56 protein-coding genes, 2 tRNA genes and 2 pseudogenes are annotated in these 46,675 nt (G+C 61.4%); 39 read left to right on the top strand and 21 right to left on the bottom strand.

Going from position 1 to position 46,675, the window contains the following annotated elements:
* Both C7441_RS22775 and C7441_RS22770 read left to right on the top strand, forming a co-directional pair.
* Window positions 1-155, top strand: a pseudogene (locus tag C7441_RS22775) (IS630 family transposase); the annotation flags it as partial.
* 7 nt (window positions 156-162) lie between these two features.
* Window positions 163-669, top strand: a pseudogene (locus C7441_RS22770) (outer membrane beta-barrel protein); the annotation flags it as partial.
* Between the two features lie 33 nt (window positions 670-702).
* Here C7441_RS22770 and galU read toward each other — a convergent pair.
* Window positions 703-1,608: a UTP--glucose-1-phosphate uridylyltransferase GalU gene (gene galU / locus C7441_RS22765; protein WP_019171010.1), complete on the bottom strand. Its 906-nt coding sequence runs from the start codon at window positions 1,606-1,608 to the stop codon at window positions 703-705.
* Window positions 1,609-1,818: 210 nt separating this feature from the next.
* Between galU and C7441_RS22760 the strand changes: the two genes are divergently transcribed.
* Entirely contained in the window at window positions 1,819-3,045 is a 1,227-nt protein-coding gene (locus C7441_RS22760) for a lytic murein transglycosylase (RefSeq protein WP_109614837.1), read from the top strand.
* Window positions 3,046-3,083: 38 nt separating this feature from the next.
* Window positions 3,084-4,343 (top strand): SGNH/GDSL hydrolase family protein, encoded by a 1,260-nt coding sequence (locus C7441_RS22755; protein ID WP_170125238.1) that lies wholly within the window; start codon window positions 3,084-3,086, stop codon window positions 4,341-4,343.
* A 97-nt stretch (window positions 4,344-4,440) separates the two neighbouring features.
* Here the strand turns inward: C7441_RS22755 and C7441_RS22750 are convergent, their stop codons facing one another.
* A complete protein-coding gene (locus tag C7441_RS22750) occupies window positions 4,441-5,895 on the bottom strand; it encodes a glutamate synthase subunit beta (RefSeq protein WP_109614835.1) in 1,455 nt (484 codons plus the stop codon).
* Window positions 5,896-6,006: 111 nt separating this feature from the next.
* Entirely contained in the window at window positions 6,007-10,752 is a 4,746-nt protein-coding gene (gene gltB / locus C7441_RS22745; protein ID WP_109614834.1) for a glutamate synthase large subunit, read from the bottom strand.
* A 502-nt stretch (window positions 10,753-11,254) separates the two neighbouring features.
* Between gltB and C7441_RS22740 the strand changes: the two genes are divergently transcribed.
* Window positions 11,255-12,304 (top strand): threonine aldolase family protein, encoded by a 1,050-nt coding sequence (locus C7441_RS22740; RefSeq protein ID WP_109614833.1) that lies wholly within the window; start codon window positions 11,255-11,257, stop codon window positions 12,302-12,304.
* Between the two features lie 80 nt (window positions 12,305-12,384).
* On the opposite strand, the gene C7441_RS22735 is transcribed toward C7441_RS22740, so the two are convergent.
* Entirely contained in the window at window positions 12,385-12,855 is a 471-nt protein-coding gene (locus tag C7441_RS22735) for an Hsp20 family protein (protein WP_109614832.1), read from the bottom strand.
* Between the two features lie 422 nt (window positions 12,856-13,277).
* Here C7441_RS22735 and C7441_RS22730 point away from each other — a divergent pair, with 422 nt between their 5' ends.
* On the top strand, window positions 13,278-14,237 hold the full coding sequence (locus C7441_RS22730) for an alpha/beta fold hydrolase (protein WP_109614831.1): 960 nt from the start codon (window positions 13,278-13,280) through the stop codon (window positions 14,235-14,237).
* A 14-nt stretch (window positions 14,238-14,251) separates the two neighbouring features.
* Here C7441_RS22730 and hisN read toward each other — a convergent pair whose 3' ends face one another.
* Window positions 14,252-15,046 carry a histidinol-phosphatase gene (hisN, locus tag C7441_RS22725; RefSeq protein WP_425326606.1) on the bottom strand — a complete coding sequence of 265 codons (795 nt, stop codon included), beginning with the start codon at window positions 15,044-15,046 and terminating at the stop codon, window positions 14,252-14,254.
* Window positions 15,047-15,247: 201 nt separating this feature from the next.
* Window positions 15,248-16,189 carry an N-formylglutamate amidohydrolase gene (locus C7441_RS22720; protein ID WP_109614829.1) on the bottom strand — a complete coding sequence of 314 codons (942 nt, stop codon included), beginning with the start codon at window positions 16,187-16,189 and terminating at the stop codon, window positions 15,248-15,250.
* A 152-nt stretch (window positions 16,190-16,341) separates the two neighbouring features.
* Here C7441_RS22720 and cpdR point away from each other — a divergent pair, with 152 nt between their 5' ends.
* A complete protein-coding gene (gene cpdR, locus C7441_RS22715; RefSeq protein WP_019171019.1) occupies window positions 16,342-16,704 on the top strand; it encodes a cell cycle two-component system response regulator CpdR in 363 nt (120 codons plus the stop codon).
* Window positions 16,705-16,810: 106 nt separating this feature from the next.
* Window positions 16,811-16,885 (top strand) — tRNA-Val (locus C7441_RS22710).
* Window positions 16,886-16,909: 24 nt separating this feature from the next.
* Here the strand turns inward: C7441_RS22710 and C7441_RS22705 are convergent.
* The 11 genes from C7441_RS22705 to C7441_RS22655 all read right to left on the bottom strand — a co-directional run bounded on the left by C7441_RS22705 (window position 16,910) and on the right by C7441_RS22655 (window position 22,175).
* Window positions 16,910-18,196: a site-specific integrase gene (locus C7441_RS22705; protein ID WP_109614828.1), complete on the bottom strand. Its 1,287-nt coding sequence runs from the start codon at window positions 18,194-18,196 to the stop codon at window positions 16,910-16,912.
* 199 nt (window positions 18,197-18,395) lie between these two features.
* Window positions 18,396-18,587, bottom strand: coding sequence for a hypothetical protein (locus C7441_RS22700; RefSeq protein ID WP_146201556.1), 192 nt, complete (start codon window positions 18,585-18,587; stop codon window positions 18,396-18,398).
* On the bottom strand, window positions 18,584-18,802 hold the full coding sequence (locus tag C7441_RS22695; protein ID WP_109614826.1) for a hypothetical protein: 219 nt from the start codon (window positions 18,800-18,802) through the stop codon (window positions 18,584-18,586). Before C7441_RS22695 ends, C7441_RS22700 begins: the two co-directional genes overlap by 4 nt.
* On the bottom strand, window positions 18,799-19,023 hold the full coding sequence (locus tag C7441_RS22690) for a hypothetical protein (RefSeq protein WP_109614825.1): 225 nt from the start codon (window positions 19,021-19,023) through the stop codon (window positions 18,799-18,801). Before C7441_RS22690 ends, C7441_RS22695 begins: the two co-directional genes overlap by 4 nt.
* Window positions 19,016-19,312, bottom strand: a complete 297-nt coding sequence (locus tag C7441_RS22685) for a hypothetical protein (RefSeq protein ID WP_109614824.1) — start codon at window positions 19,310-19,312, stop codon at window positions 19,016-19,018. Before C7441_RS22685 ends, C7441_RS22690 begins: the two co-directional genes overlap by 8 nt.
* Window positions 19,305-19,511, bottom strand: a complete 207-nt coding sequence (locus tag C7441_RS22680; protein ID WP_109614823.1) for a hypothetical protein — start codon at window positions 19,509-19,511, stop codon at window positions 19,305-19,307. Before C7441_RS22680 ends, C7441_RS22685 begins: the two co-directional genes overlap by 8 nt.
* Window positions 19,508-19,720 carry a hypothetical protein gene (locus tag C7441_RS22675; protein ID WP_109614822.1) on the bottom strand — a complete coding sequence of 71 codons (213 nt, stop codon included), beginning with the start codon at window positions 19,718-19,720 and terminating at the stop codon, window positions 19,508-19,510. Before C7441_RS22675 ends, C7441_RS22680 begins: the two co-directional genes overlap by 4 nt.
* Entirely contained in the window at window positions 19,717-19,962 is a 246-nt protein-coding gene (locus C7441_RS22670; protein ID WP_109614821.1) for a hypothetical protein, read from the bottom strand. Before C7441_RS22670 ends, C7441_RS22675 begins: the two co-directional genes overlap by 4 nt.
* Window positions 19,959-20,720, bottom strand: coding sequence for a twin-arginine translocation signal domain-containing protein (locus tag C7441_RS22665; protein WP_109614820.1), 762 nt, complete (start codon window positions 20,718-20,720; stop codon window positions 19,959-19,961). The genes C7441_RS22670 and C7441_RS22665 overlap by 4 nt, the downstream gene beginning before the upstream one ends.
* Complete coding sequence (locus tag C7441_RS22660) at window positions 20,717-21,340, bottom strand: hypothetical protein (RefSeq protein ID WP_109614819.1); 624 nt, start codon at window positions 21,338-21,340, stop codon at window positions 20,717-20,719. Before C7441_RS22660 ends, C7441_RS22665 begins: the two co-directional genes overlap by 4 nt.
* Before the next feature lie 82 nt (window positions 21,341-21,422).
* A complete protein-coding gene (locus C7441_RS22655; RefSeq protein WP_109614818.1) occupies window positions 21,423-22,175 on the bottom strand; it encodes a LexA family transcriptional regulator in 753 nt (250 codons plus the stop codon).
* Between the two features lie 92 nt (window positions 22,176-22,267).
* Here C7441_RS22655 and C7441_RS24655 point away from each other — a divergent pair, with 92 nt between their 5' ends.
* From C7441_RS24655 to C7441_RS22605, 9 genes are all read left to right on the top strand, one after another.
* A complete protein-coding gene (locus C7441_RS24655) occupies window positions 22,268-22,459 on the top strand; it encodes a helix-turn-helix domain-containing protein (RefSeq protein ID WP_109614817.1) in 192 nt (63 codons plus the stop codon).
* Window positions 22,460-22,544: 85 nt separating this feature from the next.
* Window positions 22,545-23,612, top strand: a complete 1,068-nt coding sequence (locus C7441_RS23900) for a ParB N-terminal domain-containing protein (protein ID WP_146201555.1) — start codon at window positions 22,545-22,547, stop codon at window positions 23,610-23,612.
* Window positions 23,605-23,949, top strand: a complete 345-nt coding sequence (locus tag C7441_RS22635; RefSeq protein ID WP_109614814.1) for a hypothetical protein — start codon at window positions 23,605-23,607, stop codon at window positions 23,947-23,949. Before C7441_RS23900 ends, C7441_RS22635 begins: the two co-directional genes overlap by 8 nt.
* Window positions 23,946-25,529 carry a DEAD/DEAH box helicase gene (locus C7441_RS22630; RefSeq protein ID WP_109614813.1) on the top strand — a complete coding sequence of 528 codons (1,584 nt, stop codon included), beginning with the start codon at window positions 23,946-23,948 and terminating at the stop codon, window positions 25,527-25,529. The genes C7441_RS22635 and C7441_RS22630 overlap by 4 nt, the downstream gene beginning before the upstream one ends.
* The gene (locus C7441_RS22625; RefSeq protein WP_109614812.1) at window positions 25,526-26,461 is read left to right on the top strand and encodes a primase/helicase family protein; all 936 of its coding nucleotides are present in this window, start codon (window positions 25,526-25,528) and stop codon (window positions 26,459-26,461) included. Before C7441_RS22630 ends, C7441_RS22625 begins: the two co-directional genes overlap by 4 nt.
* Window positions 26,461-27,279 carry a helix-turn-helix domain-containing protein gene (locus C7441_RS22620; RefSeq protein ID WP_109614811.1) on the top strand — a complete coding sequence of 273 codons (819 nt, stop codon included), beginning with the start codon at window positions 26,461-26,463 and terminating at the stop codon, window positions 27,277-27,279. Before C7441_RS22625 ends, C7441_RS22620 begins: the two co-directional genes overlap by 1 nt.
* Complete coding sequence (locus C7441_RS22615) at window positions 27,276-28,196, top strand: hypothetical protein (RefSeq protein ID WP_210205695.1); 921 nt, start codon at window positions 27,276-27,278, stop codon at window positions 28,194-28,196. The genes C7441_RS22620 and C7441_RS22615 overlap by 4 nt, the downstream gene beginning before the upstream one ends.
* A gap of 79 nt (window positions 28,197-28,275) precedes the next feature.
* Window positions 28,276-28,578, top strand: a complete 303-nt coding sequence (locus C7441_RS22610; protein WP_109614810.1) for a hypothetical protein — start codon at window positions 28,276-28,278, stop codon at window positions 28,576-28,578.
* The gene (locus C7441_RS22605) at window positions 28,565-29,278 is read left to right on the top strand and encodes a hypothetical protein (RefSeq protein WP_109614809.1); all 714 of its coding nucleotides are present in this window, start codon (window positions 28,565-28,567) and stop codon (window positions 29,276-29,278) included. The genes C7441_RS22610 and C7441_RS22605 overlap by 14 nt, the downstream gene beginning before the upstream one ends.
* Before the next feature lie 192 nt (window positions 29,279-29,470).
* Here the strand turns inward: C7441_RS22605 and C7441_RS22600 are convergent.
* Window positions 29,471-29,544, bottom strand: a tRNA-Arg gene (locus C7441_RS22600).
* Window positions 29,545-29,566: 22 nt separating this feature from the next.
* Between C7441_RS22600 and C7441_RS22595 the strand changes: the two genes are divergently transcribed.
* From C7441_RS22595 to C7441_RS22520, 16 genes are all read left to right on the top strand, one after another.
* The gene (locus C7441_RS22595) at window positions 29,567-30,307 is read left to right on the top strand and encodes an AAA family ATPase (RefSeq protein ID WP_109614808.1); all 741 of its coding nucleotides are present in this window, start codon (window positions 29,567-29,569) and stop codon (window positions 30,305-30,307) included.
* Window positions 30,297-30,479: a hypothetical protein gene (locus C7441_RS22590; protein ID WP_109614807.1), complete on the top strand. Its 183-nt coding sequence runs from the start codon at window positions 30,297-30,299 to the stop codon at window positions 30,477-30,479. The genes C7441_RS22595 and C7441_RS22590 overlap by 11 nt, the downstream gene beginning before the upstream one ends.
* Window positions 30,476-30,736 (top strand): hypothetical protein, encoded by a 261-nt coding sequence (locus C7441_RS22585; protein ID WP_109614806.1) that lies wholly within the window; start codon window positions 30,476-30,478, stop codon window positions 30,734-30,736. Before C7441_RS22590 ends, C7441_RS22585 begins: the two co-directional genes overlap by 4 nt.
* A gap of 132 nt (window positions 30,737-30,868) precedes the next feature.
* Entirely contained in the window at window positions 30,869-31,276 is a 408-nt protein-coding gene (locus C7441_RS22580) for a hypothetical protein (protein WP_109614805.1), read from the top strand.
* Complete coding sequence (locus C7441_RS22575; RefSeq protein WP_170125237.1) at window positions 31,266-32,987, top strand: terminase large subunit; 1,722 nt, start codon at window positions 31,266-31,268, stop codon at window positions 32,985-32,987. Before C7441_RS22580 ends, C7441_RS22575 begins: the two co-directional genes overlap by 11 nt.
* A complete protein-coding gene (locus tag C7441_RS22570) occupies window positions 32,984-34,243 on the top strand; it encodes a phage portal protein (protein WP_109614803.1) in 1,260 nt (419 codons plus the stop codon). The genes C7441_RS22575 and C7441_RS22570 overlap by 4 nt, the downstream gene beginning before the upstream one ends.
* Window positions 34,230-34,817: an HK97 family phage prohead protease gene (locus tag C7441_RS22565; RefSeq protein WP_109614802.1), complete on the top strand. Its 588-nt coding sequence runs from the start codon at window positions 34,230-34,232 to the stop codon at window positions 34,815-34,817. The genes C7441_RS22570 and C7441_RS22565 overlap by 14 nt, the downstream gene beginning before the upstream one ends.
* 104 nt (window positions 34,818-34,921) lie before the next feature.
* Window positions 34,922-36,199 carry a phage major capsid protein gene (locus C7441_RS22560; RefSeq protein ID WP_244916236.1) on the top strand — a complete coding sequence of 426 codons (1,278 nt, stop codon included), beginning with the start codon at window positions 34,922-34,924 and terminating at the stop codon, window positions 36,197-36,199.
* A 60-nt stretch (window positions 36,200-36,259) separates the two neighbouring features.
* Window positions 36,260-36,442, top strand: a complete 183-nt coding sequence (locus C7441_RS22555; protein WP_109614800.1) for a hypothetical protein — start codon at window positions 36,260-36,262, stop codon at window positions 36,440-36,442.
* A gap of 2 nt (window positions 36,443-36,444) precedes the next feature.
* Complete coding sequence (locus C7441_RS22550; RefSeq protein ID WP_109614799.1) at window positions 36,445-37,008, top strand: head-tail connector protein; 564 nt, start codon at window positions 36,445-36,447, stop codon at window positions 37,006-37,008.
* Window positions 37,008-37,361 (top strand): head-tail adaptor protein, encoded by a 354-nt coding sequence (locus C7441_RS22545; protein ID WP_109614798.1) that lies wholly within the window; start codon window positions 37,008-37,010, stop codon window positions 37,359-37,361. Before C7441_RS22550 ends, C7441_RS22545 begins: the two co-directional genes overlap by 1 nt.
* Window positions 37,361-37,810: an HK97-gp10 family putative phage morphogenesis protein gene (locus C7441_RS22540; RefSeq protein WP_109614797.1), complete on the top strand. Its 450-nt coding sequence runs from the start codon at window positions 37,361-37,363 to the stop codon at window positions 37,808-37,810. The genes C7441_RS22545 and C7441_RS22540 overlap by 1 nt, the downstream gene beginning before the upstream one ends.
* 2 nt (window positions 37,811-37,812) lie before the next feature.
* The gene (locus C7441_RS22535; protein WP_109614796.1) at window positions 37,813-38,226 is read left to right on the top strand and encodes a DUF3168 domain-containing protein; all 414 of its coding nucleotides are present in this window, start codon (window positions 37,813-37,815) and stop codon (window positions 38,224-38,226) included.
* Between the two features lie 49 nt (window positions 38,227-38,275).
* Window positions 38,276-38,965, top strand: a complete 690-nt coding sequence (locus C7441_RS22530) for a phage major tail protein, TP901-1 family (protein WP_109614795.1) — start codon at window positions 38,276-38,278, stop codon at window positions 38,963-38,965.
* Window positions 38,962-39,339 carry a hypothetical protein gene (locus C7441_RS22525; RefSeq protein ID WP_109614794.1) on the top strand — a complete coding sequence of 126 codons (378 nt, stop codon included), beginning with the start codon at window positions 38,962-38,964 and terminating at the stop codon, window positions 39,337-39,339. Before C7441_RS22530 ends, C7441_RS22525 begins: the two co-directional genes overlap by 4 nt.
* 17 nt (window positions 39,340-39,356) lie before the next feature.
* Window positions 39,357-39,506 carry a phage tail assembly chaperone gene (locus C7441_RS22520; RefSeq protein ID WP_244916235.1) on the top strand — a complete coding sequence of 50 codons (150 nt, stop codon included), beginning with the start codon at window positions 39,357-39,359 and terminating at the stop codon, window positions 39,504-39,506.
* Window positions 39,507-39,509: 3 nt separating this feature from the next.
* On the opposite strand, the gene C7441_RS22515 is transcribed toward C7441_RS22520, so the two are convergent.
* Window positions 39,510-39,812, bottom strand: coding sequence for a hypothetical protein (locus C7441_RS22515; RefSeq protein ID WP_109614792.1), 303 nt, complete (start codon window positions 39,810-39,812; stop codon window positions 39,510-39,512).
* 12 nt (window positions 39,813-39,824) lie between these two features.
* Between C7441_RS22515 and C7441_RS22510 the strand changes: the two genes are divergently transcribed.
* Window positions 39,825-42,557, top strand: a complete 2,733-nt coding sequence (locus tag C7441_RS22510) for a tape measure protein (RefSeq protein ID WP_109614791.1) — start codon at window positions 39,825-39,827, stop codon at window positions 42,555-42,557.
* Between the two features lie 113 nt (window positions 42,558-42,670).
* On the opposite strand, the gene C7441_RS22505 is transcribed toward C7441_RS22510, so the two are convergent.
* On the bottom strand, window positions 42,671-42,853 hold the full coding sequence (locus C7441_RS22505) for a hypothetical protein (RefSeq protein WP_146201554.1): 183 nt from the start codon (window positions 42,851-42,853) through the stop codon (window positions 42,671-42,673).
* Between the two features lie 58 nt (window positions 42,854-42,911).
* Here C7441_RS22505 and C7441_RS22500 point away from each other — a divergent pair, with 58 nt between their 5' ends.
* Window positions 42,912-43,214: a hypothetical protein gene (locus C7441_RS22500; protein ID WP_109614789.1), complete on the top strand. Its 303-nt coding sequence runs from the start codon at window positions 42,912-42,914 to the stop codon at window positions 43,212-43,214.
* Window positions 43,214-43,843 (top strand): hypothetical protein, encoded by a 630-nt coding sequence (locus tag C7441_RS22495; RefSeq protein ID WP_109614788.1) that lies wholly within the window; start codon window positions 43,214-43,216, stop codon window positions 43,841-43,843. Before C7441_RS22500 ends, C7441_RS22495 begins: the two co-directional genes overlap by 1 nt.
* Here the strand turns inward: C7441_RS22495 and C7441_RS22490 are convergent.
* Window positions 43,815-44,018 (bottom strand): hypothetical protein, encoded by a 204-nt coding sequence (locus tag C7441_RS22490; RefSeq protein ID WP_109614787.1) that lies wholly within the window; start codon window positions 44,016-44,018, stop codon window positions 43,815-43,817. The genes C7441_RS22495 and C7441_RS22490 overlap by 29 nt on opposite strands.
* Window positions 44,019-44,115: 97 nt before the next feature.
* Here C7441_RS22490 and C7441_RS22485 point away from each other — a divergent pair, with 97 nt between their 5' ends.
* From C7441_RS22485 to C7441_RS22475, 3 genes are all read left to right on the top strand, one after another.
* Complete coding sequence (locus C7441_RS22485) at window positions 44,116-44,835, top strand: hypothetical protein (RefSeq protein ID WP_244916234.1); 720 nt, start codon at window positions 44,116-44,118, stop codon at window positions 44,833-44,835.
* Window positions 44,832-45,293 carry a GNAT family N-acetyltransferase gene (locus C7441_RS22480; RefSeq protein WP_109614786.1) on the top strand — a complete coding sequence of 154 codons (462 nt, stop codon included), beginning with the start codon at window positions 44,832-44,834 and terminating at the stop codon, window positions 45,291-45,293. Before C7441_RS22485 ends, C7441_RS22480 begins: the two co-directional genes overlap by 4 nt.
* 15 nt (window positions 45,294-45,308) lie before the next feature.
* Window positions 45,309-46,675: phage tail protein (locus tag C7441_RS22475; protein ID WP_244916233.1), on the top strand; the 1,367-nt coding region annotated here is incomplete at its 3' end.

Raw genomic sequence — 46,675 nt, 5'->3', positions numbered from 1 at the left:
AGGCCTTCGCTAAAATCAAGCATTGGATGCGAATGGCCCAGAAGCGAACTATCGAGGACACCTGGCGCCAGGTCGGACACCTCGTAACAACCATCGAAGCTGACGAATGCCAAAACTATCTCGCAAACGCAGGATACGCTTCCGTCAAAACGTGAAGGACTCTATGAGCGCTCCTCGGACAGGATCGGCGCGCGGGCCGGGCTGGCGCTGGACATGGGCGAGAAGTTGTCGGGTGAATTTTCCGCCGGCTGGCTGCGCGAAAGCTTCGACGATGACCGGCTGCGCCCGGTATCGGGCCCGACCATTGCCGCCGCCATGAACTGGTCGCCCGAGCGCGGCACGATCATCCACCTTGCCGCATCGACGGAGGCGGAGGGCTCCACCGTCGCGGGCGAAAGCGGCTCGCTGCTGCATTCGCTACGGCTTTCCGCCGAACGCGAAATCCGCGCCAACCTGACCGCCAATGCGGCACTCGGCTTCGGCTATCGGGATTATTCCGGCTCGAACGGCCATGACACGATCTTCAGCGCCGAAGCCGGCGCGACGTGGTGGCTGAACCGTTATGCCGGCCTCACCGGCCGGCTGCGTCACGAACGCCTGCGCAGCAACCTGCCCTACCGCGACTATGACGCCAACAGCGTGTTCGTGGGCATGACCGTGCAAAGATAAGAAGGGTTCTTCTTACCCTTCCCCGGCAAGGCCCTATCGCTGTGCCCTGCGTCGTTCCATCGGGCGCAGGTCGCGCAGCATCCGCTCCAGCATGTCGGCGACATTCTCGTGCATGTCCGGGCGCCACAGCGCAAAGGCGACATTGGCTTCCACGAAACCCTCGGGCGAACCGCAATCGAAGGTGCGACCCTGATAGTGATAGCCGTAGAAAGGCTGCTCTTTCTCGAGCTTCAGCATGGCGTCGGTGAGCTGGATTTCGTTGCCCGCGCCCTTTTCCTGCCCTTCCAATATGTCGAAGATCTCGGGCTGCAATATGTAGCGGCCATTGATGTAGAGGTTCGACGGCGACGTGCCCGGCTTTGGCTTCTCCACCATGCCGGTGATCTCGAAGCCGGAATGAACCTCGCGCCCGCGCCCGACGATGCCGTATTTGTGCGTCTCGGCCGGATCGCATTCCTGAACCGCCACGATGTTGCTGCCGGTCTGCTCGTAAAGCTCGACCATCTGCTTCAGGCAGCTCTGGTCCATCTGCATGATCATGTCCGGCAGAAGCAGGGCGAAAGGCTCGTTGCCGACCAGATCGCGCGCGCACCAGACCGCATGGCCAAGGCCGAGCGGCACCTGCTGGCGGGTGAAGCTGGTCTGCCCCGGAGCCGGTTGCAGCCGCTGCAGGCGCGAGAGCTGGTCGTCCTTGCCGCGCTGCGCCAGCGTGTCATAGAGCTCGAACTGCACGTCGAAGTGGTCCTCGATGACAGCCTTGTTGCGGCCCGTCACGAAGATGAAATGCTCGATACCGGCCTCGCGCGCCTCATCGACCACATATTGGATGACCGGCCGGTCGACGACCGTCAGCATCTCCTTGGGAATGGATTTGGTGGCAGGCAGGAAACGCGTACCGAGACCGGCAACCGGGAAAACGGCTTTTCTGACTTTTTTCATAACGGCAATATCTCGTGAGGCAATAGCACTACTATCACGGTGCAAGACATTTTCATGACGAAATTGATGAATATTGAACGCTCTGGGTGCGCGCCCGATCACGGCAGCACTTTGGGGGACGTTTCATCGTCCGAATCTGCCTATGGTAAACCGATTGATAACCGCGTTCGGCGATGAATGAGTCTTCCAATCATCCTTAAGGAGGGACATATGCTCGTTCGCAAGACCGCAACACGCCTGGCGAGTTTCGCTGCGGCTGCCGGCCTGTCGCTCGCCCTGCTCCTTTCAGCGAGTCCCGCATCGGCGGATGCCGGCTTCCAGCGCTGGATCGCCGGGTTCCGCAGCACCGCCACGCAAAGCGGCATTTCCAAAGCCACCTTCGACCGTGCGTTCCGCAATGTGCGCGATGTCGATGCGGAAGTGCTGGAGAAGGCCCGTTACCAGCCAGAATTCACCGCGCCGGTTTGGGACTATTTCGACAACCGCGTGCATGATCAGTCGGTGGCGACCGGCCGCGCCATGGCGCGCAAGTGGAAGCCGTGGCTCGACCGCATCGAGGCCCGCTTCGGCGTCGACCGCCATATTCTGCTGGCCATCTGGTCGATGGAATCGAATTATGGCGAAATCCTCAAGAACGACCAGGTGATGCGCAATGTCGTGCGCTCGCTGGCAACGCTGGCCTATGCCGATAAGCGCCGCGCCAAATTCGCACGCACCCAGCTCATCTCGGCGCTGAAGATCCTGCAGAGCGGCGACATCGACGAAAGCCATCTGATGGGCTCCTGGGCCGGCGCCATGGGTCATACCCAATTCATTCCGACCAGCTATCAGCACTATGCGGTGGACATGGACGGCAACGGCAAGCGCGACATCTGGAACTCGATACCGGATGCGCTGGCCACAGCCGCCAACCTGCTGCACAAGAACGGCTGGCAGACCGGCCGCACCTGGGGCTACGAGGTGACGCTGCCGGCAGGACGCAAGTTCCCGGCCGGCTCGCTGTCGCTGGCGAAGTGGCAAGGCCTCGGCCTAACCCGCGCCAGAAGCAAACCCTTCCCAAGCAGCTCCGATATCGCCGAGCTGAAGGTGCCGGATGGCCGTCAGGGACCTGCCTTCCTCGTCACCAAGAATTTCTCGGTGCTGAAGCGCTACAACAATGCCGACAAATACGCTCTGGCCGTGGGTCTTCTGGCCGACGAGATCGCCGGCTATGGCGGCCTTGTGCGCGACTGGAACCGGCCCTTCACCAAGCTCAGCTTCGAGGAAAAGCAGGAACTCCAGCAGCGCCTTTCGGCTTATGGCTATTACGATGGCAAGTTCGACGGTAAGATAGGCCAGGGCTCGCGAGCGGCAATCATGGCGTTCCAGGCCAAGGCCGGCATGGAACAGGATGGCCATCCGAGCATGGAAGTGCTCTCGGTGCTGAGGAAGCGCTGACGCCTTCCGCGCCCGTTGCGACACCGGAGGGAACCAACATGCCACCGAGATCGCGGCTTCCGTTGCCGACACGAATTCCAGCGCTATTTCTGGCGCTGGCCGTGCTGGTGACCGGCCTGTCGGTGCCTTCCTTTGCGCAGGCGCAGGAGCCCTCCTATCGCCCATGGTCGTTGCGCGACCTGTTCTTTCCACGCCGCGAGCCACGCTATTACGAGCCGCCGGCGGAAGTGCCCGCCGCCCGCTCGAAGCGCCGCACCAAACCCAAGGTGCGAAAGAGCAACGAAGGCGCGGCAATTACCAAGCCGCGCTCTGCTGCGCCCGCAGAGCCGGCAGCGCCTGCCGCCGTCGAGAAGCAGGATGATGCCAAGGTGGTTCTCGTCATCGGCGATTTCCTCGGCGGCGGGCTCGCCGACGGGCTGGATACTGTTTATGCCCAAAACCCGAAGGTCAGGGTCATCGACCGCACAAAGGGCTCGTCCGGCTTCGTGCGCGACGACTATTATGACTGGCCCAAGGAAGCCGGCGCGCTGCTCGATGCGGAAAAGCCGGCCGTGGTCGTCGTCATGCTGGGCTCCAACGACCGCCAGCAGATGCGCGTTGCCGGAGTAAGCGAGACACCGCGCAGCGACAACTGGACCAGGGAGTATGAGCGCCGCGCCGAAGCGCTCGCCAAGGTCATCTCGGACAGGAAGATACCTTTCGTCTGGGTCGGGGTGCCGGCCTTCAAATTCTCCAAGATGACGGCCGACATGCTGGCCTTCAACGACGTCTATCACGCTGCCGCCGATACGGCCGGGGCGGAGTTCGTGGATGTGTGGGACGGCTTCGTCGACGAGAATGGCGCCTTCGTGATCAACGGGCCGGATGTGGAAGGCCAGCCCGTGCGCCTGCGTTCCGACGACGGCATAAATTTCACCAAGGCAGGCAAGCGCAAGCTCGCTTTCTACGCCGAGAAGCCGCTGAACAAGATTCTGGGTGTCACCGAAACCCCTGCAGCCGGCCTGTCGGCGCCCGCTTCCGGCACGGCAACCGACCTTAAAAATGCAGCACCCGTCGATCGAACCGCACCCATTTCGCTGAACGATCCGGCGCTCGACGGCGGCAACGAACTGCTCGGCGCGCAGATGGAGGTCAAGCCGGAAACTTCGGATTCGCCCGGCGGCAAACTGCTCGTCAAGGGCATCGCGTCTGCGCCCTCACCCGGCCGCGCCGACGATTTCATGCTGCCTCCGGGTTCGACACCGCCGCCCACGGTGGCAGCCCGTCGTGGCAAGCCCGTTATCACGGCCGCCCCCTGACGTCACGGACCCAGGTTGCAACGGTCCGCTGTCACCCATCCGGAAACGGAAAGGGGCACCAATTGCGTGCCCCTCTCATTTTTGCTTTCGCATAGTGTCAGCGCGGAAGGACGCTTGCGCCCATCAACGCCTCGTCGATCGCGCGGGCGGCCTGGCGGCCCTCGCGGATCGCCCATACCACCAGTGACTGGCCGCGCCGCACGTCGCCCGCCGCATAGAGCTTGTCGATGCTGGTACGATAGTCATGCTCGCTGGCGACGACATTGGTCGAGCGACGGCTGTCGACACCGGTCTTCAACGCGCCGCCCAGTTCGTCCACTACCCCGCCTGAGATCGGACCGGCAAAGCCGATGGCGATAAAGGCGATATCGGCACGAATGACGAATTCGGTGCCGGCGATCGGCTTGCGCCTGTCATCCACCTCGCAGCATTTCACGCCGGTGAGCTGACCGTCCTCGCCGATGAATTCCAGCGTTGCAACCTGGAACTCGCGTTCCGCGCCCTCGGCCTGCGAAGACGAGGTGCGCATCTTGGTCGCCCAATAGGGCCAGACGGCGAGCTTGTTTTCCTTTTCCGGCGGCTGCGGACGAATGTCGAGCTGCGTCACACGCACCGCACCCTGCCGGAATGCCGTGCCGATGCAGTCGGAAGCGGTGTCGCCGCCGCCCACCACCACGACCTGCTGACCGCCAGCTAAAATCGGCTCGCCGGCCCAGGCAGTGGACTGGATATCCTCCTGCGCAACCCGCTTGTTCTGCTGGACCAGATAAGGCATCGCATCGAACACGCCCTGGAGATTGTCGCCGGGAATATTGGCCGCGCGCGGGGTTTCGGAACCGCCGCAGTAGAGCACCGCGTCATATTCGGCCAGAAGTTCCGACACCTTTTTGTCGACACCGACATTGACGTTGCAGAAGAAGGTCACGCCCTCGCCCTGCATCTGCTCGACGCGGCGGTCGATATGGTGCTTCTCCATCTTGAAATCGGGAATGCCGTAGCGCAGCAACCCGCCCGGACGGCTTTCGCGCTCATAGACATGCACCTCGTGGCCGACCCGGCCAAGCTGCTGGGCGGCGGCCATGCCGGCCGGGCCCGAGCCGATGATGGCCACGCGCCTGCCCGTCTTCGTCTCCGCCGGCCGGGGGCGGATCATGCCAAGCTCATAGGCCTTGTCGGCGAGCGCCTGCTCGACCGTCTTGATCGCGACCGGAATGTCCTCGAGGTTCAGCGTGCACGCCTCCTCACAAGGTGCGGGGCAGACGCGGCCGGTGAATTCGGGGAAGTTGTTGGTCGAATGCAGATTGCGGATCGCACTCTCCCAATCGCCATTGTAGACGAGGTCGTTCCAGTCCGGAATCTGGTTGTGGATCGGGCAGCCGGTCGGTCCGTGACAGAAGGGCACGCCGCAATCCATGCAGCGCGCTGCCTGCTTTTCCACTTCCTTGTCCGATAGCGGCAGCGTGAATTCGCGAAAATGGCGAATGCGATCGGCGGCAGGCTGATACTTGTGCACCTGCCGGTCGATCTCGAGAAAACCTGTAACCTTGCCCATTTCAAAAACTCTTGTTCGTGGGGCCGCAAAAAAACGGCGTCAAACGCAGTCGGTGAGGATGACGATCCGGGCGGAACCTCTGCCGCCCGCCGCCTCGCGCGAAAGCCGGCCTTACTCGGCCGCCACGCCCATTCTCATGCGTTCCATCTCGATCAGCGCGCGACGATATTCTACCGGCATGACCTTGCGGAATTTCGGCCGGTAGTCCGCCCAGTTGTCCAGTATCTGCCTGGCGCGCCCCGACCCGGTGTAGTGCACATGGTTCGAGATGAGCTGGTAGAGACGCTCCTCGTCATGGCTGGTCATGTCGCCCGACACGTCAACGCGGCCCTTGTGGGCAATGTCGCCGCCGTGGTGATGCAGCTTCTCGAGCATGTCGTCCTCTTCGGGAACGGGTTCCAGCTCGACCATGGCCATGTTGCAGCGCTCGGCGAAATCGCCTTCCTCATCCAGCACATAGGCGACGCCGCCCGACATGCCGGCCGCGAAGTTGCGCCCGGTCTTGCCGATCACGACCACCACGCCGCCGGTCATGTATTCGCAGCCGTGGTCGCCCACGCCCTCCACGACCGCCACCGCGCCGGAATTGCGCACGGCGAATCGTTCGCCGGCCACGCCCCGGAAGTAGCACTCGCCCTCGATGGCCCCGTAAAGCACGGTATTGCCAACGATGATCGACTCTTCCGGTATGATGCGCGCGCCTTCCGGCGGGCGGATGACGATGCGGCCGCCGGACAGGCCCTTGCCGACATAGTCGTTGCCGTCGCCGATCAGCTCGAACGACACGCCGCGCGCCAGGAAAGCTCCGAAGGACTGGCCGGCGGTGCCGGTCAGCTTCACCGAAATGGTGTCCTCGCGCAGGCCCTTGTGGCGGAAGCGCTTGACCACCTCGCCCGACAGCATCGCGCCGGTCGAGCGATCGACATTGCGGATCTCAGCCTCGATCGTCACCGGCTGGCGCGCATCGAGCGCGGGCCTGGCCTGCTCGATCAGCTTGCGGTCGAGCACATCGTCGATCGGGTGTTTCTGCCACTCGGTCCAGTGGGTCGCCTCGGCCGCGGCCTCGGGCTTGTAGAACATGCGGCTGAAGTCCAGCCCGCGTGCCTTCCAATGTTCGATGACGGCGCGCTTCTCCAGGAGATCAGTGTTGCCGATGATCTGGTCGAGATGGGTGAAGCCCATATCGGCGAGCAGCTCGCGCACCTCTTCCGCGACATAGAAGAAGTAGTTGATGACATGCTCGGGCGTGCCCTTGAAGCGCTTGCGCAGCACCGGGTCCTGAGTGGCGACACCAACCGGACAGGTGTTGAGATGGCACTTGCGCATCATGATGCAGCCCGCCGCGATCAGCGGCGCGGTGGAAAAGCCGAACTCGTCGGCTCCGAGCAATGCGCCGATGACGACGTCGCGGCCGGTACGCAGGCCGCCATCGACCTGAAGGGCGACACGGCTGCGCAGGCCGTTCAGCACCAGCGTCTGGTGCGTCTCGGCAAGGCCCATTTCCCATGGGGAGCCGGCATGCTTCAGTGAGGTGAGCGGCGAGGCACCCGTGCCGCCGTCATAGCCGGCAATGGTGATGTGGTCGGCGCGCGCCTTGGCCACGCCCGCCGCCACCGTGCCGACGCCGACCTCGGAGACGAGCTTGACCGACACGTCGGCCGCCGGATTGACGTTCTTCAGATCGTAGATGAGCTGCGCCAGATCCTCGATCGAATAGATGTCATGGTGCGGCGGCGGCGAGATCAGGCCCACGCCCGGCGTGGAGTGGCGGGTCTTGGCGATGGTCGCATCGACCTTGTGGCCGGGAAGCTGGCCGCCCTCGCCGGGCTTGGCGCCTTGGGCCACCTTGATCTGCATCATGTCGGAGTTGACGAGATATTCCGCCGTCACACCAAAGCGGCCGGAAGCCACCTGCTTGATCGCCGAGCGCTCGGGATTGGGCTTGCCGTCCGGCAGCGGGAAATAGCGATCCGGCTCTTCCCCCCCCTCGCCAGTATTCGACTTGCCGCCAATGGCGTTCATGGCCCGCGCCAGCGTGGTGTGCGCCTCGCGTGAAATCGAGCCGAAGGACATCGCCCCGGTGGAGAAGCGCCGGACGATCTCGGCCGCCGGCATCACCTCGTCGAGCGCCACCGGCTTGCGGCCGGTCTGCCCGGCGAGCCTGATGTCGAACAGGCCGCGGATGGTCCTTGCATTGGCGGTCTCGCTGTTGATCTGGGCGGAAAACTCCTTGAAGGTTTCCCACGAGCCCTTGCGCACCGCGTGCTGCAACGACGCCACCGCGTCCGGCGACCAGATATGCGCCTCGCCGCGCATCCGGTACATATATTCACCACCCACTTCGAGCGCGTTGCGCAGCACCGGATCGTCACCGAACGCCTCGGCATGGCGGCGCACGGTTTCGGTAGAGATTTCCTCAAGCCCCACGCCCTCGATGAGCGTTGCCGTGCCAGTGAAATACTTGTCCACGAAGTCCGATTTCAGGCCCACCGCGTCGAAGATCTGCGCACCGCAATAGGACTGGTAGGTCGAGATGCCCATCTTGGACATGACCTTGAGAATGCCCTTGCCGATGGACTTGATGTAGCGGTTCACCACCTCATGCTCGTCCACTTCCGGCGGGAAGGCGCCGCGCCGATGCATGTCGACCAGCGTGTCGAAGGCGAGATAGGGGTTGATCGCCTCCGCGCCATAGCCGGCGAGACAGCAGAAATGATGGATTTCGCGCGGCTCGCCCGATTCGACCACCAGGCCGACAGCCGTGCGCAGACCCTTGCGGATCAGGTGATGGTGCACGGCGGCCGTGGCCAGCAGCGTCGGGATGTCGATGCGGTCCGGCCCGACCTGACGGTCGGAAAGCACGATGATGTTGTAGCCGCCGACGACGGCGGCTTCCGCGCGTTCGCACAGACGCTCAATGGCTGCCGGCATGCCGGCCGCACCCTCATTGGCGGCATAGGTGATGTCGATGGTCTTGGTGTCGAAGCGATCCTCGGTGTGGCCGATGGAGCGGATCTTCTCCAGATCGGCATTGGTGAGGATCGGTTGGCGCACCTCCAGCCGCTTGCGCCGCGAGGTGCCGACGAGATCGAAGATGTTGGGCCGAGGTCCGATGAAGGACACGAGGCTCATCACCAGTTCCTCGCGGATCGGGTCGATCGGCGGGTTGGTCACCTGCGCGAAATTCTGCTTGAAATAGGTGTAGAGCAGCTTCGCCTTGTCCGACATCGCCGAAATCGGCGTGTCGGTGCCCATCGAGCCCACAGCCTCCTGCGCGGTGGTCGCCATGGGCGACATCAAGAGCTTGAGGTCTTCCTGCGTATAGCCGAAAGCCTGCTGACGATCGAGCAGCGAGACATCCTTGCGCAGCGCGCGCGGCTCAACCGGCTTCAGCTCCTCCAGAATGAGCTGGGTATTGGCCAGCCACTGCTTGTAGGGATGCCTGGCCGCGATCTCCGACTTGATCTCCTCGTCGGAAATGATGCGGCCCTTTTCGAGGTCGATCAGCAGCATCTTGCCGGGCTGCAAGCGCCACTTGCGGACGATACGCTCTTCCGCCACCGGCAGCACGCCGGCCTCCGAGGCCATGATGACGCGATCATCGTCGGTAACGATGTAGCGCGCGGGCCTGAGCCCGTTGCGGTCGAGCGTCGCGCCGATCTGGCGGCCATCGGTGAAGGCGACCGCCGCCGGGCCGTCCCACGGCTCCATGAGGGCTGCGTGGTATTCGTAGAATGCGCGGCGCGCTTCGCCCATCAGCTTGTTGCCGGCCCAGGCCTCCGGGATCAGCATCATCATGGCATGCGCCAGCGAGTAGCCGCCCTGCCAGAGGAATTCGAGCGCGTTGTCGAAACAGGCCGTGTCGGACTGGCCCTCGTAGGAGATCGGCCACAGCTTGGAGATGTCGTTGCCGAACAGTTCCGAATCGACCGAAGCCTGACGCGCCGCCATCCAGTTGTTGTTGCCGCGCACCGTGTTGATCTCGCCATTATGCGCGACCATGCGGTAGGGATGCGCCAGCTTCCACGACGGGAAGGTGTTGGTCGAAAAGCGCTGGTGGACGAGGATCAGCGCCGTCTCGAAGCGCGGGTCTGACAGGTCCTTGTAGTAGGCGCCGACCTGATAGGCCAGAAACATGCCCTTGTAGACGATGGTGCGCGACGACATGGACACGCAGTATGCGCCGATGTCGCGATCGTCGTTTTCGGCATAGATGCGGCCGGAAATCACCTTGCGCAGGATGTAGAGCCGGCGCTCGTAATCGTCGTCGTTTTCCAGTTCGGCGGGGCGGCCGAAAAATGCCTGAAGGTGATGGGGCTCGGCTGCCGCGATCTCCGGAGCCTTCGACAGCGACGTACTGTCGACCGGCACGTCACGGAAGCCAAGGAAGGGAATGCCTTCGGACTGGGCGGCCTCGCGGATGATACCCTCTATATGCCCGCGCTGACTGGCCTCCTGCGGCATGAACCAGTGACCCACGCCGTAGTCGCCGGCTGCCGGCAGTTCGATGCCTTGAGCGGCCATTTCCTCGCGAAAGAAGCGGTCGGGAATCTGCACCAGGACGCCCGCGCCGTCGCCGACCAGCGGATCGGCGCCCACCGCGCCGCGATGGGTGAGATTGTTGAGGATGAACAGGCCGTCCTCGACGATTCCGTGCGACTTCTGGCCCTTCATGTTGGCGATGAAGCCGACGCCGCAGGCATCATGCTCGTTGCGCGGGTCGTAGAGCCCTTGGGCGGCCGGTGGAATGCAGGTTGCCGGAGGAATGGTGGTAGTGGCGGTGGTTTTGGCGGCCATGGCTTTCGTCTGCGCGTGCGCCAAAGGCTGCGTCGTCACAGAAGTCGTCATGTCCGTCATTGGCTTTCTTCTTTCGCTCTCTCCTGCCCTTGCGGGCATTTTCACATCGCCGCCTGCCGACGGGTTATCCGAAGGTCGGCGGCACCCGTTGTAGAAGTTCCACGGCAAAGACATGTCGTTGGCGTCGCATGCCCATCCTTGTGAGATGCACGATAGGTCCGCAGTCAGATGCGGCTGTTCCGGCATCACACGCAGCGACAACCGGATCCGCCATTATAGGCCAAATCCGGCCGGTTTTTGCGCAGAAAATAAGACAGCACTGCTGTCCTAATTTTTTTATCGCAGACTTTTTCCACGCGCACAAGACCGATTCACAAAAAACCGACATCAATTGCGTAATAAAATTGCGCAATCAGGAGTGGTTATGCCCCTGCATCCATGACTTGCAACGATTTTATGGAAACAGCCGGACAGAGATTTTTGCGCGCTGGCTCTTGCGGCCATGCGCCGAAACTGGCCAAGGTCGCGCCGGTTTCAATCGATTTTCCGGAAAAAGCGCACCATGTTTTTTGCTTCCGACAATTGGGCTGGCGCCCACCCCAAGATTTCCGCCGCTCTGTCGGCCCATGCCACCGGTTTTGCCTCCCCCTATGGCACCAGCGACATCGACCACGCGGTGGAAGAGCGTTTCAAGGAAATTTTCGAGCGCGACCTTGCCGTTTTCTTCGTGGCCACCGGCACGGCGGCCAACTCCTTGTCGCTGGCAACCGTCAGCCGGATCGGCGGCGTCGCCTTCATGCACCGCGAAGCCCATATGATCGAGGACGAGTGCGGCGCACCGGAATTCCTGACCGGCGGCGCAAGGCTGCGCCCGGTGGACGGGTCGCTCGGCCGCATGACGGCGGAAAATCTGGAGCGCGCCATCTCTCATTTCGAGCCCGAAGCCGTGCATGCCGGGCGGCCGATGGCGGTTTCCGTCACGCAGGCGACCGAAGTCGGCACCGTCTATGGTCTCGACGACATCGAAACCATTGCGGCAGTGGCCAGAAAGCGCAATCTGCCCATCCATATGGATGGCGCACGCTTCGCCAATGCGCTTATCGCGCTGGACACGACCCCCGCCGAAATGACGTGGAAGCGCGGCATCGACATCGTCTCCTTCGGCGGAACCAAGAATGGCTGCTGGTGTGCGGAAGCGGTGGTGCTGTTCGACACGTCAAAGGCGCACGAATTCGGCTTCCTGCGCAAGCGTTCGGCGCAGCTCTTCTCCAAGTCGCGTTTCATCGGCGCGCAGTTCGATGCCTATTTCGCCGACGATCTGTGGCTGGAAACGGCTCGTCATTCCAACGCCATGTCGGCGCGGCTGGCTGACGCGATCGAGGCTTCGGCCAAGGCACGGCTTGCGTGGCGGCCGCAGGTCAACGAGGTCTTCGCCATCCTGGACAGCGACATGATCAGGAAGGCAACGGAAGCGGGCGCGGCGTTCTATCCGTGGAACCCGCCGAGCTGGTTTGCCGGGCCGATCGCGGAGAACGAAACCATGTGCCGGTTCGTCACCAGCTACGCAACCACTTCCGAAGAAGTGGACCGCTTCGGCGCGCTGATCGCCTGACGCCGGCGCGAGGCATATCTGACGACAAAAAGGCGGCGCCTGGAGGCGCCGCCCCGCTCGGGAGGAGCGATTGACTGCAATTAATGGGCGGTGGTCTCGATCTGCTTGGCCGCCTTGTCCGACGCGGTCGAAATCGCGATTTTGCGCGGCTTCAACTCTTCGGGGATGGTCCGCTTCAGATCGATATGCAGCAGGCCGTTCTTCAGCTTTGCGCCGACCACGTCGACATGGTCGGCAAGCTGGAAACGTCGCTCGAAAGCGCGCGAGGCAATGCCGCGATAGAGAATTTCCGAACCTTCGCCGGTGCTTTCGCTGTTGCGCTCGCCCTTGATGCTGAGCACGTTGCGGTGCGCTTCAATGGCGATCTCGTCTTCCGCAAAGCCGGCGACTGCCATGGTGATACGGTAGGAATCTTCACCCGTCCGCTCGATGTTATAGGGCGGATAGCTGGCCTGGCCATTGTCGGGCTGGCCAAGGGAATCAAGCATGGTGAAGAGGCGGTCGAAGCCGACGGTGGAACGATAGAGCGGCGAAAAATCAACATGACGCATGGTCTGTTCTCCTGTTGAGCAACACTGTTTGCGTTTGACCGGAGACGAAGCCCTCGCGGCACTTCAAAACGGTCAGCGGTCCCGATCCCGGCAACCGCTCAAGACATTTGGGAAGCGCGCGCGGCGGTTTCAAGGCTTTTGCATGCCAGATGAATGCAGAATGAACCGGCGCTTCGGATAGCGTTCAGCATCGCCCGGCTAATCTCATCCCGACATCGCGATTGCAGCTTCCGCAGTTGCCGCCGCGACGCCGAGCCGGGTGTAACGTCCCTTCCTCCCGGATCGTCAGGCCGGAAGCCGAAACTGGCTTCCGGCCTCTTTTGCTTACTGCCCGGTGGTGTGAATTTCTTTGCTTTTGGCCGCTACGCTTTCTATCACCGGATGATGGCTGTCCTCCCGAAGCTTTCGAGACCACCGAAGCGATGACGGATTTTTTGTACGATATTCCCGAAAATCCGAAACCGGAGGGCGGCACCAGCGGCTTTTTCACCGCGCGTGACGGCAAGAAACTGCGCTATGCGCATTTTCCGGCCATCCAACGGCCCCTGAAGGGAACGGTGGTGCTGCTGTCGGGCCGCAACGAATGCATCGAGAAGTATTTCGAGACCATCCGCGACCTTGCCGCGCGCGGCTTCGGCGTCGCCATATTCGACTGGCGCGGCCAGGGCGCTTCCGACCGGGTGATCCGCAACCCCGCCAAGGGCCACATAAACAGCTTCAAGGACCATGAACACGATCTGGAAAGCTTCTTCTCCGAGATCGTGCTGCCCGACTGCCGCGGCCCCTTCTACATACTGGCCCATTCCACCGGGGCGCTGGTGGCCTTGCAGGCCGCCCCGTCGCTGGCCAACCGGGTGCAGCGCATGATGCTGCTGACGCCGTTCCTGGCGCCCTACAAATCGCCGCTCTCGGTGCGCGGAATCCGGCGGCTGGCGGCGAGCTACCATTGGACCGGGCTCGGACGCCTTCCCATTCCGGGCGCCCGCGACACACGGGTTCCGGAGCCGTTCTGGCAAAACAAGGTCACAAGTGATCCGGCGCGCTACGAGCGCAACAGCCTGATCTATCAGACCTATCCGCAACTGGCGACGGGCGCGCCGACCATGGGCTGGGTGCGCGCCGCCGCAATGGCCATCGCCCACGTGCAGGATCCCGCCTTCATGGCCGCGCTGAAAGTCCCGGTGCTGCTGATCGCGGCAGGCGCCGACACGGTCGTTTCCAACTATGCCATCGAGGCCTATGCGCACCGGCTGCGCGTCGGCTCGATGCTGACCATCCATGGCGCGCGCCATGAATTGCTCCAGGAGGCCGACCTGTTTCGCGAGCAGCTTCTCGGCGCCTTCGACGCTTTCATCCCCGGCAGCGACGCGCCGGCGGTCTGACGGATCGGAACCGCTTATCCCCGCAGGACGGCGAGCGCCGCGGCATGCAGTTCCGGCGTTGCCGCCGCGATGACGTCGCCCCCCTTTTCCGCCGGACCGCCATCGAATGTGGTGACGACGCCGCCGGCCTTTTCGATGATCGGGATCAGCGCCACGATGTCGTAAGGCTGCAGTCCGGCCTCCACCACGATATCGGCATGGCCTGCCGCTACCATGGCAAAGGCATAGCAATCGGTGCCATAGCGTGCGAGGCGGACACGACCTTCGAGCCGGTCGTAGATTGCACGCTTGCCGTCCCTGAACAGCGCCGGCGTGGTCGTGAACAGCGTGGCGTCCGCCAGATCCGTCGTCTGGCGGGTAGCCAGCCTGCGATTGCCGCCCGGCCCCTCATAATGCGCGCCCTCTGCATCGGCATAGAAGAGCTCGCCGGTGAAGGGCTGCGACATCATGCCGGCGACCGCATCGCCATCCACCGTAAGCCCCACCAGCGTGCCCCAGACCGGCAGGCCGGAGATGAAGGCGCGCGTACCGTCGATCGGATCGATCACCCAGACATGGCGGCTTGAGGCGTTCTCCAGCCCGTGCTCCTCGCCAAGAATGCCATGGCCGGGGAACTCCGCACTGATGAGCGCGCGGATGGCACGTTCGGCTTCGCGGTCCGCTTCGGTCACCGGATCGAAACCGACGGCGAGCTTGTTGACCACCGCAGTGTGCTGGCGAAAGCGCGGCAGTGTTTCGGCCGCCGCCGCTTTCGCGATCCGTCGCATGAATTCAACCGTGACCGTCACTTGCCTCTCCTGGAACCCCATTTCGCACCTGCACAAGCACTGCCACAGGCCAACCGCTTAAAAAAGCAGGAAACCTGCTTGACTTTTGTGCAGTGCACAATAAACTCTTTATCGGACAGTCCTTACTGTCCATGCCCTTCTTGGGCGTTTCCTCCCTAGACTTCCACCGCGTTGTGCAAGCAGCGCGGTTTTTTTTGAGGAATTTTTCTTCGACCCTATGCGCTATTCGGCAGCCAGCGGCAGGTCGCGAATGTCGCCATCGGGGATCGACATCAGATCGGCACAGAAGCGCCTGAGATCGTCGGCCAGCGCGTCGAAGCCGGACGTCCGCTGGAACGACCGTTCATCCATATAGAGGCCGCGATTGATCTCGATCTGCAGCGCGTGGAGATTGCGCACGGGTCGGCCGTAATGCTCGGTGATGAAGCCGCCGGCATAGGGCTTGTTATGCGCAACCGCGTATCCCATGGCGCTCAGCAGGCCGATCGCGGCATGGGTGAGCGTGCGGGAGGCCGACGTGCCGAAACGGTCGCCCACGATAAAATCCGGGCGGACGCCGTTTTCGCCGGTGCGCACGCTGGCCGGCATGGAGTGGCAGTCGATGAGCACGGCATAGCCGAATTGCGCCTGGGTGTGGACCAGCAATCGCTTCAGCGTCGCGTGATAAGGTTTGTAGACCGTCTCGATGCGATCCATCCCCTCGAACAGCGGCAATCGACCGGCATAGATGTCGAGCCCCTCCCCCACCAGCTTGGGTATGGTGCCGAGGCCGCCGGCGACACGCGCCGAGCGGATATTGGCGAAGGACGGCACCGGCTCCACGAACATGCGCGGATCGAGTTCCCATGGCTCGCGATTGACGTCGAGATAGGCGCGCGGGAAGTTCGCCGCCAGGATCGGCGCGCCGAGCCCGACGACACCGCCGAACAGCTCTTCGACGTAACAATCCTCCGAACGGCGGATCGCATCGCGATCGAGCCGGCTCATGGCCAGGAAGCGTTCGGGATAATGACGGCCGCTGTGAGGGGAATTGAAGACGAAGGGCACGCGCTGTTCAGCACTTTGTCTCACTTCGAAGGGCGGCGTGGTGCAAAAATCCTCAGCCGCCGTCATGACGCGTAACCATGCTGCGAAACTCGCTTTCTCATGCCATGAAAGTGCCATCAGCCGGGCGTCATGTCCAGCAAGTCGGGTGGGTGATGCGGTGCGGATGAAGCACGGCATTCACTTGATGTTTACCCTCCAGGCCTCATATACGAAACTTGGTTAACGGAGCCTGGAAAGACGGCTTCGGTGAGTGATTCGGACAGGACAAGATGGCACGCATTCTTCTGGCGGAAGACGACGACGACATGCGTCGGTTTCTGGTGAAGGCGCTGGAACGCGCCGGCTACGACGTCAGCGATTTCGACAATGGCGCGAGCGCCTATGAGCGTTTGCGCGAGGAACCCTTCTCGCTGCTCTTGACGGATATCGTCATGCCCGAGATGGACGGCATAGAACTGGCGCGCCGCGCCACCGAGATCGACCCGGACCTCAAGGTCATGTTCATCACCGGATTCGCCGCCGTAGCGCTGAACCCCGATTCGAAGGCCCCGCGCGACGCCAAGGTGCTGTCGAAACCCTTCCATCTGCGCGAGCTGGTCAACGAAGTGGAGAAGATGCTCCACGCCGCCTGAAGCGGATTTCCGGGATTTCGGAAAAGCTGTGGCGAAATGCGCATCTTTTCCCCAATCCCTCTATTGACGCGCCGTGCCAAAAATGATCTATCCGGCCGCGTCGGATGGGCGTGTAGCTCAGCGGGAGAGCACTACGTTGACATCGTAGGGGTCACAGGTTCAATCCCTGTCACGCCCACCATCCAAACCCAAGAAAATCAAATGGTTACGCGGCATCCTCCCGGCCGCCGACGACCTTCAAAATCGGCCTTGCACGTTTCTTGCACGCAGAAAGCGGGCGTTTCGTGTGCTCTTGCAGCTCGGCGATCACCATTTCGGTCGCTTGCATGCAGTCAGCCAAGTAATCGGGATCAAACGATTCGTAAGCGTTCGCCGTGCGCTTTTCGTCATGGCCCAGCCATACGTCACGCTGCTCCTTGTCTACCGGTGGCTTCTGGCGCCGAACCATCGTCGCCATGAAGTGACGAATCGTTCCGGGCGTGAAGTTTGGCAAGCCACACTCCTCTGCGTGTCGGACAAAGGTCCGCTTAATCGCGGTGATCGGCTTGCCATCCCACATCATCGGCGCGCCGCGATGCTGCTCAGGCATCTCGTCCATGGAAGGGCCACCATTATCGCCGATCCCCCTGCCCTCTTCTTTCCATAAGTCCAGCCACCCCGCGAGATTGTCCGTGAGCCTGATCTTCGGGCGGAACTTGATCGTCTGGCGTCGACCGGGCGGGTTGAGGTCGATCGTTCCGAACCGTCGGTTCACCGTTTCCTCGTTGTCTCGGAACTCCAAGACGGTTGATGGCCGCGCCCATGAGTTCAGCGACAGCACAACGAAGCGGAACAGGTTTTCCTTCCTCACGTCGATTTTGTCGATGAACCGGCCGAACTCCTCATAGGTCGGAAGCCACTCGCGCGGGCGCGGCGGCGGCAGGTCCAGTAGCTCAGCCACCCGCTTCGCCTGCGTCACCACGTCAGGAGCCATATCGAGAAGCTGGATCTCCTGATCGTTCCCGAGGCCATCCTTGACCACAACGAGCCGCTTGCCGAACCGGAAAGCGGCAGAAACGACCGACAGGTTCCGTGCGATGGTATTGGCCGAATGCTCGTGCTTGTCCCGCGTCCACACCATGAATTCGCGCTGCCGGATCGGGCCGAACGCCGACACTGATGCCGTGGGCAACATCTTCTCCTCCAGAAACTCCTTGATCAGCGCAATTGAGCGGAAGGCCTGATCGGCCGATGGCTTTTTGCCAACGTCGTGGTCGTAGTAGTGATCAAGCGCCACCATCAGCATGACCCGATCTGGCGAGCGCGACGTGTCCGACTTCGCCGCGCCAGCCAGCGCGATCAGGCATTCTTTCGCTTCGTCGAGTACTTTTGTGCCAAGCGATCGGCGACGCGTTGCGCGTCTTCCGTCGTCGTACCAGTACGCGTAGAGCGTTTCGGTGCCGTGGGCACCGGCGATCCAGTACCCACCATATTCCCAGAGCCTTTTCGACATTGGCTTACCCCGCGAGACTTGGATCTCAGATACTCGGCGAGGTCTCCGGGATGGTACAGCACCACTCCCTTCTTCCCCTCCGTCCATGCTATTTCCGCATTTTGCCTCGCCTTGCGCAACTCGCGCGGGCTGAGAAGCAGCGGGTATCGTTTACAGGCGTCGGTCTCAGTGATGAGCTGATCGAATGTGGCGAGCGGGTTCACGTCGTCACCCCCAACGATTTCAGCCTGGCCTGCGCCGCCTCGGCCTGATGCCTCCACAGGTCCCGCTCGGCCACGACCTGACGTGTTTCGCGCTGGGCATCGGCGGCTCGATATTCGGCCTCTGTTAGCCGGCCGGTAAGCGCCCTGATATGGTCACGTGCTGCTCTAAGCTGAAGGGTCATGCTCATTGCGCAACCCTCCACACGATGCCAACCCAGACGCCGGCAATGCCGACGCCTACGATCGAGCCGAGCAGCAGGAGTTCGGCCGGGGACATGGAGGCCGGCCGCCGTCCCGAACAATACGCAGCCCGGTAGGCGGCGTGCATGGCAAGGCCGTGACGATAGAGTGCGTTGCCGGTGGCAAGCAGCAGGAGCGCGAGGGAGATGCGGAGGAGCCTCATGCGAGCCTCCCACCGATCTTGAACGGCCGCATCATCCTTGCCGCGGTCTCACGGGCGTGGGCCTTGGCGGATTCACGATTTGAGAACGACACAAGCTTGGTGCGCAGATCGCGCCCCGGAGCCGGAGTGACAAGGTAGACTGCCCACCACCGCCCGGATTTCCGGACGGTGTAGTAGCTCGTGGCGGCGGTCGGCAGGCGCGTGACCTTAGGATCAGCCATGTGCGCCTCCCACCAATGCAGCGATGACGGCCACGGTGAGACCCCTGCTACCGTCGATCGCTTCCGGCACATGGCCATTGAGATACCTGGCCCGCCGGCTGGAAGCTTCGGAATCGCTTGGCTGCGCAGCGCAGAGCGCAATAAGAGCGGCGTCGACCGGACCCAGCGTGGCGTTCATATCCTCTTTCGAGGCCAACCCCCAATCCTGCAGATGGAACAAGCGATCCCGCTCGGCCGCCGCATTGATGTGGTTGGAGATCAGTGTTTCGATTTCGCGGAGGTCAGCCATTGCACTGCCCTCCCGTCTCCATGGCCCGGCAAACGTCGCGCAGCCGATTGGTGGTGCCGTACAGCGCCTCACGCACGTCGACCATGTAGTCTTCGGCCATGTCAGCTGTGTTGCCGAGGGCGAGCCAGATCACGGAAAGCTCATCCCTGATCTGATGAAGCTGGTCGATCGCAGTGATGGGAATAGCACGGGTGCTCATGCGTCACCGCCTTTCAGCCGCTCGGCCGGTGGCGTGGCATGGTATTCGTGAACGGCCTTCGCGATGCCGCCCGCGATCCACAGGAGGCTATCGACTCGGTTGTCGACCTCGCCGGCAGGCAATCCGAACTTGATGTCGCAGGCGACGCTCAGCACGTCCTTCAGATGACGCAGGCCGCTTTCCAGATCATCGACGGTGTAGCCAATCATGCTGCACCGCCTTTGAGGCCCTCATGGCTCTCCAAGGCTTCCTGAACCGGCACGATCAGCTCGCCAGCGAGTTGCAAAGCAAACTGGATGCTGTCCGCGGCCTCTTTAATTTCTCGCTCACTGCCGCTCTGGATCGACCATGCGGCCGCTTCGCAAAGTTGGATGATCGCTCGTGCCTGAATGGCGCACTTTACGATTTCATCTGCGCTCATATCGCGATGGGGAATGAAGCGGGTGCTCATGCCGCACCTCCATTCGCGATAGTAAGAATGTCGCGGGCGAAAAACACCGGCCACCCGAAGATGTCGTTGTACTCCCCCAGATCGTAGCTATTCGCCTCGATCCAAGTCTCGACGGCCTCCGCCTTGATAGCCAGGCACGCAAGCGACTGGACCGGAAAGGCCATGATCTCCTTGCAGAGCCGAGTGATTTCACGATCTGCGGCCTTGACGCGTGCGTCGATGCCCCGGACCCCTGATGCTTCCTTGATACGCTCGATCTCACGATAGTATTCAACGCCATCCCGAAGGTCGCGTGAGTACCTGTCCGCCGCCGCTTGGCGTCTTGCTCTTTCCTTTTCGTTGCGGGTCCTGTCGACTGACGCAGCCATGTTTTCTGCAAGTGTGGCGAGGGTTTCGACGTTGCGCAAACGCCGTCCGCGGGCCTCTCCCGGCCTGACAACCGGTCGACCGCCCAAGTCCACTTCGTTGTCGGAACCGGACCCACCACCCCCTGGAAGAGTGATACCGTCAGGAGCCAGTGGCCACCGGTGCCGCCATTCCGCCACGAGCCACTCCATGGTATCCAGCGCCGCCTTTCTCTCACCGGTCGCATCCCTAAGGAGCGATGATAGCGCGACGAGATCCGGGTGGGCCGGCGCCGGGGCATCAAGATTATTGCTTTGCAAAGCAGCCCACGCGGGCTGCCCAGCTATCGACGCCGCCGCCGCTGTAGGTGCGACTGCAACGTGGCGAAGGAAGGTGCGACGCGTCGTGCTCATGCCGCTGCCCTCGCAATCGAGCGAAGAGCTTCCAACACTTCGTCTTCGTCCAGCATGACGCCATCGTCGGTGTTCGCAGCAACAAACTCGGCGAGCTTTGCTGCCTCACTCAACGAGCTCGGAACGAAGCGGACAATTTTCTCCTCGATTGCTTTCAACTCTTTCGAGCTTGCCAGCGCGGTTGAGTATGCTGCGGTATAGCCGCATTCATCCGCGATCAATTTCCGCTGGTTTTCTATGGCCGCAAGTTCCGCGATTTTAGAGCGGACAAAAGCGGCGTGGCTCTCCGTAGCTTTCCGCTCGCAATCCTCATTCGCACCGCACATAGCGAGCATCGCTACAAGGTGCGGCTTGCAATACTCTTCGATATGCTCGGCCGAGAAGGCGTAATTTTCCCTCCAGCGTTCGTTCCCGTCATCGTCACGGCCAACCAGTAAAGTTCTGCCGATCAGGACCCGGTTGATGGGGGCACGAGCCATGGCCTCACAATCCTCTATTTCGTTGACCTTCGTCCAATTGGCTTCGCTCTCCCCGATGATGGAGGCGTGACTGGATAGAAGCTCTTGAAGTTCGAAAGGCATAGTTTCAGCGTTCGCCCGCGCGGCGTCGTTCGTTTTCATGAATTTGGCTCCAGTTGCGTGAACTGAAACCAGAATTATCCGATATGGATTATATCGTCAATCCGTTTCGGATAATTTTCTATTAACGTTTGGATATGGCTCCCACCACGCGGCCGATTATATGCAGATCGTTAAGCGCCACGCGCTGAGGCGCATGAGATGGATTGTCTGACAGAACCTGGACCTCGGGAGGCTGGCTGAATAGAACTCGTTGAAGTCGCTTGATTTGGGGTGGGCTGTAACCATCGCTGATAACATACACCGTGTCGGTGGTGAGGATGCCCTGTGACAGATCGACAAGAACCCGATCCCCAGGATTATAAGTGGGGGCCATCGAATCTCCGACAACGGGCATCACGAGAGTATTGCCGGACCGCGCGTCGAGAACCCGATCGAAATAGCTCTCCGGCAGAAACCACTCGTCTACAACCCTATGTCCAGAGTAGGTCTCATCACCCACCGGCAGGGTGAGAAACTCTCCTATTCTACCTTGGCCCGCCCCCAGTTCCACGTCGATCTCCGGAATTGCCCCGTCGATGGTCGGGCGATAATTCTCGCGACTATAGGCGACTTGCTCGCCAACGTTGCGTCGTACGTCCTCCTCCCATTCCTCATCTAATGAGATACGCGTTTTCTCACCGAACATCAGCCAAGATGCCGTTACCTTGAACGCTGATGCATACCGTTCGGCCGCCCTGCTGCTGATTGTTCGGGTGCCGTTCTCGTGATGGTACATTGTGGGCGTCGGCACGCCAGCGGCCTCGGCGCCTGCCGCCGCAGACCTGTAGCCTGCGTCAATTCTCGCCTTGCGAAGTCTCTCGCCCGGTGTGCTCATGCTGCGCCCCTTGATTATCCGAAATGGATTGACATACGCGTTCCTATTGCATAATTATCCATATCGGATGAAAATGAACGAGCGGTAAACGTATGGTCGTCACTGCAAAACAAGTACGCCAAGACCGGCGATGGTCGCAAGCCGAACTGGCTCGTCACCTCGGCGTGGCTCAGTCAACCGTAGCGCGCATTGAGAGGGGACAGAAGCCCAGCGGTCCGGTTGCGCGGTTGCTGGAGAGCCTGTCCGCAGCCAATCGAGACAGCGGTAGGAGAGCTGACCGGTGATCGGATTCCCATTCATTCGAACAACGAGATCCGTCTGCGCCGCATCGTCTCGCGCCCCGGCGAACAGGCAGGCAGGGAGGATCTTGTGGAGATAAAATCGATCCTTCTCTCCTCAATCCGGGTAGATGGCGGCACACAATCTCGCGCCTCCCTCTACCAGAATGCTATCGATGACTACGCCGCCGCAATTCAGGATGGCGCGTCCTTTCCTCCGATCATCGTTTTCTATGATGGCAAGCACCATTGGCTTGCTGATGGGTTCCATCGCTTCAACGCACATCGTCAGATCGACCGGATGGAGATTGATGCTGAAGTTAGGCAGGGAACGAGGCGTGACGCGATCCTGCACAGCGTCGGGGCAAATGCGAGTCACGGTCTCCGACGTTCAAATGACGATAAACGTCGCGCCGTCCTGACGCTTCTCAATGATGCCGAATGGTCGAAGTGGTCGGATCGCGAGATCGCGCGTCGATGCGCCGTGAGTGACAAGACGGTTGCCTCTCTTCGCCCCGTCACTTCGGAAATCCGCAGTGAGGAACGCACCTACACCACCAAGCACGGCACCGTTGCGACAATGAACACCGCTGCCATCGGAAAGCCGAAGGTGATCGAAAATGATGCCGGTGACAGCGATCAATACGATCCATGGACGCCTCGCACCATTGCCCCTGCGGAGCAGATCGAACAGGCGCAAGCCAAAGCTGAACGCCAAGCCCAACAGGCCGAGTTCGACCGGCAGCGCGAGGAGCACACCGCTGCCCTTCCGCCAGAAATCCAGGCGATAGAAGCCGCCAAGAAATCTGCAATTGAAACACGCAAGTCCAAGCCTGCAGAAATCGGCTTAACCGATGCCGACCGCATCGCTGAGCTGGAGGAGGCTGTTCGTGTACTCGAAGCCGAGAACGCGAAGCTGACGGCCGAAAACAAGCTTTACGGCGAAATGCGCGTCCAGTTTGAGCAGGGCGGCTTCGAAAACGTCATCGCGGGCAAGGATGAGGAAATCCGTGCACTGCAAACCCGGCTGTATCGCGAAAGCGAGGACAAGGCGTCATGGATGCGCTCTGCCAAATACTGGCAGGATGAGGCCAAGAAGCTCGGATATTCGCGCAACACGGTGATCGACCTTGAGACCGGTGAGATCATCGATGGCTGATGTCAAAAAGATCATCGAGCGGATCAGGGCGCATGGCTCCAATGTCGCTGTCGACGCAGGCAGGCTTATCGTCGTTAACCGGGAGAAGCTACCAGAAGGCGCATTCGAATATATTCGCCAGCACGGCCGCCAGATCGCGCAGTTCATCGAGAGCGAAGGCAATTTCGAGGAGCGCGCGGCCGTCATCGAATTTGACGGCGGTATCGACCGGCCGCAAGCCGAAGACCTCACCTCCATCCTTCTCGCCTCCACTCCGGATGACTGCAACCCGGCCGATTGGACATGGTTCGTCAGCAAAGCTGCGGCGATCATTGACGCGCGTCGGAGGGCGGGATGAACCTGTTTACCCCTGCCACCCGGGACATTGATCTGCGCGACTATCAGGTCGTTTCTGTAGAGAAGCTTCGCTCAGGGATGCGGGAGGGCTTGCGACGGGTGATCCTCGTAGCGCCTACCGCTTTCGGCAAGACTGAATGCGCCGCCTGGATCATCCAGCAGAGCATGGATAAAGGCGCCCGCGCATGGTTCATCGTTGACCGGGTGACGCTGATCAACCAGACCAGCAGACGCTTTGCTCAATATGGCATCGACCACGGCGTCATTCAGGCCCAGCACCCTCTTACCGATCCATCGAAGCAGATCCAGATAGCGAGCGCGCAAACCATCGCGCGCCGCAGCTTCGACAGCTATCCCGACCTGATCGTCGTCGATGAAGCGCACTGCCAGTACCAGGCCGTTCTGGATCTCATCGAACGGGCCGGAAGCGCCAAGGTGATCGGCCTTACCGCAACCCCATTTGCTGCCGGCATGGCCGAGAACTGGGACGGGATCGTCAATGGAGCGACGGTCAACCAACTTCTCGCGCAAAAATATCTCACTCCACTGAAAATCAAGGCGTGCGTGACGCCTGATATGCGGGGCGCGAAGAAGAAGTTCACAGGTGAGTATGACGAGGAAGACGCCGGCCAGCGCGGCGTCACCATTATAGGCGACGTGGTGCAGACATGGGTCGAGCAGACCCGCAAATTCTTCGGCGGCCCGGTCAAGACAATCGTGTTCTCGCCGTCGGTCAAGCACGGTGAGGAACTATGCCGCCAGTTTGCGGAGGCTGGGTTCAACTTCCAGCAGATTTCCTACCTCGATGCGTCTGACGATGATCGGCAAGCGAAAATCGATGAGTTCAGCAAGCCCGATAGCTCCATCGACGGGCTGGTGTCGTGTGCGGTGCTGACCAAGGGGTTCGACGTTCCAGACGTGATGTGCGGCATCTCGTGCCGGCCCTACGCCAAGTCCTTCTCCTCGCACATTCAGGAACTGGGGCGGGTTATGCGAATCGCACCCGGCAAGGAATTCGGTCTCTGGCTGGATCACTCGGGCAACTGCATCAGCTTCGCGGACGATACCGCATGGCTATACGAACACGGCGTCGACAGTCTTTCCGATGCGCAGAAAAAGGACAGCGAAGCCCGTGAGCCGAAAGAGCGGGTTAAGGCAAAGCATTTCTGCGGCGAATGTGGCCTCCAGCTTGAGCCGTCCGATCTGTCATGTCACGCCTGCGGCTGGGAACGGCCGAAGCGCGGCGAGATACAGACAGTCGAAGGCGAGTTGATTGACCTCGAGGTCAGCATCAAGTCCGCGTTTCAACCTAGGCAGGGGCTTCGCGCCGAATGTCTTGGTGATCCGCGCGCTGTCTGGAACGCAGCGCTCGCCTATTGCTTCGCCAACGGCCGCCGCGGTCCGGATGCTTCCCGAAAATGGGCATATGGGATTTGGGCGGGGATTTATCCCGGATCCAAGCTCCCTCGCGGCCTCTACGATACGAATTGTGACACGGCCAAGGTTCGGCCCGACGAGTGGAGCCTGGTCGAACGTGAGGTGAAGCGCTTCCGCAAGAACAGTTCGCGGAGAGCCGCATGACGCTTGATGAAGCCATTAATGCAGCCTGTGACGCAATCGGGATCATGCCACCGAAAAGATATCAACTCGGTCGGTGGGCGAAGACTGACACCCTCGCTGGTAAGAGCGGAAAAGGCGACGGCCGCGTCATGGTTGACGACGACCGCGTCACGGCGTGGAACTGGCAGACAGGCGTGAGGCATACTGTCTGGCTGGACAGCGACCGAACTCCCGAACAGCGTCGGGTTTCAGCGCGCAAAGTCGCGGAACGGGCAGAAGATCAGCGCAGGCGCGCCGATGATGCTGCGAAGGTTGCGCAGCGCATCGTGTCGTCAGCGGTGCCCGCCAACCATCCATATCTGAGCATGAAAGGGTTCCCGGACGAGAAGGCGCTCACGCTGGATGCCGCTGCAATCCGAGACATTGGCGGAAGGTATCTCGTACCTGATGGCGGACAGCGTGCGATCGTCATTCCGGTTAGGATAGGCGGGCAAATCCGAAGCATCCAGTTGATTTGGGAGGGCGGAACCAAGAAGTTCCTGGCCGGCGGCGAGATTGGCGGTGCAAGCCACAGGATTTCGAACGGCAGCGAGACCTGGCTTTGTGAGGGCTACGCGACAGGCCTTTCTCTTCGAGCCGCGCTGCATTCGCTCTACCGGCCCGCAACAGTCCTCGTCTGCTTCTCCGCTTCGAACATCGTGGCTGTCGCCAAAACTATAAATGGACGATGTTTCGTCGCTGCTGACCATGACGCGCCCCCCAAGGTAAATCCAAACCAGTTCGGCGGGCTTGGCGCCGGTGAGTATTACGCCAAGGCATCCGGCAAGCCGTATATGATGCCGGACCTCATAGGGACCGATATCAATGATCTGCACTGCCGTCAGGGGATTTTCCCTGTCCAGTCTCTAGTCCTGTCAGCAACGCGGCGCGCCGCCCATCGGAGGGCTGCGTAATGGCTGGACCTGCACTGCCTGTGCTCCCGAAAGACTTCAACGAATTGACGAGGCACCTTTCAGATGGTGCCCGCAGGGAGGAGCTTAAACAGCGACGAGCGGCATTCAACAGCGCTCGTGCTCGCCTTCAGAAGTGGATTCAGAAGGATCGTAATCCGCTGATGACAAAGACCGTTAAGCTGATCGCGATCTATCTGCTCGGATGCGTCAACTTTGAAAGCGGCCGTTGCAATCCCACGCACGAAACGATTGCAGACGAGTTCGGGATCAGCGAGCGACAGGTCCGGCGCCTTATCCCCAAGATCAGAGAGGCCGGATGGATCAGCTACACAAGGGCGGCATACAATCGCCCAACGTTCTACACGTTCCATGCGCCGATGGAGGTCATTGACCGCATTCAGGAGACCGACGCGGCGCTGAAAAATGAGCGTGAACAGCGCCGTCAGGAGCGCAACGAAAGCCGCTCTGTCCGGACATCTAGGGTGCGTTCTGTCCGGACATCCATGTCCGCCGAACATAAGAATAGAACCTATGACAACTATTATTCAGCCATAGAGAGAGAACCTATCAGGTATGGCTCTAAGGCTGAGGTAGGTGAAAGTTACGCGGGTCACGAATCTGCCATGACGCCCGGTGGGCTTTCTCCGGAGCAGCAGCGCGCCGTGATGGAAACCGCCGCGGTTGTTGCACCGGACCTGCGCGATGCAGCCATGCAACGCATCGCCGCTATCGTTGCCGATCCGGTGCCTGAAGGTGCGGCAACGATCCACACAATCATCGACGAGTTATCGACCGAACTGCGGAGGCGAATGTCGTGACCGAACTGCGCCACATCTACCCGATCAACATCAGCGACCTGAAGCCGACAACGCCGTCGACGGGCGAACCGATCTTCGAAAGCGTCGACCCGGCCACGCTGTACGTTGACCCGACCTACCAGCGCGATATCGGTGAACGGGGTATTCGCCAGATCCGCAAAATGATCGTTGGCTGGGACTGGACGAAATTCCGCGCCCCGGTGTGTTCCTATGCCGAGGCCAGCGGCCAGACCGTGCTGAAGGTGATCGATGGCCAGCACACCGCCATCGCAGCCGCCAGTCATCCGCGGATCGACCGTATACCGGTTCAGATCGTCGAGGCCGCAGACACGGCCGCGCAGGCATCTGCCTTCATCGGCCATAACGTCGACCGGCTCGGCGTGACCAAGCTGCAGCTGCATCAGGCTGCGCTCGTTGCCGGTGATGAGGATGCCTTGACCATCCAGCAGGTTTGCGACCGTGCCGGCGTCCGCATGCTCCTGACCAACAACGGCAACTACGAGCCCGGCGATACGGTCGCGATCACGGCCATTGCCGCGCTGGTGAGAAAGCACACGGCCATGAAGGCGCGGCAGATACTCGAAGTGCTGGCCAAGGCAGAACTGGCTCCAATCGGCACCCCGCACGTCAAGGCGGCCGAACTGCTGATGACCGACCCAGACTATTGCGACCAGTTCGAACCGGAAGACCTGACGCGCGAGATCGCCACAGCGGGAGTTACTGCCGAGCACGAGGCCCGGCTGTTCGCGGTCGCGCAGAAGGTGCCGCTTTGGAAGGCACTGGCGATCACGTGGTTCAAGAAAACCCGAAAGAGGCGGAGGGCGGCGGCACGAAACACATCGTCGTCATCGCAATGGCTGCCGTGCCAATGTCTATCGGCATGGGATTTGTTGTCCAAGCTATGTTTCCTGCGATGAGTGGAAACACGGCTGGTCTCGTGGCAGGTGCAGTCACGTTCCCACTGCTAGCTGTCATCGCTGGCTTGGGGGCAGATCTGTGAACATCTCCGAACGCCTAGCTCGCGAAGCCTACGACCGGCTCAATCCATGGCGAGCGATGGCAGATGCCAAGCCGGACGGCACGATCTGCGAACTGCTTTTCAACGACATGGCTGGAGAGTTCGAAACCGCCCTCCGGTATTTCCTTGATCGTGATGGCCGATGGTTTCGCATCGATCCGCCCGCGCAGATTTACACGCCTCCCATGAACTGGCGGCCGGCCGTGGCCAAGCTCACACCGGAGCGCCGCCTTTACCTGAAACGACAAGCTTACCGAAGGGATTTGAATGAAGCCCGTTGAAAAGCGCCTTCCTGCTACGCGCGTCGATGGATCGCGCCGCATTGACCTTGCCGGACAGCGCGCCCAGCGAGAAGCTGCGAGGCAGGCCAAGGCCACCGCGCCGACGGTCGAGGACACGCGTGTCCGTGACGTATGGCAACGGCAGGAGCTGCGGGACCATGCCTCCGCTCGTCTTTCGGCAGAAGGCAAGCGGCTCGCCAAGCTTCGCAAGATCGATGGCCTGAAGGAAGGCGCCAAGGTTTCCAAGGTCCGTGTTCGTGTCACTGATAGTCGTTACACCACCAAGCTCATGCGGGCGCGTCCCGGAACATTCGAATGGCGCTATGGGCGCGACAAGCAGGACGCATTCTTTCACGCTGGGAGCCACTTCGCATTGCTCTGGGAGCGAGCGGGCGTCGCCATCGCATCTCCTTCTGACTTCCTGCGCGGGATCAAATCCGGATATGCCACCGGCATCTCTGATGGTCGGGTTGCCGCCTATGACAAGCTTAAGGGTGCGGTCGAAAGCCTTGGCAGGTTCTCATTCGAGCGCCTGATGCTCTACTGCGTCCAGGGTTTGACGGCTGCGGAGATTGCCAAACGAGACGGCCAGACCGACAGGGAGGCGGCCACGGTCTTGCACAACGATCTTCGGGAGTGCGCGATCCACTTCAACTTTCTCGCGCCTTGTGGAAAAAGGATCGTTTCGGGGAAGAAATGAATTGACCTTTCGTCACTAAACCCCTAGGGTGAACGTCAAGTTGCAGAGTTGCGCCCGAAGCCCGCCAAATCAGGCGGGTTTTTTGTTGGTCGGCAAGCGATCGAGGCGAGAGAGCGCGGTTAGCATATCGCTCCGCTGACAGCCGGTTTCAGTCCGGCCCGTCCTGATACCCAAATCCGCATCGGCAGGAAGTGCGCTCGGCAGGGCTCGAACCTGCAACCTACGGGATCGAAGCCCGGTGCTCTATCCATTTGAGCTACGAGCGCATGGCGAGGAACATATCATCCAATGTCGAGCATGCCACCGGCTCACCGCAAGACCACCACTGAACGCGGCTACGGCTGGCAGTGGCAGAAGCTGCGCCGAGTCATCCTCGCACAGGAGCCGTTGTGCCGGTTCTGCAAGCAGGCAGGCAAGATCGTGCAGGCTGATGAGGTCGACCACATCGACGGTGACAGCTTCAACGATGAAAGGGAGAACCTGCGGCCACTGTGCCGCCCCTGCCACCTGAAGCGCACCGCCAGGGACCAGGCATTCGGCAAGCACCAGTGGCGACCGGAATGGCTCAGGCCTTCGGCAATCCCGCTGGTGATCGTGTGCGGTGCGCCCGCTTCTGGCAAGAGCAGCTACGTGAAGGAACATGCAGGCCCCGCCGATCTGGTGATCGACCTCGACGTCATCGCCTCCAGCCTGTCGGGCCAGTCGCTTCATGGATGGGATCGAGCCAAGTGGCTGACACCAGCGATCCGCGCCCGCAACGAGATGCTGGGCGACATCATGCGATCAACGTCACGGTGGCCTCGTGCCTGGCTGATCGTCTCGGAGGCCAGGCCGGACAACAGGCAATGGTGGGCAGACACGATGCAGCCCGAGCGCATCATCGTCCTGGAGACGCCGCCAGCGTTATGCATGGCCCGCGTGAGGGCAGACAACGCCCGCCCGAGGGAGATCACCTTCGAGGCTATCGGTAAGTGGTGGAGCGCCTATGAGCGCAGGGAAGGCGATGAGGTGGTGAGGCATGGCACGTAGCGCAGGCGAGATTGTCATCGACGGTAGGGATCTGATGGAGAGTATCCGCATCGGCGTTCGAATGCCTCGCCTCTTCGGTGTCCGCATCTGGATAGCGACGCGGCTGTTCGAGCTTGCCGGCCTGGTCACAGGCTGGAACGTCGTGGTCGAGGTAGAGGGCGACGAGGAATGAGCAAGATCGTCACGTCCGAGGTGAACGAGCGTCGGCATCGCGTCATCATCGATCGGCATGAGTTGAAGCGCATCGTGGGTGAGGCCATCGCCAAGGAGCTTGGCATCCGACACGCGGCACGTGGCCAGACGTGGGACTTCAACTTCAAGGACGAGACAGAAGGGTCGCCGGCCTACAAGGTCGGGACAGGCTGCATTGTCGATGTGGTCGAGGACCTGAGGCCACAGGATGCCAAAGACGACACAAGGCGCGAATAACAGGTCAAGCACTATTCGGCCGTTTCTCGGGTGGGAGGGGGAGGGTCAAAACCTTTCATGGTTCGATCCCTGACCGGCGGCCCCAAGGAAACTTTCACGAGGCCAAATTAAATTCCGGGGCTGAGATAATTCATGAAACGCGGTCCCAAGAAAATGCTGCCGGCCGAGAAGGTGGCGCGCGGAACCTATCGCGCCCATCGCGACGCCGGCATCGAGATCATCGAATCCGAGGGCATGCCTCAGATGCCCGACTGGCTGACACCGGAGGGCGAGGAAGTCTGGCAGGACAATGTTGGCCGGGTTAGCCAGAAGCTGATTACCGAGGCCGACAGCAATGAGTTCGCCAATTTCTGTGTATTGCAGGGCGGTATCGTGAAGGCGATCCGAGCCGGAGAGATGCCGCCGGTCGCAGCCTTTGCCGAGGTTCGAAAGAAGGCAGAGATGTTCGGGATAGCTGGTCCTCGCAGCCGCATGGTGGCTGGAGCGCCCAAGGCTCCTGCGTCTAACCCATTTGCGAGAGTCGGGCGTCGTGGATCGTGATTACGTCAGGATCGCAACTGGCTATGCGAAAGAGGTCGTGGCCGGGAAGATCGCTGCCTGCAAATGGGTGCGCCTCGCCTGTAAGCGGCATCTGGACGATCTGAAGAAGGGCAAGCAGTTCGAATATCGGTTCGACTTCCGGGCGGCCCAAGCGGCATGCCAGTTCATCGAACTGATGCCGCACACCAAGGGCAGCTGGGCAGCGCGCGGCGAGAAGCTGGTGATGCAGCCCTGGCAGGTGTTCATGACCTGCTCGATCTTCGGCTGGATCAGTAAGGCCGATGGGTTTCGTCGGTTCCGCAGGGCGATGTTGCTGGTTCCGCGCAAGAATGGAAAATCGGCATGGGCGGCAGCAATCGGCCTGTACATGCTGACAGCCGACGGTGAGCATGGTGCGGAAGTCTTCTCCGGTGCCACCAATGAGAAGCAGGCCTATGAGGTGTTCCGCCCAGCGAAGCTGATGGCGCAGCGCAACCCCGATTTTCGGGAGTTCTACGGCGTCGAGGTCAATGCCAAGAGCATATTCTGCGCTGAGGATGGCGGCCGGTTCGAGCCGGTGATCGGCAAGCCCGGCGATGGATCGTCGCCATCGTGCGCCATTATCGACGAGTATCACGAGCACGACACGGATGCGATGCTGGAAACCATGGCGACAGGCATGGGAGCGCGTGACCAGTCGATGATCCTGGTGATCACCACGGCGGGATCGAACATCGCCGGCCCTTGCTATGCGATGATGCAGGAAGCCAGGAGGATGCTGGAAGGCATCATCGAGGACGATGGGCTGTTCGCCTTGCTCTACGGGATCGACCCCGATGACGATTGGACGACGCCGGAAGCATTGCAGAAGGCCAACCCGAACTTCGGTGTTTCGGTTGGTGAGAAGTTCCTGCTGACCGAACAGCGGCGCGCCATCAACAACGCGCGGCATGTATCGGCGTTCAAAACGAAGCACCTGAACGAGTGGGTCAACGCCAAGGAAGCATTCTTCAACGTCCAGCGCTGGATCGAGAGCGAGGCCGATGGGCTGAAGCTATCGGATTTCGCCGGCCAGCCGTGCCGGATCGGTCTTGACCTTGCGTCCAAGGTGGACGTGGCGGCGATGGAGATCACGTTCGGGCTCGATGAGTGCGATTGCCCGAAGGCGGCGGAACTGATCGGGGCAGGTTTCAGGTTCGCTCGTTTCGGTCGCTACTACCTGCCGTCGGCGGCCATCGAGAAGGGCGAGAACGAACACTATCAGGCGTGGCATCGCGACGGCCTCATCGTCCAGTCGGACGGCGAGATGAACGACATGACCATGATCCGCGATGACATTCTTGGCATCCGCGACCGCCACCAGCTGCTGGAGGTGGCCTATGACCCGGATCAAGCCCGCATGATGGTGAGCGAGCTTCAGGCCGAGGGCATCACCTGCACGGAAGTCTTCGCGACGATGAAGAACTTCTCGGAGCCGATGAAGGAAATGGACGGGCTGATCCGTGAGCGGGCCATCGCCCATGATGGCGATCCGATCTTCACATGGATGCTGTCCAACGTGGTGACGAAGGCGAACCACCGCGATCAGGTCTACCCGCGCAAGGAGCGCGACGAGAACAAGATAGACGGCCCGGTGGCCCATATCATGGCGCTGGGCCGATGGATGATCGCCGATGAGCCCGCGCCGGCATCGCCGTGGGATGATCCCGAATTTTCACTGGTGAACGCATGAATATTCTTGGATTCAATATTCGGCGGGAGGCGCGCAGCGCGACCTCGCCCGAGAACGAGAGCGTTCCGGTCAGTTCGGAAAACTTCCTTGCGTTCTTCGGCGTGCAGTCGGCCGACCTGCCGCATGTCACCATCGATCGCGCGTTGACCGTGCCGGCAGTGGCAGCGGCCGTGGCGTTCCTGTCGCGCACGCTGGCGGCGCTTCCGCTTCATGCCTACCGGTCAACTTCCGATGGAGCAACGCGGGTTGGTGGCACGCTCGGCGCGGTGGTTCACGACAATGCCAACGGGGAAATGTCGAGCTTCCTGTTCCGGCAATATTTCTGGCAACAGGTCTTTACGGGTGGTCGTGGGCTGGCGTGGATTGAGCGCGACGGCAAGGAAATCGTCAATCTGTGGCCGATGGACCCGCGCAAGGTCACGGTCAAACGGGTTGCCGGGCGCCGGATCTACAAATTCGAGAACAAGGAATACCCTGCCGCCGATGTGATCGATGTGCCGTTCATGCTGAAGGCCGATCAGCTTTCGCACTACGGGCCGATCAATCTGGCCGCCAAGGCGATCCAGCTCGCCATTGCCATGAACGATTACGGCTCGAACTTCTTTGCTGGTGGCGGTGTCCCTCCGCTCGCTTTGTCGGGGCCGCTGCCGCAGGGCGCTGACGGCTTGCAGCGGGCCATGAGCGACATGCGCAGGTCTATCGATGAGGCCCGTAAGAGCGGCAAGCAGATCGTGCCTATCCCGCCCGGCCACGATCTGAAGCCGGTGGGCTTCGATCCTGCCAAGGGCCAGATGACCGAGGCGCGGCTGTTCCAGATTCAGGAGATCGCGCGTGCCTGGCAAATGCCGCCGGCCTTCCTGCAAGACCTGAGCAAAGGCACATTCGCCAATGTCGAACAGCAGGATTTGCATCTGGTCAAGCATCTGATCGGCCAGTGGGCGGAAGCCTTCGAAGGCGAGATGAACCTGAAGCTGTTCGGTCGTGAGAGCGGCGGCTTGTACGTCGAGCACAATCTGGACGGTCTGATGCGTGGCGATTTCAAGTCGAGGGTCGAGGGCATCGCACGAGCCATCCAGACCGCGCAGATCACGCCGAACGAAGGACGGGCGCTCGAGAACCGGCCGAAGCATTCGAATCCGGATGCCGACGAATTGCTGGTGCAGGGCGCGACCGTGGTGCTTGGCAAGCAGCCGGTTCAGTCGGGGTTGCCGAAGCCGGCAGGCGACAATGGAGAAAACGACAATGCCGAAGCCTGACATTGAAAAGCGCGGCGGTATCCCGGCCGAAATCCGTGCCGATGATACCGGCGTCAAGGTGTCCGGCTATGCGGCCGTGTTCAACCAGGAGGCCAACATCGGCGGCTACTTCCGTGAGGTCATCCTGCCCGGCGCATTTCGCAAGGCGCTGGGATCGACCGATGTGCCCTTCCTGATCAACCACACGGGCCTGCCACTGGCGCGCACGCGGTCGGGCACGCTCAAGCTGACGGAAGACAGCCACGGCCTGAAGATCGAGACGGAGCTTGATTCGGGCGACCCGGACGTCCAGCGGATTGTGCCGAAGATGAAGCGCGGCGATCTCGACAAGATGTCCTTTGCGTTCCGCGCCACGGTGCAGCGCTGGGACGATACGCAAGACCCGCCGCTTCGCACCGTCGAGGAAGTCGAATTGTTCGACGTGTCGGTTGTGACGGACCCTGCCTATGACGGGACGTCCATTGCGCTGCGCTCGCTCGACGAGGCACGCAAGGAAGGCCGTCGCCAGCACAACGCCGCCGCGTTCGCCCGGCGCAAGGCCGAGGCTGAAGCCCGGTTCCGCAACATCATCTGAGTTTACCCGGCGTTTGCCGGAGGGCGTGGCAAGCATCCCGCTTCCCGTCTCCACCGCCTGCGTTCGAGCGGGCCTTTCGACGTTGAGCAGCATAGGAGATCATCATGCTCAAGGAACTGATTGAGAAGCGGGAAAAGCTCGTTGCCGACGCCCGCTCTGCCCTTGACGAGATCAAGAAGAACACCGACGAGGCCCGCGCTGCGGAACTCGAAAAGCGCCATGACGACATCATGGCTGACTTCGACAAGGTCGAAACGCAGATCGCGCGTGAGCAGCGCATGGCCGCCGCGCAGAAGCGCATCGATGACGCGGCGGCCGAGGAACGCGCGAAGAAGCGCCCCAATCCCGGCGATGGTGAAGCGCGCGGTCAGGACGAAGGCGAGGCGCTGGAATACCGTCAGGTCTTCCACAAGTTCATCGCCTGCGGTGGCGATCCGACCGAACTTTCCAGCGAGGAACGTGCCGTTCTGCGGGCTGGCGTTCAAGCCAAGGCCGAGTTCCGCGCCCAGGTCACCGGCACGCCAGCCTCCGGCGGCTACACGGTTCCGACCGAGCTTGCCAACGAAATCATCAAGTCGATGAAGGCATGGGGGCCGATGTACGATGAGGACATCTGCACCGTCATGACCACGGCGAGCGGCAATCCGATCAAGATCCCGACGGTCGATGACACGGCGGTGACTGCCGGCAAGCACACGGAAGGCACGGCGCTCACCGATGACGGCGGTAAGGACGTCACCTTCGGGCAGAAGTCGCTCGACGCCTACGTCTACGACACCGAGTTCGTCCGCTTCTCGATGGAGCTGGCGCAGGACAGCATCTTCAACATGGAGACGCTGCTTGGCGGCCTGCTGGGTGAACGCCTTGGCCGCATCGCCAATAAGGAACTGACCATCGGAGCCGGCTCGGATGATCCGAACGGCGTCGTCACGGCCTCCAGCCTTGGCAAGACCGCAACCGCGGTGGCCGCAATCACCTATGACGAAATCATCGACCTCGTGCATTCGGTGGATCCGGCCTATCGGACCTCGCCCAAGGTGCGGTTCATGTTCAATGACAGCAGCTTGAGCGCGCTGCGCAAGCTGAAGGACGGCGAAGGTCGCTACATCTGGACTGCCGGCGACGTGCAGAACGGCGTGCCCGGCACGATCCTCGGCTACCGCTATTCCATCAATCAGGCGATGGACAGTCTCGCAGCGGCCAAGAAGGTCATGCTGTTCGGTGACTTCGGCAAGTACTTCGTCCGCAAGGTTGGATCTCCCGTCATCGGCGTGCTGCGCGAACGCTTCTGGCCCGACCTCGGCATTGCTGGCCTGATCCGCTTCGACGGCGAGCTTGGCGATACCGCCGCGGTCAAGCACCTCATCACCAAGGCCGCCTGAGTTCGGCTTTGCAAGGCGGGCTGCTTCGGTGGCCCGCTCTCAAAGTCGAAGGAGATATCCATGAAACTGAAAATGCTTATCGGTCTGGCCGGTGTTGGCTTTGCCCTCTCGCCCAATGAGGAGACCGAGCGATTTTCCGGCGATGAGGCCAGGAGCCTGATCGATGCAGGCTATGCCGTGCCCGTATCGGAGCTTAGGACCGAACGGGCAGTCCGCAATCCAGCGCCCGAAAAGCGCGGCTGACCATGTGGCATCCGTCGACCGTCATAGGCGCGCCGGACGCTGAGCCGGTGACGTTGGCCGATGCACGGGGCCAATGCGGCATCCTGCCGGGCGAGACGCATTTCGACACGCAGCTGAACCGGCTGATCAAGGCGGCGCGCGCGCATGCGGAGGAATACTGCAATGCCCGATGGGCGGGGCAAACCATCTCGTCGCAGTGTGACAGCTTCGCCGACTTCTCCCGTCTTTCGGAAGGGCCGTTGAAGTCGGTCACCTCCATCGAATACGTCGACGCCGACGGCAATGAACAGACGGTCGACGCGACGGTCTACGAGGAACACAAAGACGGGTTGGAGCCGTCGATTGCGCTCAAGCCCGGACAGTCATGGCCGCGCGTCCGCTTCGGCTCCCGCATCACCCTCACCGCCGTATATGGCGGCTCGGTTCCCGAGAGCGTGCAGCATGCCATGCTGATGCTAATCGGTCACTGGTTCGTCAACCGTGACGCCGTGGTCACCGGCACCATTGCCACGACGATCCCCATGGGTGTCGATGCACTGCTCAGCAATCATCGTCGAGGCGCGTGATGGCTCGCACCGGCAACATGACCGTTCGGGTCCATTGTCAGAAGACAGTCGCGGCAACCGACGAGTTGGGCAATCCGGTCCCAGGTGGCGGCAAGTGGGAAACGCAGTTCACCGTTTTGGCCGCATTCGAACCGAAGACCGGCGGTGAGCAGGTGTTGGCCGGCCGGCTGCAGGGCGTACAGGCCTATATCGTCACGATCTGGCAGAGCGAGGACACGCGAAAGATCACGGCTGGCTGGCGGCTGGTGGATGCCGACAATCCGGCCCGCACCTTCAATATCCGCTCGCTGTTCGATCCTGACAGCCGCCGGCTGAAGCTGGAAATGCTTGTCGAACATGGCGTCGCTTCCTGATGGCGATCCGGGCCAAATTCGTCGGGCGCGAAAAGCTGGCCAGGCGGCTGCGCGAGCTCGTGCCAGACATCGACCAGGAGGCGGCGAAGGCACAGCTTGAGGCTGCCGAGGAACTGGCGGAAGCAATCGAGCAGCGCGCGCCAATCGGTGAGACCGGCGATTACCGTTCGAGCATCCGAGGCGGAAAGCTGAGCGACAATCCCGGCGCGGCCGTGTTTGGCCTGCGTCAGACCAAGGACAAGAACGCGACCGGCATTTTCGCCAGCTTTCTGTGGCGCTGGCTGGAATACGGAACGGCCGATCGCACGGTTAAAAAGACCGGCAGGTCATCGGGTAAGATGACGGCGCAGCCCCACATCTTCCCGACCTATCGCCAGCACCAGAAGCGGATCAGGCGCAAGGTCGCCACCGCCATCAACCGCGCTGTGCGCAGGGCTCAGAAGAAATAACCATGGCCTCACCTGGAAGAGAACTGGTCCTTTTCGCTCGCGACAGGCTGCTGAAGGCTGCGAACGTGTCAGCGCTGGTCGGTGACCGGGTATGGTATCGCGCGCCAGAAGACGCCGTTTTCCCGCACATCGCCAACTTCGACACGTTCGGCCTGCGCGACGATGCGACCTGCATCACCGGCGAAGAGATCACGCTGAACGTCCATGTCTGGACCCGCGACGGCATGGATCCGCTGCAAGACGCCCGGAGCATCGCCTACGAGGTCGGCCGCGCCCTGCATGGCTACCCGCTGGCGCTGCCCAGCAACCACCTTGTGACGCTCGACCATCGCGGAGATCGCGTCTTCTACGACCGCGACGATCTCACCGGCCACGGCGTCGTCGAGTTCCGGGCAATCGTCCAGTCAAACGCCTGACGCCTTCACCGCCCTTCGGCAAGGCATCCATCACCAAAAGGATATCACCATGGCCCAGCATCCCGGCAGGCTTTTGCTTATCAAGATCAAGACCGCACCCGCCACGTTCGCCAACCTGTGCGGCATGAAAACCCGTTCGTTCAACCTATCGGCCAACGAGGTCGACACGACGATTCCGGACTGCAACAACCCCGGTGGGGCGGTTCAGAAGACCGCGGAGCCCGGCATCGTCAACCGATCCTTCAGCGGTTCGGGCGCATTCGTCAGTGGTGCCACGCAGGCCGCCCTGATGACGAACGTCCGCAACGGCACGGTGTTCGACGCACAGGTCGTCGTTCCCGGCGAAGGCACCTATGAAGGCCCGTGGATGGTCTCGGATTTCGAGTTCACGGGCGAGATGGAAGGCAACATGGAGTTTTCGGCCACGTTCTCGGCCGCCGGCCCGCTTTCCTTCACGGCCGAGGCGGTGACGCCGGTCAATTCGCTGCTGCCGTCGATCGCGGGCATTGCCGAAGAAGGCTCCGAACTCAAAGCCTACCCCGGCGAATGGACGGGAAATCCGGTCTTCACCTTCCAGTGGAAGAAGGACGGTGCCAATATCTCTGGCGCAACCACGGACGCCTATACGCCGGTCAGCGGCGATGTCGGCTCGACCATCTCGGTCACCGTCACGGCCACCAACAGCACCGGCAGCGCTTCCGCGACCAGCGGCGGTACGGCTGATGTGGTGGCGGCATGAGCAGCCATCCTGTCAATGGCGCGCGGGGCGAGGTTGCCCTGCGCGTGGGCGGCGTCGATCTCGTGATCGCCTGCGAGATGGGCCGGCTTGCAGCGCTTTCCACCGCGCTGGATTGCAAGTCGTTCATCGACCTATATCAGCGCCTGCTTGGTGCCGAGGTGGCGGCCACTATGGCGGCGATCCAGCATCTTACCGTGAAGGGCGATGCTGCCCAGGCTGCGCAGGAATTGCGTCTGACTGACTTCGCTGCCTGCAAGCAGGCGTTCACCGCAGCGCTCATGCATCATGTCGGTGAAGACGAGGGAAAAGCCGACGCCGTCGGGGAAGGCAAGACGGCGACGAAGACAAGCCCTTCCCGTTCCGCGACTGGCTGAAATCAGCAATCGGCCCCATGGGCTGGCGGCCACCGGAGTTCTGGTCCGCCACCCTCTCGGAGTTTTTCGACGCCGTGGATGCGTTCAACGAAATGCATCGCGATCCGAAGGAGATCGAAGCGCCGAGCGAAAACGAAATGGCAAAGCTGCTGGAGCGGTATGGGTGAAGGCTATTCGAGAGGAATAAGCCCCAGCATCTTGCAGTTCGCAACGATGCGGGCGGCCTGATTGTTTCCATCAAGATTGCCGCCGTTCAGGCGCATTGCTGTAAGTCTGCACCATGACGCAGCCACTTTTGGTTCGTGGGGGTCAGCCTCGGCAAGTTTGAATATTTCCTCCCGAGCATCCTCCATTTTGGCAGCCGCCGCTGATGCGCTGGCCTGCCGGGCGGAATAATCTGAATACTCCCCCAAAAAATAATAGCCGACGAAGGCTAAGACGGCGATGCAGGCGGCAGCGACCAATGCTTTCATCTGGAGCACCTCATGGCGACTGATCTTGAGCAGCTTGTTTTAAGCATAAGTGCAGACAACCGCCAAATGCTGCGCGTCCTCAAAAAGCTTGAGGGCGACACCAGCGCGACCACGCGTAAGGTGGAAAAGCAGTTCGACCAGATGGCAAAGAAAATCGATGCACGCCTCAGCGGCATCGGAACTGGCTCATTCAAGAACCTCATTGGCGGTATCACCGCAGCGCTTGGTGCCGGCGAACTGGTCAAGCTGACGGACACATGGACGGACCTCAATTCCCGCGTGAAACTCGCCGCCGGCTCCATGGAGAAGGGGCAGGAGGTTATGGGTCGCCTTAGCGAGGTGGCCCGCCGCACGTACTCCAGCCTTGAACAAACGGCGGAAGGCTACTTGCTTAACGCAACGGCTATGCGCGAGCTTGGATACAGCACGGACCAGACGCTCGACTACACGGAATCGGTCAACAACGCGTTGGTGATCTCTGGCGCGAAAGGGCAGCGCGCCGAAGCGGTCATGAACGCGCTGTCGAAGGCAATGGCAGGCGGGGCGCTCAAGGGAGACAATCTTAACACCGTCATAGAGCAGGGCGGCAGGCTAGCGGAGGCATTGGCAGAGGGGCTTGGCGTTGGCGTCAACCAGCTGCGCGCACTTGGCCAGCAGGGTAAGATTACCGGTCGCGACATTGTCGCCTCTCTTTCGAAGCAGATGGAAAAGCTGCGCGCCGAAGCCGAAGCCATGCCTGCCACGATCTCGGATGGTATCCAGCTTTTGCAGAATGCGCTGCTGGAATATGTCGGAAACGCCGACCACGCGACCGGCGTCTCTGCCAAGATTTCCGAAGCGCTGGTCATCATGGCGGACAACTTCGACAAGACAGCCGACAGAGTTTTGCAATTCGCGGCGGTGATTGCCGGGGCGCTTATTGGGCGCTCGATTAGCGGCATGATCGCCAAGCTTGGGCTGTCCGGTAAAGCTCTTTACGACTTCACCCGCGCAATGGCTGCAGCGGGAGCGATGACGCGGCTTAGCATGGGGTTCAGCGGCCTTGCCGCTGCAGCTGGGCCGGTTGGGATGATTATTGGCGGCGCGGTTGTGTCGTCACTGATCTTGTACAGCAGTGCGACTGCCGACGCGAGCGAGGGGGCACAACGTTTTGCTGATCGCTTGGACGAAATCAGCAAGCGTGCTGAAGGCTCAGCTGAAAAGGTCGAAGCGGCTGGTGAGCGCTATAACGAGGCGCTGAAGAACGCGCTCGGCCACGAGAACACGGCTGCTCAAAGTCAGTTTGACGATGCCCACGATGCGGTCATGCGTCTTTTGGATGGCGCGATCGAAACCGCACCTGCCCTGAAACTCGTTCGTGACGAGGCCGGAAACCTCTCGCGTCAGCCTATGGCGTCACAAGATCAGCTTGATGATCTTCGGCGCGTCCGAGACAGCCTTAAAGAAAACGGCGATGGCGCCGAAGCCGCGAAGCAAGAACTTTTTGCGCTCGCAAACTCCAACCCGAACTTCCAGAAACTTGCCGATCAACTCGCGCCTTTGTTGGACAGATTGGCACTTGTCGCTCAAGGCGCGCGAGAGGCTGCTGCCGAGATGGCTGTAGTCAATGGTGGGATGGTTAGTGGTCGTGGCCCAAATTCGCGCGGCGGCGCTGGAAACGCTCGTCGCGCACTGGATGCGCGTAAGGAGGAATCTCGCCTCTGGGAAGTTGAGCAAACCCGCCGCGCGAAACTCGGCAAAGACCAGCTTGCCCTCGAAAACGAGATAGCTCGCGTCAAGAAGCAGGCAGCCGACGATGGCATCCGTGTCACGGAGGATCAGATCAAGCGCATTGCTCAGGCCAACCTTGCTGGCAGCGCCGCTCGTTCCGCCGAAGGCAAGAAACCGAAGCAAGAGCGTGACAACGACTACGAGCGCCTGACCAAGCGTATCAACGAATCCGTGGCGGCGATGCAGGCTGAAAACGCCGTGCTGGCCGGCCTCGATCCACTGGTCAATGACTACGGTTACGCGCTGGAGAAGGCCCGCATCCAGCAGGAACTTCTAACGGCAGCCAAGAGGGCTGGCATAGAAGTTACGCCGGCCCTTGAACAGGAGATCAGCGTCCTTGCCGACACATATGCCTTCGCCACGGTTGAGGCGGCCAAGCTCGCAGAAAGCCAGGACGAAATACGGCAGCGGGCAGAGGAAGCACTTGGCGCCGCAAAGGACGTTACCCGCGATCTGATTGATGGCCTCATCGAGGGGAAGTCCGCCGGGGACATGCTGGCCAGCACGCTGAAAAAGATTGGCAATGCGCTCATCGATGACGTGTTGAACAATCTTTTCAAGATCCAGAACATGGGTGGCGGTGGTGGTTTCCTGTCCGGCCTGCTTGGCCTGTTCGGCGGGGGTGGTGGCGGCTCAGGTGGCGGCATACCTTGGGCAGAGGACATCTTCCGCGCCAACGGCGGCCCAGTTCGTGCTGGCCAGCCGTATATCGTCGGGGAGAAGCGGCCTGAACTGTTCGTACCGAACCGGTCAGGGACGATCATTCCCCAAGTCCCGCAGATGCCGCGCCTTCAGGCGCCCGCCAGTCAGGCTGGGCCGTCTATCACCTTCGCCCCTGTCATTGATGCCCGCGGCGCTGACGTCGCGGCGGTCGAGCGGCTGGCGCAAGTAATGGAAAAGCAGAAGCGTGAGTTCGAGGCGAACGTGATCAGCACGATCCGCAACGCGCGAAGCCGGCGTGTGCCGGGGATTTAGGTCGCTGACGAGCGGCGGGGTGATGCCGCCCGTCAGCGTGTTGCCTGAGACACGTACTCAATACACAACGCGGGTCGACATTGCGGCCTGCTGGTTAACAAGCTGTGAAGTAACTAGACGTCAAAGTGTTCTTTGACCTTGGCTACTGCCTCATCGAACGTGGCGGCTTTCATCGATAGCGTGCCGTAGATCCCGCTACCGCCGTTGCGTCCATCAAAGCGGACAAAATCCCACCCTGAATCCGTTCGGCGAATTCTAATTTCTTGCCACGGTTCGACGCGCTGTTTTTCGCTCATTTTCCCCTCCCAGAGTTTTGCGAGGGGCATCCAAACACACCCAAAAGGAGGAGTCCACATGGCTGAATTCAAGAAAGCGGACTACGAGCATTGCGAGTTCTTCGTCGGGCGCCATAAGGATGAAGACGGCAATCCACTGATTGTGGTGGATGGAAATCCCATCGGTTCGGTTCAGGCTGTCATCGATCTTCTTTCACATTACAAGCCTTCGATCAGGTGCAATTGCGATGTGCTTTCCGCCCGTATTGATGTGCTTGAGAGCGACAGCGGCGCAACTGCCCGCGCTCTGATGTCGCTGGAAAAGCAGTTGCCGGCGCGCGTGCTGGAAATCACCCGAGACGCTGAGCGCCGTAAACTCTAATGGCCATCTCCTATCCCCTCGACCTACTGGCCGGCTTCCCCGGCTGGTCCACCGAGTTCGACCTGCTATGGCGGCAGGAGCAGTCGCGGCAGGCGAATGGCGTCACGCGCGTGAAGGATTTCGGTTCGCCTCTGTGGCGGGCCACGTTCCAGTCGCTCTCAATGCGACCGAATGAACTCGACGAGTGGCGGGCGCGGCTGGACGCCATGGAAAACGGATTGCAGCAGTTCCGTGCCCGATCGTTGAGCCGTTGCTATCCGATGGCCTACCCCAACGGCACGGGCATGGGGACAGTCAGTGCTGCGGCCATCAACACCATAAACGCCAGCCGCAAATCGATCACCGCCAAGGGCCTGCCGGCTGGCTTTCAGTGGCGCGTTGGCGACATGCTTCAGATCGGCACGCGCAACCTCCACCGCATTCAGGAGGCTGCTACAGCCGGTGGAACCGGTGTCACGGGGGCATTCGAGATCAGGCCTCCGCTATGGCCGGAAACGGCCGTGAACGATCCTGTTACCGTTGTCCGGCCGTTCTGCCTGATGACCGTCGTTTCGGGTAGTGTCAGCAGCACCGCTGACCTCCAGACCGGGCGCGGCAGCGTCAGCTTTCAGGCTGTAGAGAGCCGATGACCAGCGTGAGGTAGGCTTTGCCGGCCTGCGTCAGCCGATAGTTCGGCCCCTCGGTGCAAAGGCCCTCGCGGCTCAGGTTTTCCAGGCAAAGCTTGATCCACGCGTCCGAGGTCCGTGGCCTGAGACCTGCCAGCATTTCGAGCGCTTCGACCTCGTGGGGGAAAATGCAATCCATTGCTATTCGAATCCATCGTGCCCCCACGCCAAGCTAGAGCCATCCCGGACCCGGCCAAAACCGGAAAACCCTGTTTTCACAGCTATTTGGTGTAGACATGCCCCGCAATCTTTCCGCCCCGAACTTCGCGGCGTTGCAGGCGCGTGCGCTGGTCGCGCGTGACTTCCTGCGCATCGTCGCGCGTGATCGCGCCACCGGCGCCCCGCAGGTCGTCGGCTTCTGGTCGGATGTCGGCAACGTGGCCGCATCTGTGGTGAACCCTGACACCGGCCTGACCAGCACCTACGACTGGTACGGGTCCGGTACGCTCATCGAGATCAGTGACATTCCACTGGTGGCCAATCTCACCGTGCAGTCGATCAGGATCAAGCTGTCCCAGATCGATGATCTGGTCGAGCAGGCGGTGCGGCTCTACGACTGCAAGCAGGCGCGCGTCGAGGTCTATCGCGGCCTGTTCGATCCGGACACCCGCCAGCTCGTGGCACCGGCCGTTTGCCGCTTCGTCGGATTCATCGATCAGATCGAGATCAAGACGCCGGCCGAGGGCGAAGACGGCGGCGTCGAGATGACGGCGATTTCGCACACACAGGAAATCACCCGCTCCAACCCCGACACCCGTAGCCACGAAAGCCAGAAGCTTCGCAACCCAACCGACAATTTCTTTCAGGACGTCGCTGTGGTTGGCGAACAAGAACTGTTCTGGGGCAAGGCCAGCGGCAAGATACCGACCAAGCGCGCATCGTCCGGTGGCGTCGTCGCCAAGCCGTCCGGCCGGGATAGCGGTGGCGCTTCCTATGAGGGCGGCGGCTCACGATGATCAGGGAGGCGGTCGAGCGCGACCGGTTGCGCGTCGTTCGGTTGCTGAAGGATTCGCGCGCTGGTGCAGGCTTTGACGATATGACTGGCCCGACCGGCTTCACCTTCCCGTTCGTTGCCGCCTACGCGGAGCGCATGTTCAAAGAACATCGCGCCGATCCGAACAGCCTCTGCCTGGTCTATGCGCCGGATGACCGGCCGCAGGGCGTGCTGATGGCCAAGGCATTCGAGCACATGTTCGGCCCGGTCTGGTTCGCACAGGAAACGCTGTGGTGGATCGATCCCGCCCATCGCGGCAAGGCGGCGGTGCAGATGCTCGATGCCTATGAGGTCTGGGCCAAGACACGTGGATGCGCCTTTGCGGGCATGGCCGGCATGGGGGCTGATCCGATCGTTGCACGGCTCTACCTGCGGCGCGGCTACCGCGTGGCCGAAACCAATTTTCTGAAAGCGCTCTAGCGCCGGAACTCCGACATGATTTTTTCTGCTATTGGCGCCGCTGTCGCTGGCATCGGCGGCCTGTTGTCATCGACCATGCTGGCGGGCGGTATCGGCTCGCTGCTGCTCAAGGCTGCCGTGGGCATCGGTCTGAACCTTGCCGCACAGGCTTTGGCCGGCAAGCCGGAAGGCCCGTCCTTCGCCATTCAGGGCCAGCTGCAGTCGGGTGGCGACGTGCCGCGCGCTTTTCCGCTCGGCTACACGGCCACGGCCGGTTCTCTCGTTTACGCCAACACATGGGGCAGCGAGAAGAAGACACCGAACGCTTATCTGACGCAGGTCATCGCGCTCTCCGACCTGCCGATCAACAGCCTCGTCGGTCTGTGGGTCAACGGCGAAAAGGTCACGATCGACTGGAACGACACCAGCTACGGCAGCCGCGGCTATCCGGTGAAGGAATACTGGACCGGTCCCGGCGGCAACCACATGTGGGTGAAGTTCTACGACGGCACCCAGACCGCCGCGGACAGCTTCCTCGTCAACACTGTTTCGAGTGCCGAACGCCCCTATCAGTCCACTCGCGTTGGTTACGGCGTCGCCTATGCGGTGGTGACGACGCAGATCAATGAGGAGCTGTTCACCGGCTTTCCGCAGTTCAAGTTCGAGGTCTACGGCCTCAAGCTTTACGATGTCACGAAAGACAGCACGGCGGGCGGTTCCGGCACGCATCGCTGGTCCGATCCGTCGACGTGGGGCGGCGATGGCGATCACCTGCCGGCCGTCCAGCTCTACAATCTGTGGCGCGGCCTGAGCTATGGCGGCAAGTGGCTTTACGGGTTGCAAGGCGTCACCACCGCGCGCCTGCCTGCCGCCCATTGGCGGGCGCAAATCCAGAAGTGCCGCGCCGTCATCAAGTCGGGCGGCGCCAATGTGGCGACCTATCGCAGTGGCGCCGAGATTGCGGTTTCCGCACCGCTGGGTGATGCCTCCGAAGCGCTGCTGACGTCGTGCCAAGGCCGCATGTCGGAAGCGGGTGGCGTCTACAAGGTGTTCGTCGGGGCTCCCGGCCTGCCGGTGGCCAGCTTCACCGATGGTGAAATCATCTCGACCGAAGAGCAGAGTTTCACGCCGTTCTTCGGGTTGGCGGATTCGATCAACGGCATCGCTGGCAAGCATCCGAACCCGGCCGAGGCGTGGAACGTCAAGGTCGCGCCGCCGATCTATCGCGCCGATCTCGAAGCCAAGGACGGCAATCGCCGCCTGATGGCGGACGTCTCGTTCGACTTCGTGCCGTATGCAGATCAGGTCCAGCGGCTGATGAAATCGGCGCTGGAAGAAGCGCAGCGTGCCCGCCGGCACACCTTTGTCCTGCCGCCCGAATACTGGATCCTCGAAGCCGGTGA

Source organism: Pseudaminobacter salicylatoxidans, assembly GCF_003148475.1.
In the GTDB taxonomy this organism is placed as follows: Bacteria; Pseudomonadota; Alphaproteobacteria; order Rhizobiales; family Rhizobiaceae; genus Pseudaminobacter; species Pseudaminobacter salicylatoxidans.
Note: the sequence above shows the minus strand (reverse complement) of the source record. Positions and strands in the feature narration are given on the sequence as shown.

Coding starts and splice junctions, on each gene's coding strand:
- C7441_RS22550 (WP_109614799.1), top strand. CDS start 36,445: ATGTGGCATCCGTCGACCGTCATAGGCGCGCCGGACGCTGAGCCGGTG.
- C7441_RS24655 (WP_109614817.1), top strand. CDS start 22,268: ATGGTCGTCACTGCAAAACAAGTACGCCAAGACCGGCGATGGTCGCAA.
- C7441_RS22520 (WP_244916235.1), top strand. CDS start 39,357: ATGGGCTGGCGGCCACCGGAGTTCTGGTCCGCCACCCTCTCGGAGTTT.
- C7441_RS22490 (WP_109614787.1), bottom strand. CDS start 44,018: ATGGATTGCATTTTCCCCCACGAGGTCGAAGCGCTCGAAATGCTGGCA.
- C7441_RS22495 (WP_109614788.1), top strand. CDS start 43,214: ATGGCCATCTCCTATCCCCTCGACCTACTGGCCGGCTTCCCCGGCTGG.
- C7441_RS22620 (WP_109614811.1), top strand. CDS start 26,461: ATGGCTGGACCTGCACTGCCTGTGCTCCCGAAAGACTTCAACGAATTG.
- C7441_RS22690 (WP_109614825.1), bottom strand. CDS start 19,023: ATGGCTGATCCTAAGGTCACGCGCCTGCCGACCGCCGCCACGAGCTAC.
- C7441_RS22750 (WP_109614835.1), bottom strand. CDS start 5,895: ATGGGCAAGGTTACAGGTTTTCTCGAGATCGACCGGCAGGTGCACAAG.
- C7441_RS22505 (WP_146201554.1), bottom strand. CDS start 42,853: ATGAGCGAAAAACAGCGCGTCGAACCGTGGCAAGAAATTAGAATTCGC.
- C7441_RS22740 (WP_109614833.1), top strand. CDS start 11,255: ATGTTTTTTGCTTCCGACAATTGGGCTGGCGCCCACCCCAAGATTTCC.
- C7441_RS22660 (WP_109614819.1), bottom strand. CDS start 21,340: ATGAAAACGAACGACGCCGCGCGGGCGAACGCTGAAACTATGCCTTTC.
- C7441_RS22530 (WP_109614795.1), top strand. CDS start 38,276: ATGGCCCAGCATCCCGGCAGGCTTTTGCTTATCAAGATCAAGACCGCA.
- C7441_RS22570 (WP_109614803.1), top strand. CDS start 32,984: ATGAATATTCTTGGATTCAATATTCGGCGGGAGGCGCGCAGCGCGACC.
- C7441_RS22605 (WP_109614809.1), top strand. CDS start 28,565: ATGAAGCCCGTTGAAAAGCGCCTTCCTGCTACGCGCGTCGATGGATCG.
- C7441_RS22480 (WP_109614786.1), top strand. CDS start 44,832: ATGATCAGGGAGGCGGTCGAGCGCGACCGGTTGCGCGTCGTTCGGTTG.
- C7441_RS22625 (WP_109614812.1), top strand. CDS start 25,526: ATGACGCTTGATGAAGCCATTAATGCAGCCTGTGACGCAATCGGGATC.
- cpdR (WP_019171019.1), top strand. CDS start 16,342: ATGGCACGCATTCTTCTGGCGGAAGACGACGACGACATGCGTCGGTTT.
- hisN (WP_425326606.1), bottom strand. CDS start 15,046: ATGGGGTTCCAGGAGAGGCAAGTGACGGTCACGGTTGAATTCATGCGA.
- C7441_RS22755 (WP_170125238.1), top strand. CDS start 3,084: ATGCCACCGAGATCGCGGCTTCCGTTGCCGACACGAATTCCAGCGCTA.
- C7441_RS22510 (WP_109614791.1), top strand. CDS start 39,825: ATGGCGACTGATCTTGAGCAGCTTGTTTTAAGCATAAGTGCAGACAAC.
- C7441_RS22515 (WP_109614792.1), bottom strand. CDS start 39,812: ATGAAAGCATTGGTCGCTGCCGCCTGCATCGCCGTCTTAGCCTTCGTC.
- C7441_RS22760 (WP_109614837.1), top strand. CDS start 1,819: ATGCTCGTTCGCAAGACCGCAACACGCCTGGCGAGTTTCGCTGCGGCT.
- C7441_RS22670 (WP_109614821.1), bottom strand. CDS start 19,962: ATGAGCACCCGCTTCATTCCCCATCGCGATATGAGCGCAGATGAAATC.
- C7441_RS22500 (WP_109614789.1), top strand. CDS start 42,912: ATGGCTGAATTCAAGAAAGCGGACTACGAGCATTGCGAGTTCTTCGTC.
- C7441_RS22675 (WP_109614822.1), bottom strand. CDS start 19,720: ATGATTGGCTACACCGTCGATGATCTGGAAAGCGGCCTGCGTCATCTG.
- C7441_RS22730 (WP_109614831.1), top strand. CDS start 13,278: ATGACGGATTTTTTGTACGATATTCCCGAAAATCCGAAACCGGAGGGC.
- C7441_RS22540 (WP_109614797.1), top strand. CDS start 37,361: ATGGCGATCCGGGCCAAATTCGTCGGGCGCGAAAAGCTGGCCAGGCGG.
- C7441_RS22525 (WP_109614794.1), top strand. CDS start 38,962: ATGAGCAGCCATCCTGTCAATGGCGCGCGGGGCGAGGTTGCCCTGCGC.
- C7441_RS22565 (WP_109614802.1), top strand. CDS start 34,230: ATGCCGAAGCCTGACATTGAAAAGCGCGGCGGTATCCCGGCCGAAATC.
- gltB (WP_109614834.1), bottom strand. CDS start 10,752: ATGACGGACATGACGACTTCTGTGACGACGCAGCCTTTGGCGCACGCG.
- C7441_RS22555 (WP_109614800.1), top strand. CDS start 36,260: ATGAAACTGAAAATGCTTATCGGTCTGGCCGGTGTTGGCTTTGCCCTC.
- C7441_RS22630 (WP_109614813.1), top strand. CDS start 23,946: ATGAACCTGTTTACCCCTGCCACCCGGGACATTGATCTGCGCGACTAT.
- C7441_RS22655 (WP_109614818.1), bottom strand. CDS start 22,175: ATGAGCACACCGGGCGAGAGACTTCGCAAGGCGAGAATTGACGCAGGC.
- C7441_RS22735 (WP_109614832.1), bottom strand. CDS start 12,855: ATGCGTCATGTTGATTTTTCGCCGCTCTATCGTTCCACCGTCGGCTTC.
- C7441_RS22685 (WP_109614824.1), bottom strand. CDS start 19,312: ATGGCTGACCTCCGCGAAATCGAAACACTGATCTCCAACCACATCAAT.
- C7441_RS22720 (WP_109614829.1), bottom strand. CDS start 16,189: ATGGCACTTTCATGGCATGAGAAAGCGAGTTTCGCAGCATGGTTACGC.
- C7441_RS22590 (WP_109614807.1), top strand. CDS start 30,297: ATGGCACGTAGCGCAGGCGAGATTGTCATCGACGGTAGGGATCTGATG.
- C7441_RS22705 (WP_109614828.1), bottom strand. CDS start 18,196: ATGTCGAAAAGGCTCTGGGAATATGGTGGGTACTGGATCGCCGGTGCC.
- C7441_RS22695 (WP_109614826.1), bottom strand. CDS start 18,802: ATGAGGCTCCTCCGCATCTCCCTCGCGCTCCTGCTGCTTGCCACCGGC.
- C7441_RS22680 (WP_109614823.1), bottom strand. CDS start 19,511: ATGAGCACCCGTGCTATTCCCATCACTGCGATCGACCAGCTTCATCAG.
- C7441_RS22635 (WP_109614814.1), top strand. CDS start 23,605: ATGGCTGATGTCAAAAAGATCATCGAGCGGATCAGGGCGCATGGCTCC.
- C7441_RS22535 (WP_109614796.1), top strand. CDS start 37,813: ATGGCCTCACCTGGAAGAGAACTGGTCCTTTTCGCTCGCGACAGGCTG.
- C7441_RS22485 (WP_244916234.1), top strand. CDS start 44,116: ATGCCCCGCAATCTTTCCGCCCCGAACTTCGCGGCGTTGCAGGCGCGT.
- galU (WP_019171010.1), bottom strand. CDS start 1,608: ATGAAAAAAGTCAGAAAAGCCGTTTTCCCGGTTGCCGGTCTCGGTACG.
- C7441_RS22580 (WP_109614805.1), top strand. CDS start 30,869: ATGAAACGCGGTCCCAAGAAAATGCTGCCGGCCGAGAAGGTGGCGCGC.
- C7441_RS22560 (WP_244916236.1), top strand. CDS start 34,922: ATGCTCAAGGAACTGATTGAGAAGCGGGAAAAGCTCGTTGCCGACGCC.
- C7441_RS22665 (WP_109614820.1), bottom strand. CDS start 20,720: ATGAGCACGACGCGTCGCACCTTCCTTCGCCACGTTGCAGTCGCACCT.
- C7441_RS22595 (WP_109614808.1), top strand. CDS start 29,567: ATGTCGAGCATGCCACCGGCTCACCGCAAGACCACCACTGAACGCGGC.
- C7441_RS22700 (WP_146201556.1), bottom strand. CDS start 18,587: ATGAGCATGACCCTTCAGCTTAGAGCAGCACGTGACCATATCAGGGCG.
- C7441_RS22545 (WP_109614798.1), top strand. CDS start 37,008: ATGGCTCGCACCGGCAACATGACCGTTCGGGTCCATTGTCAGAAGACA.
- C7441_RS22585 (WP_109614806.1), top strand. CDS start 30,476: ATGAGCAAGATCGTCACGTCCGAGGTGAACGAGCGTCGGCATCGCGTC.